Annotated in this window: 27 protein-coding genes and 1 tRNA gene; 14 read left to right on the forward strand and 14 right to left on the reverse strand. The window is 62.4% G+C overall.

The window, feature by feature from the left end; genetic code table 11:
- The first annotated feature begins 478 nt into the window (after positions 1 to 478).
- The gene (locus tag C466_RS13115) at positions 479 to 763 is read left to right on the forward strand and encodes a hypothetical protein (RefSeq protein WP_049908441.1); all 285 of its coding nucleotides are present in this window, start codon (positions 479 to 481) and stop codon (positions 761 to 763) included.
- Between the two features lie 223 nt (positions 764 to 986).
- Here C466_RS13115 and C466_RS17520 read toward each other — a convergent pair whose 3' ends face one another.
- From C466_RS17520 to C466_RS13140, 6 genes are all read right to left on the reverse strand, one after another.
- A complete protein-coding gene (locus C466_RS17520; RefSeq protein WP_321163800.1) occupies positions 987 to 1,262 on the reverse strand; it encodes an NADPH-dependent FMN reductase in 276 nt (91 codons plus the stop codon).
- A 466-nt stretch (positions 1,263 to 1,728) separates the two neighbouring features.
- Entirely contained in the window at positions 1,729 to 1,998 is a 270-nt protein-coding gene (locus C466_RS13120; protein WP_004599405.1) for a hypothetical protein, read from the reverse strand.
- 36 nt (positions 1,999 to 2,034) lie between these two features.
- Positions 2,035 to 2,397, reverse strand: coding sequence for a hypothetical protein (locus tag C466_RS13125; protein WP_004599403.1), 363 nt, complete (start codon positions 2,395 to 2,397; stop codon positions 2,035 to 2,037).
- A gap of 882 nt (positions 2,398 to 3,279) precedes the next feature.
- A complete protein-coding gene (locus tag C466_RS13130; RefSeq protein WP_004599401.1) occupies positions 3,280 to 5,385 on the reverse strand; it encodes a DUF262 domain-containing protein in 2,106 nt (701 codons plus the stop codon).
- A gap of 193 nt (positions 5,386 to 5,578) precedes the next feature.
- Positions 5,579 to 5,896 (reverse strand): hypothetical protein, encoded by a 318-nt coding sequence (locus C466_RS16635; RefSeq protein ID WP_152418606.1) that lies wholly within the window; start codon positions 5,894 to 5,896, stop codon positions 5,579 to 5,581.
- 229 nt (positions 5,897 to 6,125) lie between these two features.
- Entirely contained in the window at positions 6,126 to 7,079 is a 954-nt protein-coding gene (locus tag C466_RS13140) for a DUF4268 domain-containing protein (protein ID WP_004599839.1), read from the reverse strand.
- A 366-nt stretch (positions 7,080 to 7,445) separates the two neighbouring features.
- On the opposite strand from C466_RS13140, the gene C466_RS13145 reads away from it, so the two are divergent.
- The 4 genes from C466_RS13145 to C466_RS17385 all read left to right on the forward strand — a co-directional run bounded on the left by C466_RS13145 (position 7,446) and on the right by C466_RS17385 (position 15,819).
- The gene (locus C466_RS13145; protein ID WP_004599397.1) at positions 7,446 to 8,714 is read left to right on the forward strand and encodes a Cdc6/Cdc18 family protein; all 1,269 of its coding nucleotides are present in this window, start codon (positions 7,446 to 7,448) and stop codon (positions 8,712 to 8,714) included.
- 300 nt (positions 8,715 to 9,014) lie between these two features.
- Complete coding sequence (locus tag C466_RS13155; RefSeq protein WP_080506006.1) at positions 9,015 to 12,344, forward strand: ATP-binding protein; 3,330 nt, start codon at positions 9,015 to 9,017, stop codon at positions 12,342 to 12,344.
- On the forward strand, positions 12,341 to 12,961 hold the full coding sequence (locus C466_RS13160) for a DUF7680 family protein (protein WP_004599840.1): 621 nt from the start codon (positions 12,341 to 12,343) through the stop codon (positions 12,959 to 12,961). The genes C466_RS13155 and C466_RS13160 overlap by 4 nt, the downstream gene beginning before the upstream one ends.
- A gap of 1,967 nt (positions 12,962 to 14,928) precedes the next feature.
- Positions 14,929 to 15,819, forward strand: coding sequence for a hypothetical protein (locus tag C466_RS17385; RefSeq protein ID WP_004599390.1), 891 nt, complete (start codon positions 14,929 to 14,931; stop codon positions 15,817 to 15,819).
- On the opposite strand, the gene C466_RS16640 is transcribed toward C466_RS17385, so the two are convergent.
- Positions 15,816 to 16,409, reverse strand: a complete 594-nt coding sequence (locus C466_RS16640) for a hypothetical protein (RefSeq protein ID WP_152418605.1) — start codon at positions 16,407 to 16,409, stop codon at positions 15,816 to 15,818. The two genes, C466_RS17385 and C466_RS16640, sit on opposite strands and share 4 nt — an antisense overlap.
- A gap of 124 nt (positions 16,410 to 16,533) precedes the next feature.
- Between C466_RS16640 and C466_RS13170 the strand changes: the two genes are divergently transcribed.
- Entirely contained in the window at positions 16,534 to 20,502 is a 3,969-nt protein-coding gene (locus tag C466_RS13170; protein ID WP_004599388.1) for a helicase-related protein, read from the forward strand.
- A 39-nt stretch (positions 20,503 to 20,541) separates the two neighbouring features.
- On the opposite strand, the gene C466_RS13175 is transcribed toward C466_RS13170, so the two are convergent.
- From C466_RS13175 to C466_RS13190, 4 genes are all read right to left on the reverse strand, one after another.
- Entirely contained in the window at positions 20,542 to 21,561 is a 1,020-nt protein-coding gene (locus C466_RS13175; protein WP_004599386.1) for a hypothetical protein, read from the reverse strand.
- Between the two features lie 248 nt (positions 21,562 to 21,809).
- A tRNA-Arg gene (locus tag C466_RS13180) sits at positions 21,810 to 21,882 on the reverse strand.
- A 27-nt stretch (positions 21,883 to 21,909) separates the two neighbouring features.
- On the reverse strand, positions 21,910 to 24,519 hold the full coding sequence (locus C466_RS13185) for an efflux RND transporter permease subunit (RefSeq protein WP_004599384.1): 2,610 nt from the start codon (positions 24,517 to 24,519) through the stop codon (positions 21,910 to 21,912).
- A complete protein-coding gene (locus C466_RS13190) occupies positions 24,520 to 26,322 on the reverse strand; it encodes a COG1361 S-layer family protein (protein ID WP_004599382.1) in 1,803 nt (600 codons plus the stop codon).
- 283 nt (positions 26,323 to 26,605) lie between these two features.
- Here C466_RS13190 and C466_RS13195 point away from each other — a divergent pair, with 283 nt between their 5' ends.
- The 7 genes from C466_RS13195 to C466_RS13225 all read left to right on the forward strand — a co-directional run bounded on the left by C466_RS13195 (position 26,606) and on the right by C466_RS13225 (position 34,521).
- Positions 26,606 to 27,412, forward strand: coding sequence for a TrmB family transcriptional regulator (locus C466_RS13195; RefSeq protein ID WP_004599381.1), 807 nt, complete (start codon positions 26,606 to 26,608; stop codon positions 27,410 to 27,412).
- Positions 27,413 to 27,574: 162 nt separating this feature from the next.
- The gene (locus tag C466_RS13200; protein ID WP_004599841.1) at positions 27,575 to 29,317 is read left to right on the forward strand and encodes a PAS domain-containing protein; all 1,743 of its coding nucleotides are present in this window, start codon (positions 27,575 to 27,577) and stop codon (positions 29,315 to 29,317) included.
- Positions 29,318 to 29,361: 44 nt separating this feature from the next.
- Entirely contained in the window at positions 29,362 to 29,931 is a 570-nt protein-coding gene (rimI, locus tag C466_RS13205) for a ribosomal protein S18-alanine N-acetyltransferase (RefSeq protein WP_004599372.1), read from the forward strand.
- A 73-nt stretch (positions 29,932 to 30,004) separates the two neighbouring features.
- Complete coding sequence (gene pepF / locus C466_RS13210) at positions 30,005 to 31,804, forward strand: oligoendopeptidase F (RefSeq protein WP_004599370.1); 1,800 nt, start codon at positions 30,005 to 30,007, stop codon at positions 31,802 to 31,804.
- Between the two features lie 68 nt (positions 31,805 to 31,872).
- Positions 31,873 to 32,355, forward strand: coding sequence for a hypothetical protein (locus C466_RS13215; protein WP_004599368.1), 483 nt, complete (start codon positions 31,873 to 31,875; stop codon positions 32,353 to 32,355).
- 93 nt (positions 32,356 to 32,448) lie between these two features.
- On the forward strand, positions 32,449 to 33,261 hold the full coding sequence (locus C466_RS13220) for a hypothetical protein (protein WP_004599367.1): 813 nt from the start codon (positions 32,449 to 32,451) through the stop codon (positions 33,259 to 33,261).
- A 120-nt stretch (positions 33,262 to 33,381) separates the two neighbouring features.
- Complete coding sequence (locus tag C466_RS13225) at positions 33,382 to 34,521, forward strand: aminopeptidase (protein WP_004599365.1); 1,140 nt, start codon at positions 33,382 to 33,384, stop codon at positions 34,519 to 34,521.
- 538 nt (positions 34,522 to 35,059) lie between these two features.
- Here C466_RS13225 and C466_RS13230 read toward each other — a convergent pair.
- Positions 35,060 to 36,364, reverse strand: a complete 1,305-nt coding sequence (locus C466_RS13230; protein WP_004599364.1) for an O-acetylhomoserine aminocarboxypropyltransferase/cysteine synthase family protein — start codon at positions 36,362 to 36,364, stop codon at positions 35,060 to 35,062.
- Between the two features lie 176 nt (positions 36,365 to 36,540).
- Between C466_RS13230 and C466_RS13235 the strand changes: the two genes are divergently transcribed.
- Entirely contained in the window at positions 36,541 to 37,761 is a 1,221-nt protein-coding gene (locus C466_RS13235; RefSeq protein ID WP_004599363.1) for an SPFH domain-containing protein, read from the forward strand.
- A 120-nt stretch (positions 37,762 to 37,881) separates the two neighbouring features.
- On the opposite strand, the gene C466_RS13240 is transcribed toward C466_RS13235, so the two are convergent.
- Entirely contained in the window at positions 37,882 to 39,570 is a 1,689-nt protein-coding gene (locus tag C466_RS13240) for a ribonucleoside-diphosphate reductase subunit alpha (RefSeq protein WP_004599362.1), read from the reverse strand.
- 2 nt (positions 39,571 to 39,572) lie between these two features.
- Positions 39,573 to 40,601, reverse strand: a complete 1,029-nt coding sequence (locus C466_RS13245; RefSeq protein WP_004599361.1) for a ribonucleotide-diphosphate reductase subunit beta — start codon at positions 40,599 to 40,601, stop codon at positions 39,573 to 39,575.
- Positions 40,602 to 41,327: the final 726 nt, after the last annotated feature.

Raw genomic sequence — 41,327 nt, forward strand, 5'->3', positions numbered from 1 at the left:
CGTGGAGTTCACTGTCTGCTTGCTGGGTCGTAGACACACCTTCAGCAAGCAGGCGTTCTAACTAAGCGGCTTTGTGAAGTACTGAGGTTCCGCTCCCCGATCCGCCGGATGACAGGCTCGTCTTCGACGTACCCGATGGGCCGAACGGCAATCTCGGACATAGGAACTATCTAAATGACATACGGACAGAAGGAACATATTTTCTCCACATTTCGGTGTGACCGACTCGGGCCCTCTATTCAGCAGAGCACCGAGAACATATCACCACTTGCGGATTTCAACAGAGCCGGTAGCGGTTGTATTGAGCAGATCCTGGCTCGCGTGAACTGTTCATAATAATGGGCTTCAGGCTACGTCGTTGTGGTTGGTAGGACACCTGCGGAACCGCAGTTCACTTACGCGATCACTGTTGAAGCGTTTGTGACTCGGGACCATCTGAGTAGGAACGTTGAGGTGAACAAGCAGCGAGTGAACAGTCATGAGTCCGACTGTCCAGGAACTTCAAAACGCGATTCGAGTAGCGACAGGCCGCTTCGAACGAGAGGTCAAGGCATCGTTCACGAAAGAAGAGCTCCAAGCAATTTGTGAAGCCCTCGGCGTGGATCTCGACGAGGGGGAGCGGCCATCAACACCGGAGATGCGTCGGCTCATCCGGGCGCACGTCGACATCGCAGCGTCGCTCGAGGCGGCCGACGACGCCACGTTCCGGAAGGCCGATCTCCAAGCGATCGCTGACGAAGTCGAGGCTTCGGTCGACTCGTAGCCGCACGTTGCCCGAGAGATCTGGCTGCTGCGGTTCACTCTCAAGATTTACGTCGCCCACGCCCAGCTCCTCGTCAGTCAGGCTCGGTGCCCCGATCTGTGAGCGGTATCCTGTTTCACTGTGGAAGAAAGCAACCGCGTCGCCCGCATCAGCAACCGCGTTCGCGCACTCGTACTCGTTGTCCTCAGTGGGCTGTCCGGACGAGATGTGGAAGACGTACGGTTCATGTCCCCCGAAGGGGCATCGCGAGCCCAACCGCTGCGTCCTCGAAGGGCGCGACGTCTCCCTGCCACTCCCCGCGGGGCACCATGTCGAGGAGGTTCTTCAGCGCCTCCGAGTACGACCCTCGGTAGACGGGCGTGGCGACGACTACGCGTCGGCCTCGACGATCAACTCGAGCGCGTCGGCGGTGTCGTCCCCATAGTCGTCGATCCCGCGTCCGTCGGCCGTCGCGAGGTCGTAGTCGGTGAGGTGGAGGACAGCGGTGTCGACGGCACAGTCATACCCTCGCGAGAAGTATCACAGTTCCTGAGTAATGTCACATCAATATTCACCTTCCACCGTCACGATTGCCTAACCGGGATGGATCTGAAATTGATGGGGGTGGGACTCACACTGAGCCTCATTGGGGTCGTGCTCGCGGCAGATCTGAGCGTTTCGGGCCCAACGTTCCCAACTACTCCACTGGGTGCGGTCGGATGGGTACTGCTCCTTGCTGGCCTCGCCGGGATGCGACTGAGTCTGAGCTCCGGTCAGTAACGACTCAATATTCAACCCAATCCTCGATCTCCGGAGTTGGGTAGTGAGCGCTGCCACCTGCGGCAAGGCTTTTGCTTAGCATGGAGTGCCGGCGAGTTGCCGAGATGGTGTCGTCCACAGTGGGCGCCGCGTACCTCTCACGATCGTCGGGTAAATTGGACTCCGTGGCCGAGTGGCCGACACTGATCTTCATCTCGCCGTGGATATTATTTGTCTGGCTTCGTCCCAGTCCGTAGGTTCTCTCGGTACTCAACCCACGCCTCGTACATTTCGACCCGCTCGTCTTTCGACAGTGTCTCGTCGGTCTCGGGGTTGAAGAACGGGAGTTCCTCCTTCTCGGGCATCGACATAACTTGGCTGAGCGGATAGAGCTCAGTGTAGTAGTTCTCCAAGACCCACTCCTCGCTGTGGTCGTCGACGGGTTTGGCGATGAACGGGGCTGCTTCCGGGTATTCGTCGGCGAGTGGATCGGGTATAGTGGGGTATCGTGGAGGGGTTGATCTCTCGTAGACCTAGGCGTCGGTGAACTCAGCAAGCGAGTGGTTGGGACTGCTGTGGTGCCACGTGCCGATCTGAATGAGGTCGAAGCTCTCGATGTGGTCGTCGATCGCGGCATCAAGCGTGGCCTTGATCTCGGCAGACAGACTGTCGACACGGATCGCCGTCACTGGGTGGCCCCCAAGTGCGTAGCCGGTCGCAAGACTCGTGGGAGAAACGACGATCACCGCATCGCCATCGACCGCGTCGAGTGCGAGATGTGCATCCCGATGCTGGAGGACGGTCGCATCCAACTCATCGACGGGGAAGAGCCCGGACGCTGTCCCGTACTCAATACTCGCTCCGGACGAGTAGAAATGTTTTTTGGACATAATCATTTACTTCTATATGTCCTATAGACATTAATATTACGCCACCAAGTGTTACTGCGCTCAGCGATTCGAGCGGCCCGGGAAGTGAATAACCAGCCTGGTTCACCGCCGTATGTGGCTCGAGCTCTGTACGAGAGCGTCGCGGCTAAACTCGCAACTGGTCTGTTGAACACGTTTCGTCCGACACCACCCCGAGTACTGCCGCCGAGTGGCTCGGGACGAACGGCTACGATGCGGCGCCAGTCGGCCGAGGCGGCGACCCAGTCAGATTTCTCCACAAAGATGACCTCGACACCGAGGGTTCTGGTGACGGACGTGCGACGGCGCTCACGCGCTCACTATCGAGCTCTATGATTAGCAGTGACACGTCGTTTACGGAGAGTCTCGCGGCGCTAATCGAGGAGCCGGTCTACTTCCTGGGAGTCACAACGTGGGCAACACAAACGGTGACGAGTTGGATCGAACAATTCGTTCCGAACACGCAGTAGCTTGGGCGAATATCCAAGATCGATCGAGCCCTCCGTATCAGCAGAACTATCAGGATATCTGGGTTGGCCCACTCCGTGGTGACCAGTAGCGGCCTTCGGCACAATCAATTCGTAACGGATCCGTTGGCGGTGACGGTCTACGACATCAACGGCCATCCCACACCGCCTCGAGACGTGGAACTCATCGCGACTGATGTTGCCGGGGTGGAGCTACAGGTCGTTACCTGGAAGAAACACGATGTAACGGTCGAGTGGGACATCGATACAGGAGAATGCTCCCTCCACCTGGGTTGTGACGGTGCTATACAGAGAGGTTCAGGTCAAACGGTAGCAGTTGGGATGAGCCGGCTCTGCGAGCCCCTACAGTGTGTGTTCGACAGCCCTCGAACGGAGAGCGAGATTAATTCAGATCCATCTCTGCTTCGAACTGCTCTCGTTGCGCAGAGTCAAGCGCGAGGACCCATTCGAACTGATCGCCTACCCACGATGTAGACATGATCGAGTGGCGGAACTCCTTAGAGTGTTTCGACGTCAGTCCCGCGAGAATACCTGACAGACCGCTACTGCCCCCAACCGTCTCACCGTACTCATCTTCCATCCGTTGAATCAGGTCGTCGGTGAGCAAGGGCTCCTCGGCGGCGTAGAGAACCCGAAACATCGCCTCCTGTTTGCTGGTGAGGCGGTCGAAGAAGTCGGACGGGAACCACCCGGTGAACTCAGCGGGGACCTCCGTTGACTCCGGCTCGGGAGCCGCCGGATCGATCGACCAGTGGTCGAGTGCGAATCCGACGAGCGTGTCGGTCCGCTCATCGATGGCCGACTTCCCGAACGTGTCGAACGCGGCGAGTTCTCGCTGGACGCGCAACGACGAGGAGGCGTACTCCTTCTCGCGGCCGCCGCTGGCGTGTTTCTTTTCGGCGAACGGTAGATTACCGTACGAGCTGTTCCAGTACCGGCTGGCGAGTGTGAGGTTCCCGAGGCGGTGGATGTGTTCGTCGAACTCGCCGACGAGACTCTCAGGGATCGCATCGGCGGGGAGCTTCCGAGCAAGGATGTGCTCGACTTGGAACTCGGTCGATAGAATATGCCCGGGACTCGTCATGACCTCCTCGCCGGCCTCAGATTCGACCTGTTGTCCGTAGTGATAGAGTAGGTACTTCGTGTCTCGACTCGACGTGCTCTGGTAGAAGTCCGGATCGCGGAGTTGGCGCTCGAACCGGTCGTCGTCCGTGTATCGCTGCGTGATCGCGTCGAGTCGTTCGACGACGGTCTCGGGATCGATCGAGGGTGTCGTGTGAACGTCGTGAGCGAGGCGAACGAGTCGCCCCCGGCCCGTGTCCGAACGCCGTGAGTCAATTGCGTACAGCCGAAACACGAGCGTTTCACACGCGTCGACGACGGCTGCGAATCCCTCAGGATCATCGTCGGCAAAGTTCAGATACGACGCCATCAGGACGGGGAGCACGTTCGCCAGTCGGCCGAGCTCTAAGAGTCGCGTGAGAGAGGGTTCAACGGAATCCGGCACGTCCGGCTGGAGGATTGCCGAGAACGCCGTCGCGGCCTCACGGAGGTCCTGGACGTACGCGTCGATTTCTGACTGGACAGCATCGAGTTCACCGGCGCGGAACTGCTCGCGGAGCCGGTCTTTCAGCGTCTCGAATCCGTTGAAATACTCATCAGAATCATAGCCGTCGTAGATGCCCCAATGGAACCGGAGGAAGCTGTCCTCGTCGAAGTCATTCACCCGTTCATGGCCGGTGTTGAACACGAACAGGTCCCGGTAGATGCTTCCGAACCGTTGTTTGATCTTGGTTTCGAGCGCACCCTGATTGCTGGAGCGGTCGTCCATGTACATCAGGAAACTCTTCGTTTTGTCGAGTGTCGACAGCGGTCGGCCGCGGTCGTTGAGACTCTCGAAGATCGAGGCCGCCTCGGAGCCGTCATCGATCTCGACGACGTTGATCCGACAGTCGTACCGGAGTGTCTCTGCGAGATCGGCGACGGCTTCAGGGTCATCGAGCGCCTCAAACTGTTCTGTAAAGAAGTCCGCGGCAGCCTTGAGCCGCGTCTGTGACGGCGTTTCCGGGTCGATGGATGCGGAGCCGAGGAGTCCGTCACGGAAGTACTCGGAGTCCTGATCCTGTGGCAGCAATCGCGGTCGTTCATCGACGGGGAAGAGGAGGTTATCCTCGTCGAGTGTCGCCGCGATCGTGTCGTCGAACTTTGACGCGGCGTACAGGAAGATAATCGCCGATGTCAGGCGTTGTTGGCCGTCCACGACGTCGTACTTGTCGAACCGACGGCGACGGTCCGTCTCGAACTGGGTGTCCTGCTTGCGGAGGATGATGTTCCCGAAGAAGTGCGACTTCTCCTCTGGGAGGTACAGAAGGTCCTCAAACAGATCCGTGAGCTGGGGCTCGGTCCACGAGTAGCTGCGCTGGTAGCTCGGGATATCGAACAACCCGTCCGTCAACAGGGAGTCGAGATGGACCGTGCGGGTTTCCATGCTGGTACGGTGGTGGGCTGGCCAATATAAATCGTGGTTGTCACGTTCTGGGTGGCTCAGATTGGTCGCAGGTAGGTTGAGCTACTCATCCCACAGGTTTGCTGCGACCCGCGAGCACGCTCACCCACTGTCGGCAGAAGTGTGTGTGATAGTTGGCTCCACAGATAGGGCGCAATGGACAAAACTCTGCGTTCTACCACTTGTACAGTTGGTCTTCTTCAGGTGGAAACTCAGCTAATTCAAGATCTCTTGGATATGGCTCTGAGAGAATCTCATCTGGGTCGCGGATCTGTCTCGATTCGAGCCCTGGTGGGGATAATGTTCCAATATATGCTCCCACTGGATACCGTTCGAGAGGATGATCATCGAGAATCTGTGGTATTCGAGTCGCTGCGTCGTCGGGGAGTTCATCTACATCCTCGTAGGCAACCACGTCATCACCATCCATACTGCCGGCACGGAGATGAACACGGAGTCGAACGTCCTTCGAGTCAGACCGAATAAACTCCATGTGACACGCTGGGGCCGCTGTCATGAAATAATTTGTAGATGAGTTATTAGGGCGATATCTTTCAAATTTTGCGCTGTGTATACCGTATACTCCTGAAACGAGTCTCAGTAGGGAATCTCAGCGGAGCTGTAGTTCAAACTAGATAGTGGGGGAGGGGGGTGCGTCCGACAAGACAGGGAGGATGGAAGGCACCTACACAGCGAGTTCGTTACACCGGTAGAAGCAGCGATCAGTTGGAGCCGAGAGCGGAAAGACGTGGTTCGAACTCCTCCTGGAATTCGTCCATCGCATCCACCCCCCATTCGACCAAGTGATTTCGCTGGTCTGCGGTGAGATCGGTGATGGTCCGATCAATATCTTCAGGCTGTTTGATCCGGGATGCTTGTTTCTCAGGCAAACGTTCCCACGCTAACTCGACGCCTAAATTGCTCTCAATCTCCGTTCGGTCGCGTTTCAGCGCCTCGAATATCTCCTCGTTGCGCTCCTTATCCGACGTGGAGATGTAGAGCTCGACGGAGAACTCCGGCCCCTGGTGGAACACCCAGCCGAATCGGACGCCTGAGATACCGGCACTGAACGTCAGATAGTTCCGAGGCCCAGGTTTGAGTTTGTACCAGTTTGGACGTCGCTGCGAGTACGCCTCAACCATCTCAGCGAAGAACTGACGGTAGCTATGCTCGGAGTCGGAAAGAGACTCAGTACTCACCTCGCGTTCCCATTCATTCGGCTCAACGACGACTTCGAACTCGAACCCACGCTCCTCGGATCCCTCAATACTCACGACGCGGGGTTTGATCGCGAAGAACTTCGCGCCTTTCGGCCCGGTTTCGTTCAACCATTCGAGGACGCTTCGGTGTTCCGGCCGGAACTCCTCGGCGAGCCACATCGTGAACCCGGCGTTCTTTCCCGACGAGTACGTCAGAAGTTTCCCCAAGTGGTCGTGGTCCGTCCGGTTGTATTGATTCTCGATGACGACGGTCTCGCCCGTGTTCATCTCTCGTGCGACGATGTCGGCCGAGAAGTCGCCGACGGCTTCCTCGGCTCGTGCGTCCTCGATCTCTATCCCCAACTCGGACGCGAGAAGGTCGATATTCTCTGTCAACCATTGCGTGAAATCCCTCTCTTCGTTCTCCCACACCGAGCGGAGGTCGTGTTCGTGGATTTGCGAGACGTTTTGCTCCATAGACATGCGTCTCCGGGAGTTTTGATAAAACGTTGTGGGCCAACTTTTCTTGAAGCGTCATTCGCTGCGGTCCGTTGCCGGACGCACCCCCCTCCCAGGGTTGCGCGGTCCTGAGACGATGAATACGAGTGTCGTATCGGGTACAGAGCGGTTCTGGGATCGTGGCTCGTTATGAGGACACTGGAACTACAGTCGAGTATCTCAGTAGTTTGCTGGACGCACCCCCCTCTGTCCCCCTTTGCCACCCAAAGCACAGTAGAGCCGAAAGAGAACCGACCACAGCTTTCAGGACGCACACCCGTTTTTTAGACAGGAAGACATGTAGGACACGGGGGTTTTATTTATGTCACCTGAAAAGTGGAGCGTATGAAGGCGTTCGGCGACGAGGATACGATCTTCGAGGACATGGACGTCCTCAACCCCAACGAGCAGACGTATCAGCCCGAGTCGCTGCCGGAGCGCGAGGTGGAACTCGATCAGATCCACTCCGCCCTCCGTCCAGCGACGATGGGCTCAACGCCGCTCAACCTGATCGTGTACGGGCAGTCCGGACAGGGGAAGACCGTCGGAATCCGTCTCAAGACCGACCAACTTCAGGAGTACGCCGATGATTCTGAGATGGACCTCACCGTGGTTCACATCCGTTGTAAGGGCATGGACGGGTCCTATCACGTCCTGACACATCTCGTCAAGCGACTCCGTGAGAAGCGATTTGGCCCCGGTGAGGAGCTCCCGAGCGGTCACCAGCGGAAGACCCTCCTCAACATGGTGATCGAGAATCTGGAGAAGGTCGGCGGGACAGTCATCGTCGTCCTCGACGAGATTGATGCCATCGGCGACGACGACTACATCCTCTATGAACTCCCGCGGTCGAATCCGGACGGCGTCCGTCTCTCCCTCATTGGAATTACGAACGACCTCCAGTTCCGCGAGAATCTCGACGCCGACGTCCGGTCGAGCCTCGGTGAAGACGAGGTCCGCTTCGAGCCCTATGACGCCGATCAGCTCCGCAACATCCTCGCACGACGTGCCGCCGGTGCCCTCCGTGACACGTATTTCGAGGACAGTATCGAGGACTACCAGCATCTCCGAAGCGAGATTCTGAGCGACGACACGATCCCGCTTGCTGCGGCGTTAGGCGCACAAGATACGGGAGACGCTCGCGAGGCGATCCGCCTGCTGTTCCGTGCGACCAGATTCGCCGACGATAGGGGCGAGACGACCGTCACAGAAGAACACGTGCGCGAGGCACGGGACTTCCTGGAGACGAAAGCCATTGAGTCGGGGATTCAGACGCTCCCGAACCAGCGAATGCTCGCGCTCATGGCGGTCACGTATCACGGGATACATGGCGACACGCCCGTGACAACGACGCCAATCTACACCCAGTACAAGACCTTCTGTGAGTACGTGGATGTGAACGTGCTCTCGAACCGGCGATTCCGTGACCGGCTCAACGATCTCGCCGATACGAACGTGCTCAACAAGCGACAGGGACGGGGTCGTGGCGACGAAAATCAGTACTCGCTAGCAGTCGATCTTGATACGGCGCTCGAGAACCTCCCGAAGGAATCGGAGCGCCTCGGGGATGTCGCAACTGTTCTTCGAGAGCATAGTGGTGTTACAGACAAGTAATTGTCCAGCAAGCTGGGAGTGAATTTCCTTTACTTTGATAGACTCGGTAACAGTTATAATATCTCGCGAAGGTGATAGAACCATCCGGATGATTCGGAAGCGAATCACGAAAAGCGCGGGAAGCCCCGGACGGCCAAAGTTATCCGCTCCAGAGTTTGATAAGCTATACACGCACACCGGAGATGGAAGAATTCCGAACTCGCGAAGTCGGCGGATCTATCATAGGCAACCAGTGGGGGACAACAGGACGGCTTCCTCACTGCCCCGAAACCAACAAGATCGAAAACGGCGGAGATCAGAATGAGTAACGCAGAATTTCCAACGCTGTTCGACAGTTGCACACCGCGTGATGACGTTCTCGATGGAACGCTCCAAGAAGATCAATTTGCGGCTAGTCTAGCCACAGTCGCACATTCCTCGGCCGAAGCCCCTCCGGTCTATCGTGATGCGGGCCTCTTCTTCGATATGACCTACCCGACAGACGGGTTACAAACACTCCTCAGTAACCTCACTGGGAGATTTCTTGCTAGCAGTGGACACGACAGCGGAGGATATTCGAACAGCATCCTCTGTCTGGACACACGGTTCGGGGGCGGTAAGACACATGACTTGATCGCTTCGTATCACCTTGCGACCCATCCTGGTGATATAGATAATCTCGAAGATCATCTCAACGACGGTGATGAGGACCTCGCGTCGTCCTATCACGATGCCACCGTTTCTGGTGATCTTGATGTCGACACTGCGGTCTTCGTCGGCGGGCACGTCGACGGCCGAAACGCACGTAGTGACCGCACGGATCCGGACGCCCCGAACACCCGGACTATGTGGGGGGAGATCGCTTATCAGCTCTACGGGTTGGAGGGGTACGAGTACATCAAGGAGTACGATCAAGACCGAAACGCTCCGGGCGGAAATACGCTGAAAGGGCTGTTCGAGATCGGCGACGGGGCGTCGCTAGTCCTCATCGACGAAATTGCGGCGTATCTCGAAGCAGCATCCGCCGTCGAAGTCGGAAATGCAACGCTAGCGAGCCAGACGCTGAGCTTCGTTCTTTCACTCCTTGAGACGGCGTCGGAGACGGACGACGTTACCGTCGTGTACAGTATCGCTGACACGGCCTTCGAAGAGGAGGCGGACGAGATCCGGACGCTCGTCGACGAACTCAACCAGATCGGCCGTCGGCAGCACAAGACGGTCACCCCTACCTCTGAGACGGAGGTCGGCCAAGTCCTCCAGCACAGGCTTTTCGAGGAAATAGATCACGATCAAGCTCAGTCTGTCGCAGAGTCATACTTTCAGTTCTACACCGGCGGAGACCGCCAGTTCCCACAGGAAGCTACTGACGCGAGCTTCGTCGACCGACTTGAACGAGAGTACCCGTTCCATCCGACGATCATCGATACCCTCACCGAGAAGATCGACACGATCCCGAAGTTCCAGCGCACCCGTGGCGCACTGAAGCTCCTCGCTCGGGCCGTATTCTACCTTTGGAACCACCAGCCGGCCAACTACGACCGACACTGGATCCGGCTGTACGATCTGACGCCGGCGGACGATGCTCCGGGCGGCAGCATCGATGGGACCCTCCGAGAGACGCTGTTCGAGTTCGTCGATCTCAGCTCTGCGGTCACTGCTGACATCTACAGCGAGGATGAGAACGCGCACGCACAACTCGAGGACCGCAAGTGGACGGAGAAAGGGATTCCACCGCTCGGAAGCCACCTGACGACAACCGTTCTCTGGCATAGTCTGGCGTATGGCGAACAGGCAACCGGACTCACACGAGCGGAAATGAACGCGGCGCTCGGTCATCCCGACATTCGCTTCGACAACTACGACTCGGCACTGGACGCGCTCGCCGGTGACGACATGAGCGTCGCCTGTTACTACCTCTATGACGAAGAGCGTGTTCGGTTCAAGTCCGATCCGAACCTCATTCGCATCATCGACCAACGCGTCGACAACACCCCGGATGCGCAGGCTCGCTCGCGGTTTGAGGCCCGACTCGACAGCGAGACCGGGACCGGAGCGTTCGAGCCGGTGTCGCATCCGGAGTCGCCGGCCGACCTCCCGGACAAAGCATCGACGCCTCAGCTCGCGATCATGCACATGGATACGGCTCCGGTCACCGAAGCGCTGCTCAACGACGATTCGAACCCGCAGGCAGTCCCGGAGAAGGTCCAGTCGCTTTACCAGAAGTCGGCGTCAAAACAGGGTGGCGATGCCCAGAGTCGAGTCTACAAAAACTATGTCCTGTTCCTCGCACCCGACGACGAGCGTGTGAAGAGTGCGGTCGACGAAGCCCGCCACTTGGAGGCCATCGAGGCGCTACTCGACGACAGCCAACAGACTGCCGACCTCTCTCCGGACCAGATTGAAGAGCTGAAGGAGCGTCAGAAGACGAAGTACGGCCTGCTCGGTGAGCTGGTCCGCGGGGTGTACCGCCACCTCTACTATGTCGACCGCGACGGCCTCACGCACATTACCATCAACGCGACCGAGGCCAACGGCGGGACGTCGCTCGTCAACGCTGTCGAAGAGACGCTCGACGACCGGCTGATTCGGGCTGACGCCGGACCCAAGGGTATCGCGTTCTTCAAGCAGAAGCTCTGGCAGCAGACCCAGGACTCGATGACGACCCAGCAGCTCGTCGAGCAGTTCGCGAAGAAGCCGGGGCTTCCCTATCTGCTGAGCACGAAGCCGCTTCGGAAGACCGTCGCGAAGATGGTCGACGACGGGGGGTACACCTACTGGGACGCGGAGTCCGAAACCGTGTACTGGGACGCCGACGCCGATGATCATCCCGAGAACTGGCGGAAGCGAAGCCCCCTCGCGGAGTCGCCGGACGTTCGGACATCGATCAGGGACACCGACGTGAAGATCGGGAACGAGTACGTGGTTTACACGGGTATCGAGTCCCTCCTCGACGTTCACCACGACTCGATTCGGCCGCCCGAGGCGGAGGAAGTCCAGTGCGCCGAAGACGGTTGTCCGACGATGGTTGAGCCCTCCGGCGACGGGCCGACGTACTGCGAGAAACATCAGGACACGGGGAAGGTTCGCTGTGAGGAGTGTAACAGGAAATACGACGAGAGCAAGCTCAACGCGCAGGGAATCTGCCCCAACTGCGCGCGACCGTCGGGCTGGGACACGGCAACCAGTCAGATGGCCGCCTCTCGCGCGTTCAACGAGGTCCGAACCCACGCGCTCTCGAAGGCGCCTTCGGACGGAACGCCGGGCGTCTCGCAGGTCACCGTCGAGGTGATGGGCGAGGACCGGCTCTCGAAGGGGTCGTTCATCGCTCAACGCGACGCGTTCACCGACCGTGCGGACGCCGTCTCGGTCCGGATGAGCTACGATGTGAAGACATCGACCGGGACGAGCTACAGCGCGAGCTACCAAGGCGGACTCGACGACTTCTCCCGTGTGACAAACCAGCCCGACCCGTTCGGCGAGTCGATCAACGTCACGCTGAAGTTCCGCGTCGATCTCGACGAACCCGAAGCCATAACCGACGACGAGGACGACGTGCTCGCAGAGTTACAGGCGGGGCTCGGCCAGACCAACATCGACGTGAAGGTTCAAGCCAGAGGACCGGTCGAAGTACCCCCCGAGGCCACTCAATGACTACCGAATTCGATTCGCCACGCGCCGGGACGCCGACCGAGGACGCTCCCGTGTCCTCGTTCGGGAGCAGCGTCTACGGCGGACGGCCGACGTTCGCGATGGTGCGCCGCGAGGGCTCGAACGGCGGCGAGGTGACGCTGTACGAACTCCTTCCCGAGGATCAGGCGGCCGCGCGTCGCGTCCGGCTCGAACGCCGCGGGCGCTCGCTCAGCGTCGAATCCTTCGAAGCGGTCTTCGAGGACTCCACGACCGAGGAGGCGACGCGCTGGGACTGGGACGGGTGGACTACGGTGAAGGTCGCGCGTATCGACGGCGGGCGCTTCCGAGCGCTCTCTCCGCTCATCGAGGAGACCGTCGACGGCGCGGAACTCGACTCGTCAGCCGTGACCACCAGCGGCGCGGGTGACCTCTTCCTCCCAGAGACTGTCGGCGTCCGGCTGGCACTCGCGTTCCGCGGCATCAAGCCGCTCCAGCGCGTCGACAGGATGCGTGCCCTCTGTCGCGGCGTCGCTCACATGGGCGACGAGGAGTGCTACTACTGGCACGCGAAGTGCCGGTCCCCGTCCAGTCCGAACGGCGAGAAAGCCCTGCGAACACTGCTGACTGACCACCTATGACAGACCACAACGACGACTTGAAGCCGCTCGCTATCGAGGGGAAGCTTCCACTGAAAGCTGTTGGGATTGAGAATCTACGGGAAGCCCACCCCACCAATATGCCGCCACATCGATATCTACACCGATGGTTTGCGCGTCGACCAACACCCGTCGCAAGATTAGCAACTCTGGCTTCGGTCCTACCGAAAGATACTGAAACGGACGAACTACTCGAATTGATGCAATTCGGGCCAAAGGAAGGAGTAGATGAGCCTCTCGACAAGTATATAGAGGGAAAAAAAGCGACAGAAGATGACCGTTCAGGTACATTAAGTGACCACTATGGGTATCCTCGGCCGTTCAAACTTTCTCCCTCTACTGAAAGGTTAGAAGAGTTTCATGACACACTGAGATCGTATTGGGATGGCGAAATCCCCTCAGTTATTGACCCGACCGCCGGTGGAGGTGTAATTCCCTACGAATCAGTGAGATACCGGCTCCCGACTTCCGCTAATGAGCTGAATTCTGTCCCAAGCCTCATTCTTAAGACGATTCTATATTACGCACCCACGGTCGGAGACATTACTCCAGAACTGGAAAACTGGGCAAACAAGATAAATGAAAGAGCCAAGGACAATCTGTCACAATACTTCCCAAGTGGAAATGGCCGGGATCAGCCCGATAATTATGTTTGTACATATAGTATCACTTGCTCTTCCTGCGGCCGACAAATTCCTCTTGTTCCTAAATGGCGAGTACGGACGCGCACAGGAGCAGAAACCGTAATAGTTCATCCGTCTTTCTCAGAAGATGGCTCACTTGAGTTCTCCTGTTGGATTAACCCCACTGACGAGGAGCTTGGTGGCTTTGATCCAACAGATGGCCCCGTCTCACGAGGAGGCAATGCTGAGTGCCTGAATTGCGGTGTGGTATCTGAAGCTGACGAGATTAAACAGTGTATCGCTGATGGCGACTATCGGGACGAAATATACTGTGTTCGAACCCACGATAGTGATGGGAGCTTTGGTTTCCGCGCTCCGAATAAAGATGACTACGCTGCGATGGAAGCAGCAACCAACAAAATCTCGTCTAGTTTTGAACTTTCATCCCTACTGTCAGCAGATATTCCGGAGGGCCAGAAGACGAGTGAACCCCTCGGATGGGGATTAGAACAGTGGCGGGATATGTTTACAGATCGGCAGTTGGTGTCGCACTACGAATTCCTTGACGCAGTCAACCACTTTAGGCCGGAAATCTACGAGAAGCACGATGAGGAGGAGGCAGAAGCTATCCTATCACTAATCACTCTAACTGCGGGCAAATTAGTTGACTACAATTCTCGGCTATCTGGTTGGGATACAATTCAAGGATTCCCGAATCCGTTGTCAAAGGATAAAAATTACGCGTTCAAAAGAATATATCCAGATAATAATCTCACCACTGGCGGTCTATCCTTCCTATCCCAACTGGACCGCGTCTCAGAATCTTATGCAGATATTGTCGATTATCTTCCGGAAGATGCTGAACCAGCTTCAGTTACTAATCAAGATGCGGCCAGCTTACCATATGAAGATGATAGCCTCCAAGCTGCGATAATCGATCCTCCCTACTACAGCAGTGTAATGTATGCAGAATTGTCTGATGTTTATTACGCATGGATGAAAGAATATCTAAAAGACACATTTCCGGAGTTGTTTGGTCCAGAAACCACAGATAAAGCAAATGAGGCTGTCGCAAATTCCAGTCGATTTGAGGACGTTGCAGGGGAGGTATCTAAGAAACAGTTAGCCCGGGAATTTTATGAGGAAAAGATGGATGATATCTTCTCAGAATTGTCTAGAATAATCGAACCAGGCGGTGTGATGACTGTTATGTTTACTCACAAGGAAACAGATGCATGGGATACGCTTACAATGTCCCTCATCAACTCGGGGTTCACAATAACTTCTACACACCCGATAACCAGTGAGATGCCGCAACGTGCTGGCATGCGCAGCAGTGCCTCAGCAGACACAACCCTTCTCCTTACGGGCCGCAAACCCCACCAAGAGAGCGATCCCGAGAACGCGATCCCGACCCTCTGGAGCGACGTCGAGGCCGACACGCGAGCGGCCGCGAAGGAGGCCGCCCGGGACCTCCTCGATTCCGGAATCTCCCTGACGAAGACCGACGTCATCATTTCGGCGTTCGGCCCGACGCTCCGGGTCTTCGCCGACGCCTACCCCGTCGTCGACGACGAGGACGAGGAGGTCCCCCCACGGAAGGCCCTCGAAACGGCACGCGAGGCCGTGACCCAAATCCTCGTCGACGAGTACCTGGAGGGGATGGACGTCGACACCCTCGACGACGTCACCGAGTGGTACGTCCTCTGCTGGCTCGTCCACGAGTCCGAGACGTTCTCCTACGACGACGGCCGCCAGCTCGGCCTCGGCATCGGCGTCGACATCGACGAGATCAAGCGCTCGACGAAGACCTGGCGCAAGAGTCGTGGCGACATCAGCCTCCGCGGGCACGAGGGCCGCGTCCAGAACATCAACGAGAAGCCCGAGGACCGGTCGAGCCGGCTGCCGATAGACCCGGACGACCTCTCGTTCCCGCGCTCGCTGGACGCAGTTCACGCCGCGATGCACGTCTACGATAAGAAGGGCGAAACGGTGACCATCGAGTGGCTCCGGGAACGGAACTACGACGCGGACAGCCAGTTCAAGGCCACGCTGAAGGCGCTGCTTCAGGTGCTGCCGAAGAACCACGAGGACTGGGAACTCGCTCGCGATCTGGCTGTCGGCCGGACGAGTGACGTACTTGACCTCGACTTCGGCCCAAACATCTTCGCGGACGATCGCGAAGACACGTCACAGCAGAGTCTCGAAGAGTTCTAACGTAGCTTAGTTAGTTTTTGGTTCCGATATCCGTACTCAATAGCCTGAAGTAGTCGTTCTGCGACAATAACAAACTGAAACGCGAGTAGCGCAGACAGACTTGGTAATATCGCTTCCCGGATATTCCCGGAATCAAGCTCAGCAGCCGGCGTGAGTTGAGCTATTGTCTCGGGTGCGAAGATAACTGCGACTATGAATCCGAAAATAACTCCGATTTCAGTCATAGTTCCTGCTGCTCTAATTGGGATAAGTTCGATCTTTGGTGGCGGAGAGTCGCTGCGGTCCTTAAAAATCGTGGATGCTACAAGACTAATTACACGAACTGTGTACCCGATAATGAAGCCAGCCTTCATTTTTGAGAGTGTTGCTGATCCAACGTAGAATGTGACTTGCTCTCTTGTTACAACAGAGACAGCAAATGCGAAAATCACTACAGATATGAGATATAGTACACCAACGAAGGCCAGTAATTTCACAGTAAAATAGTTACTAGTATAAATATTTTCATAGATTAGTGTCAATACTATTAATATCGAAAATACAAGTATGGGCACCCAATCAGCCACAACAAATAACGACATATCTGCCATATCTTGTGTCATACTTAAAATTATAAATAGATTAGGGAAGTTCAAATTATTCCCGGTTATCCGAGTTCGGTTTTGTACCAGCGATAGTTGTAAGATGTACCCAAAATAATGGATTAGCAGACGAATGGACGGTCTTCAAAACTTTTCTTGGTCCCCAATTTACGAAAGCCGGCCCAGTGCTGAAAGCACCTATCTTGTCGACGAGTTCTACGTCCCGGCGCTTGAACGGAGCGTCCAGTACGACCGTATTGCCGGGTACTTTTCCAGTACCGCCCTCGCTGTTGCTTCCCAAGGCATCGATGCCCTCCTCGAACACGGCGGCGAGATGCGACTCGTCGTCGGGACCGACCTGTACAAATCCGACAAACCGGTCCTCGAACGACTCAGCGACGAACTTCGGGATTCCCTCGAAGAGCTTGACGACGAACAGCTCGATGCCCATCTTCAACTGCTCGCCCGGCTTCTCCGGGAGGATCGACTCCACATCAAGGTCGCCGTCCCTCGAGAAGGGAGCTGGCAGATATTCCACCCGAAGATGGGCATCTTCCATGATAACGATGATAACGCACTCTCCTTCGAAGGGAGTGTCAACGAGACCATCGGCGGCTGGAAACGGAACTACGAGCGCTTCAAAGTCCATCGGTCGTGGGAAGATGGCGAGGACGCCTACGTCGACGCCGACGTCGATACGTTCGAACAGCTCTGGTCGAACGAGCACCCCTTCGTCGAGGTGTATGACCTGCCGGAAGCCATCGAGAGAAAGTTGATCGATTGGAAGGATCCCGATTCGGAATCCGAGATCAAGGAAGCGATTCAGATCGCGAGAGGAGAGGCACCGATAACCGAACTGGACAAAGCGAACATCATCGCCGACGGTCCACTCACGCCCGGTGGTCTGGCACTCGCCGAAGAGGCCTGTACGATCACTCCGTGGCCTCACCAGCGCGTCGTCTCCGACACGCTCGTGAACACCTACCCGAACAGCTTCCTCCTCTGTGACGAGGTCGGTCTCGGGAAGACCATCGAAGCTGGCCTCACCCTCTCCCGGCTTGGGCTCACGGACGAACTCGAAACCGGTCTCCTCCTCGTCCCGGCAAGCCTTAGACAGCAGTGGCAGGAAGAGCTATGGGAGAAGTTCAATATCAACGCCTACCGGTTCGAACGTGGCAGCAGCAACGAGTACGCCTTCATCGACGCCTTCGGGCGGGAACGCGCGCCGCCGTCTCTGTCGGAACTGAACATTTCTGATGAGGAGCGAGAACGCGCGTGGGTCGAGAGTCCGATATGGCGGTTCATTAATCAGCAGTCTTCGACCGCGACATCTGATTCCGTGTCTCAGACGCCGACGATTGTCATCATGTCGTGGCACACGGCGCGACTCCAGGACCGTTGGGATCAAGTCGCGCCTCGGGACAGCGGCCGAGTCCGAACCCGAGATAGTGTCCCTGCGAGTGGACGCGGACGGAACCCGAATCATCGTGAAGGCGTCTGGGATGCCGTTATCGTCGACGAGGCCCACAACGCTCGGAAGGGCAGCAGTTTCTACGGTATGCTCGACCGGCTCCGAGACCACACGCAGTGCTACTACTTCCTCACAGCGACGCCGATGCAACTGCATGCCGGCGAGCTCTACGATCTGATGGCACTCCTCGACCTCCCAGAGCAGTGGGACAACGAGGACCGTTTCGTCGACTTCTTCGAAACTCGACAGGCGCTCTCTCAGGCGATCCGTACGGTCGTCGATACGGATGGATCTGAATCGGACACCTCCTCCTGGTCAGCGCAAGCGACGCTTGACGAGACCCGATATCAAGACCGACTGCCCGCCGAACGAACCCTCTCCGACGACATCTTCGATGAAATGGCGGGAGTACTCGAAATCAAAGCAGATGGGAGTCAGGCCCGTTCTATCGCGAAGGAACGCGTGCTAAAGGCATGTACGCTTGCCGCAGGGTACGGTGAACACTTCGACGGATACATCGAGCTCTTCGAGACGGCTCTCGATGAGCACAACATCGACCCGTTCGAGGCGAAAGAAGACGAGAAGCTCAAATACCTCCTGTATCCGGAGTGGAAAGCGGACGACGAATGGCTCACCTATGGGCGGAACGACCGGTTGAACGCCCTCGATGACCTCTCCGAATCCGGTTGGAGGGTCGTTCAGGACGTTCTCGCCGAATCCACGCCTGTCGACGCGCTTATCCACCGGAACACACGGGACACGCTCCGGAAGTACGAACAGGTCGGGCTCCTCGACGAGACAGTCCCGAACCGGGACCCCGAACAGCGCCAGATTGAACTGACCGACGAGACGCGCCGCGTGTACGACCGGATCGACGACTACACACGGAAGTTCTACAAACTCGCGCAGCAGTCCGACGAGGTCGAAAATCGGGCTATCGGGTTCGTGATGACGACGTATCGGCAGCGACTGACTAGCAGCATCTACGCGATTTCACAGAGCCTCCAGCACCGCCTCGAAAAGCTCCGCACACAACAAGCGGTTCTGGAACGGAAACAGCAGGCTGCGAAACAAGCAAGAGGACCGACGTTTGGCTCAGATTCGAACACCGGTCAAGTGTTACTGGACTCCTTGTCGCAACAAGACCTCACGGACTTCGATAGCTTGGACGACATTGACGGTGGATTTGAGGAGATAGACCTCACCGAGATAATTCCGAACGTCACGGAGGCAGGGATGGACCTGCTCGAACAGGAGATCGAGGAGCTCGAATCCTTCGTCAGTGACCTGCGGCAGATCGATCGGGATCCGAAAGTCGATCAGCTGATTGACGACCTCGGTGAACTTGATCGCGAGGGCCACAACCGAGTCATCATCTTCACCCAGTATACGGACACGATGGATTTCATTCGCAACAGTCTCGTCTCGATACACGGTGAAACCGTCGCTACCTACTCTGGCCGTGGAGGAGAGATGTACGACGCGGATGAAGAGTCGTGGAGAACGGTCGGGAAAGAGCGAGTCAAACGCGAGTTCGCTACTGACGAAGGCCAAGTGGACATTCTCGTCTGCACAGACTCAGCCAGTGAAGGCCTCAATCTTCAGGAGTGTGGGGCCCTCATCAACTACGATCTTCCGTGGAATCCGATGCGTGTTGAGCAGCGCATTGGACGCATTGACCGCATTGGACAGCGATACGATGAGGTCGAAATCCTCAATTACAGCTACAAGGACACTGTCGAGACAGACATTTACGAGCGTCTTGACGACCGGATCGACCTCTTCGAGAACGTCGTTGGTGAAATGCAGCCTGTTCTCTCTGGAGTGAGCAAACAGATTCGAACAGCGACTCTGGAAAAGGATAGAGATGAGAGCCACGAGGCAGTCGCAGAAGCTGACCGTGAGTTTTCCGAACAGATAGAGAACCAAGAGCAGAGCGACCGCGTGGATGTAGGTGAGTCTCTTGAGACGGTGGAGCCATTGGTCGCGCAGGATGTTATCGACGAGGCGAGACTCGACGCGTGGCAGTCGTACAGCCATCCAGACATCGGGGAAGCACGAGAAGAGGATTATCGATATCCAGCACCGTATCAAAAATCAAGCCTGGAAGCTGTTCTCGTCGAGAATGAGACGCTTGCTGACACAGGGGTGACTTTCACTCCGGTTACTGAGCTTGATATCGACATTACAAACAGCGAATATGAGGGCGAGTTCGAACACGAAGAAACGACCTACCGTCTCAATTGGGACGGTATGGAATTACCGGAGCCAGACGGCGAGCAGACGTTCGCTCAGTTCATTGCCCCGAGCAAAGATTCGGTTGCTGTGACGTTTTCGTCAGACTGTGCCGACGAATTCCCATCGATACACCACTTCGCGCCAGGGAACCCTCTTCTCCGTGAACTGATTGAGATGCTCCGTGAGACAAGCGATGAACCGAGGCGATTAGTGCGGCAGGCTGAATTCAGAGAGACAGTTTCGGAACGCCCAGCAGTCTGTGGGTGGGTGCGTGAAGAGAAAATCGGACGAGTGAGCAGCGACGGTGAAGTTATTGAAGATCTCGACATAGGTCTTATTGGTTCGTGGTTTACGGAATTTCAGGAAAACTACGAGAAGACGACCTCACAGTAGGAAGAGATAGCAGTCTGGCTGTCGCCGACGTCGGCGGGCTCAGTTCTCTCCTACGGAGAACTCAATTTCCGGGTGTTCGTACGTGTAGCACTTTATGTCGTTATCCTCACAGTAGTCCGCTAGTCCCATGGGAAGTACGTCAACTTCTTCGAAGTCAGTAAAGAACGCAACTGTCACCTCACTACTCCCGTCCGGACTCTCGATTACAACTGCCGTGTCCGGATCGCTGTGGCTGGTCTTGACCACCTGATCTCCTGGGACATACGGGTTGTCTGCGAATGCGAGGTTCTCGTGTTTGTACGTCCAGAGCTTGACGTCCTGGTCGTCACAGTACGACGCGAGGATCGCGGGGTGGTAATCGCGCCACGCACCTGGTCCCTCATCGAGCGAACTCGGGAACGCGACCCGCACCGCTTCCCCGTCCATTTCGTGTCCGAACGCGCCGGTGTTCTGCTCCGGCGGTAGTACCTCGACGACGATCCCCACCGACGGCTCCGAGTCGCCAGCCTTCACCACCCGATCCCCTGGTGAGAACGGATTCTCCGGCTTCTGGTTCATGTGAGCGGTGTTGGGCCCGAGGTCGATCAGTTCGTTCATCGGGCGAGCCGCGAGGTGGTCGAGTTTTTCCGGGGACTCGCCCGAGAACGCCTTTTCTGTTTCGACCTTCGATTTCAGCGTCTCGAGTCGCTCCCACCCGAGTAGCATTAGACTGTCCTCGTTGTCCCGATGCCAGACCATTACTACGATGTCGTCATCGGGGTCCCGTTCAACGAGCGACTCGGGAAGGAAAGCCGAGACGTCCCGCGATGACTTCACGTCGACCGTGTAGCCGAACACCTCGAAGTCATGCCCAGAGAAGCTCTCGGAGTTACACCGCCGGATTGCTTCCTCGTTTTCCCACTCCCACATCTCGACGGGGAGGTACTCGCGACAGAACTGCTCGAACGCGAGCTCGCCGAGGTTGCCGATCCGCTTCGCGTCGAGGTCGTCGGCCCCCTGAATGACCGCTTGGTGATGGGCCCGCTCGCGATCGATTTCGTCCGGCGTGAACCGATACATACCTGAATATCAAACACCGGACAAATATATTTTTAGTATGAGATATCAAATCAATGAACCGGGAGAGGAAGCCGTATCGAGATTTGCTCGCTGATGACTACAGTCGGCCTCTTGGGCGTTTCTTGAGTGTTGATGGGTCGGGCAGGAGTATATTCGACCGGCGCGACGGGATCCACGCGAGCGACCGAAGGGAGCGAGCGTGGAGCCAGTCGCGCCCGTGTTCGAGCGAGCGAAGCGGCGCGAGAACACGGGCGCGACGGGATTTGAACCCGCGGCATCTTGGTCCGGAACCAAGTGCTCTGTCCGCTGAGCTACGCGCCCTCACGCTCGGGTATCCGCGGCGAGCGTTTAACGCTTCTGACTCGGGTCCTCGGCGGGCGGCCGCGGGTCGGTCTGCCACTCGAACGCGTCGCCCCCGGAGTCGGCGTCCCCGGCCGACGCGTCCGTCCCGCCGTCGGTGCGGGCCGGGTCGGGCGCGTCGCTCTCGTCGGTCGAGATCACGTCGGCGGCGTCGAGGAAGCGGCCGACGAACAGCAGTCCGGGGCGGCGCTCGACGACGGCGACCCAGACGACCAAGGCCGGGGGCAACACGATCAGCGACGCCAGGTACGCGAGCGTGATGCTGGCGGCAGTGAGCAGCCCGAACTGGCCGAGGATCGGGGTGATGGCCAAGACGAGCACGCCCGTGCCGAGCGCGGTCGTCGCCCACGTGCCGGTGAGCGCGCCGCCGGTCCCGCGGAGCGTGGTGACCACCGCGGCGTCGACGTCGCCCCCGCGGGGGTACTCGTCGTGGAAGCGGTGGGCGACGTGGACGGTGTAGTCCACCCCGAGCCCGATGGTAATCGCGAGGATCGTCGCGGTGATCGCGTTGAACGGGATGCCCGCGAGCCGCATCGTGGCGGTGAGCGTCGCGACGGCGACCGTCACCGGGACGAGCGTGACGAGGCCCAGCGTCGGGCTGCCGAGCAGCAGCCAGAACAGGATGACGAGGAACACCGCCGACAGGCCGAGCGCGGCCGCCAGCGAGACGATCGCGGAGTCGAAGATCGTGTCGGCGACCGCCTGGAACACGACGATCTGGCCGGTCGCGGTCGCGTCCCCGCGGTAGCGGTCGGCCACGCGCCGGGCGTCGGCGGTGATCTCGGCGTCGCTGGCGTCGGACTCGACGGCGTACACGATCCGCGTCGAGCGGCTGTCGTCCGCGAGGTACTCGCCGGTGAAGTCGTCGTACGGCGAGTTCCGCAGCTCGGCGTAGATGCGGTCGAGGTTCCGGTTCGGGCGCCCGTCGTCGAGCGAGGATTCCTCGACCAGCTCCTCGAACTCGGGGTCCTCGGCGGCGTACGCGTCGATCGCGCTCTGGACGCTGTCGGCGCTGGCGCGGCCGTCGACCGTGACGAACGAGTCGGGCGGGTCGCGCTCGGCGCGCGCGAGGCTGCGCAGGGCGCTGTCGCTGGTCATGCGCCGCTCCACGTAGATCGTGACGGTGTCGTCCTCGCTCGTGGCGAAGTTCTCGGAGAGGAAGTTGATCGTCTCCGTCGCGGTGTACTCGCCGGGCTGGAGCGGGCCGGGGAAGTAGTCGATGTACGCCGGCTCCTCGCTCGGCGGCAGGAAGTCGTCGTCCTCGAAGGTGGTGTCGACGCCCGCGCCGTAGCCCGCGGCGCCCGCGGTGATCAGGAGGACGACGACGAGGAAGACGGCGGGCGCGGGCCGAGATATCGCGGACAGTTTGGGGAGGAACCGCCCGAGCGCGGAGTCCTCGGCGCCGAGCGGGCGAGACCCGAACTCGGGCAGCGAGCGCTTTGCGCGCCAGCGGTCTAAGAGCAGCTTGGCGGCCGGGAGGAAGCCGACGAAGATGACGAGGGTGAAACAGATCCCGAGCCCGGCGACCAACCCGAACTCCCGGAGCGGGGGCAACGAGCTGGTGAGGTTCGCGAGGAAGCCGATGATCGTCGTCCCGGCGATGATCGAGTACGCCACCACGAGCTGGCCGAGCGCGCCGCGCATCGCCGTCTCCGGGGGCGCGCCCGCCGCGCGGTCCTCGCGGTAGCGGTTCACCGTGTGGATCCCGAAGTCGATCCCGATCGCGAGGAGGAGGACTGGCACCGCGATCAGCACCTCCGAGAACGCGATCCCCGCGTACCCCGTGAAGCCGAACGTCCACACGACCGTCATCAACAGCGCGATCCCGCCGAGCACGAAGTCGAACGGGTCGCGGTAGGCGTACGCCAGCAGGCCGAGGATGACCGCGAGCGCCGCGGGCACGACGATCGACAGCGAGTCGAAGATAACGCGCTCGAACTCGTCGTCGACGATCCCCCCGCCGAACGCGGTGATGTCACCCGGGGCCTCCTCGGCGACGGTACGGGCCTCGCTCTGGATCGCCTGCGTGTCCGCCGAGGCCGGGAACGAGTGGGAGACGACGCCGAGCGACGCGGAGGCCGTTCCGGACTCCTCGTTGAAGTCGTCCGAGAGCAGCGTCGCGAAGCCGGGGTCCTCGGCCGCGGCGTCGACCGCGTCGTCGATCTCGCCGTCGCTGGCGCGCTCGATCGCGTCGCGGGCCGCCGCGGGCGTGTCGGCGTCTTCGTCGAGCTCGGCCGCGACGTCCATCGCCGGCGCGGAGAAGTCGGTCACCCGCAACCCGTCGCGCTCGTCCAACCGCTCGGCGGTCGCCAGCATGTCGAGCAGGCCGCGGCGGTCGAGCACGTTCGCGTCGCGCTGGATCAGCTGCGTCGTCGGGTCGTCACCCCCGAACGCGGGCTCGAACCGCTCGTTCACGCGGTCGAGCGCGTCCGCCTCCTCGATCCCGTCCGTGAACTGGTCGCTGCCCGCGCTCGCCTCCAACAGCGCCATGCCGGGCGCGAACAGGGCCGTGACGACGAGACAGGCGATCACGACCCGGCGCGGCTGCTCGATGACCCGGTCGGTGATCGCGCCGAACAGCCGGGTGATGGGGTCCATCTATCGGGAGCGGAGTCGGCTGCGGAGCCGAGAGATCGCCCGGCTCACCCGGCCGCGCTGCCAGACCAAGGCGCCGCCGACCGCGACGACGCCGAGCAGGGCGACGATCCCGAGCGGCGAGGTGAGGGCCCCGCTGTCGTCGTCGGTCGTCACCTCGACCGGGAGCCGGTAGGTGTCCGAGAGCTGTTCGTCGCCGTCGGCGTCGTCGTACCGGAAGTCGACCGCGGCCGCGTACGTCTTCGGCGTCGCGCCGCCGTCGACCGCCACCTCGAAGCTGACCGTTCGCTCCTCACCCGGGTCGAGCGAGGTGACGAACGCCTCGTCGTCGGACGAGGAGAGCGGCGAGTCGACGAACAGCTTCGCCTGGACGTTCGAGATCGGCTCGGGCCCGGTGTTGCGGACGACCGCGTCGTACCGGACCGTCGACCCCGGGGTCACCGACGACGGGTCGGTCGCGTTCGGCTCGGCGGGCGACACCGCGAACACGTCCGCCTCGGGCGCGACGTCGACGACGACGTCGAGCGTGTCGGAGACGATGATATCGCCGGCCGACCCGGTGGAGACGAGCGAGACGGTCCCGTTGTCGCCCTCGCTCGCGCTCACGCCCTCCTCGGTGCCGAGCCCGCGGTAGCGGACCGCCACGTTGACCGTCCGCTCGCCGGGGTTCGCGTCCGTGCGGAGGCCGGCGTCGAAGGTCGCGGTCGCGGTCTCGCCGACCGCGAGGTCGCCGACCGTGTCTCGCGTCGAGCGCGGGACGATGTTCGGGTCGGACTGGACCGTCTCCTGCCCGACACCCTCGGGCGCGGGCGCCTCGTTACTGAAGACGACGACCGCGTTCTCGATGTCGCGAGGGCCGCGGTTGCGCACCTCGACGGTGAAGGAGCCGTCCTCGCCGACGCGCAGCGTGCTGTTCAGGCCCTCCGCGGAGAACGCCTGCCGCGAGAGGGGCGTCACGCCGGTCCGGACCGTCCGCGCGGCCGCGTTCGCGCGCTCCGCGTCGCGGTAGTCGACCTCGAACTCCAGCGTCGACGCCCGCGCCGTCGCCTGGCCGGCGGCGGCCAGTCGGTAGGTGAACGTGCGGTTCTCGCCCGGTTCCCACGCGCCGACGTACGTCTCGGTCGTGCCCGCGTCGGTCGCAAACGTGAGGTCGGGGTCGATCGGGTTCGCCGCCACGCTGGCCTCGTAGGCGGTCTCGTTCCGGACGTTCCGCAGCGTCACGTCGACGATCCCGTCGTCGGCGGCCTGGACGACGCCGTCGACGTCGACGACCGCGAACTGGGCGCGGTCGGTGATCTCCACGGAGACGTACACGGTCTCCGTCACGATCTCCTCGTCGCGGACGGTGGAGCCGTCGTCGACCTCTGCGCTCTCGACGTTGCGGTACTCCAGTCGGATCGGAACGCGGTAGACGCCCGGCTCGGCGTCTTTGTCGGGGACCACGGTGAACTCGATCGGTCCGGTGACGCCGCGCGCGACGTCGCCGACCGTCTGCTCGCCGGTCCGCACGTCGAAGGGGACCTCGCGGTTGGCCGCGTCGCCGGTGAGGATCCGCGCCGTGGTCTCGTGGGCGGTCACCACCTCGCTCTCGAGGTTGTCCGCCCCCTGCGCGTCGACGTCGCCGCGGTTGTTCAGGTTCACCTGGAGCGTCGACTCCTCGCCGGGGACGAACGCCGTCTCCGGCGCGAACGCTTCGATGTCGGGGTCGCCGCGCACCGTGTCGTTGGCCGTCTGCGCGACCACCGTCCCGGTCGCGAGGAGAGACGCGACGAGAACGAGGACGGCGACCGTCCGGATTCGACTCATGTAACTGCGAACGAGTTGGAGACTGCGACGTAATACCCTTCGGGAACCCGAGACAACAACGTGTCTGTTTCTGTATATGTATTGCCGAAGGAATCGACACGAGCGCCCGAGTAGAATTTCGATTTCCTCCGGTTTTCGACGGTTTCAGTCGGATTCGAGCCGAACCGGACGTGCGAACGCCTGCCGGTTCGCAAAACCTGCCGGCGTTGTCCGCGCGTTCTTTTATATAGCTATGCGGTGGAGAGCGCCGACGCTTTGTGGGGGCGTCCCCACACGGGCGCACATGGAGTCGCTCCGCGACCTCGGCCTGTCGAGCTACGAGGACCGGGCGTACCGCGCGCTGCTCGCGCTGGGCACCGGGACCGCCGCGGCCGCCGCCGAGGAGAGCGGCGTGCCGAAGGGCCGGATCTACGACGCGCTCGGCGGCCTGGAGTCGCGCGGGCTGGTCCGCGTCCAGACCGACCGCGAGCCGAAGCGGTACGCGCCCGTCGAGCCCGCGGTCGCCGTCGACCGACTCGTCGAAGCGAAGCGGCGGGAGCTGCGGGGGCGGATCGAGACGTACGAGTCGGGCAAGTCGGAGCTGATCGACCGGCTGGCCGACGCCGAGGCGACCGACGACGAGTTCTGGACCGCCGCGGTCGGCGCCGACGACTCGCTCGAGCTCCTCTTCGAGCGGATCGACGCGGCCGAGGAGTCGATCGTCGTCGTCGCCACCGACGTCTCCGCGCAGTTCGACGTCGACCGCGAGGGGCCGGAGCTGCTCGACCGCCTCCTCGCGGCGATCCGGAGCGGCGTCGACATCTCCGTGCTGCTCTCGCCGGGCGTGTTCGACGACGCCCGCGCCGCGGTCGACGAGGACCGCGCGACGCTGACGGTCGCGCAGGGGCCGTTCGAGCTCCGCATCACCGAGGACGCGTACGGCAACTTCTACCTCATCGACGGCGAGGAGGTGTGCCTGGAGGTCGCCGACCCGCTCGCGCCCGACCGGCTGTTCGGCATGCTCGACCTGCGCGACCGCGGGTTCGCCGCCCGCGTCCGCGACGGCTTCGAGGCCGCGTGGGCCGAGGGCATCGTCGTCGACGAGGTGTAGCCACCGCGGGAACAGCCTCTCGCGGGCCGCGAGCGGGCCGCGGGCTGCGACGGCCACGCCGGGGGCGGATCTGGCGGGCAGCCGTGCGCTCGATTATCGATATTGATTCGGAGGGCGCGCAGTTTTATCACCTCGCGATCGTACGCCCGAGCAGAATCAAGAGTGACCCTCCGGCCATCCGACACGGCGGCGCCGGGGCGCGGCGCCGACGAGGGTGACGTCCCCGAGACCGACGCCCCCGAGACCGACGCCCCCGAGACCGACGATCACCCCGCGGCCGGCGCGGCGACCGACGACGCGGAGCGACCGGCTCACTCGGAGGAATCCGAGGCCGGAGCCGCGTCGTGCGCGCCAGCGGACTCCGACCGGGCGTCGGGCGACGTCGACGCGACGCCCGCGGAGGGGTGGGCGCGCCCGGTCGAGCCCGACCGCTTCCTGCTCGCCGTCGCCGTGGACGGCGAGGTGTTGTTCGCCGGGCCGTCGGTGCCCGACGTCGTCGGCGTCGAGCGCGACGGGCTCGTCGGGAGCGACCTCATCGACCGCGTCCACCCGAGCGACCGCGATCCGGTCGCCGACGCGCTGTCCGCGGTCGCGACGAGCCGGACGGTCACCCACCGCATCCGCCGCGCGAGCGGGGGGTACGCGTGGGTCGAGTCCGTCGTCGACGAGGAGCTCGCCCCGCAGTTCGGCGGCCGGATCGTCACGGTCCGGCGGGTCGACGCGGACCGAACCTTCCCGGAGCGCTACCGCGCCTTCCTCGAGTACGGCAGCGACCTCGTCACTGTCGTCGACGGCGACGGCCTCATCGTCTACGAGAGCCCTTCCGTCGAGGAGATGCTCGGCTACGAGCAGGGGTCGACCGTCGGGCGCTCCCCGCTCGGCTACGTCCACCCGGACGACCGCGACCGGGTGACCGAGCGGTTCTACCGCGCGCTCAGCGAGCCCGACGCGGCGCCCACGCTGGAGTACCGCTACCGCACCGCCGACGGCGACTGGGTCTGGCTGGAGTCGCGGACCCGCTCGCTGCCGGCCGACAGCCCCGTCGGCGAACTGCTCATCAACTCGCGCGACGTCAGCGAGCGGAAGGCGCGCGAGCGGCGCCTCACCGACCGCAACGAGCGGCTCGACCGCTTCGCGAGCATCGTCTCGCACGACCTGCGGAACCCGCTGTCGGTGATCCGCGGCTCCATCGAGATGGCGCGGCTGCGCGGCGAGACGGAGCCGCTCGAACGCGGCGAGCGCGCCGTCGACCGGATCGACCAGCTCGTCTCGGAGCTGCTCACCCTCGCGCGGCAGGGAACCGGGATGGACGAGCCCACGGAGTTCGACCTCGCGAGCGTCGCCCGCGACGCCTGGGAGACCGCCGCCGAGGGCGACGACGCGGAACTGGTCGTCGCCGGCGACGCGCGGGTGTACGGCGACCGCGGCCGGATGCGACAGGCCCTCGAGAACCTCTTCCGCAACGCGACGGAACACGCGACGCCGGACGCGGCCGAGGCGAGCGGGAACGAGTCCGACGGCGACCCGGCGGGCGACGACGCGTCCGACGGCGACCCGGCGGGCGACGGCGACGGCGCGTCCGACGACGACCTCACCGTCCTCGTCACCGCCACCGACGAGGGGTTCCTCGTCGCCGACGACGGGAGGGGGATCGACCCCGATCACCGGGAGTCGGTGTTCGAGTCGGGGTTCACCACCCGCGCGGACGGGACGGGGTACGGGCTCGATATCGTCCGCGAGGTCGTCGAGTCGCACGGGTGGCGCGTGGAGCTGCGAGCGCCCGCGGACGACCCCATCGGCCTCCCTGACGGGCGGCGGCTCCGGCCGCCGGACGGCGCCTGCTTCGAGGTGTGTGCCCCCGACCCCGCCGACGCCGACCCGGACGAGCCCTGGATCGACGCGTGAGGGAAACCCGGCGCGTTTATTCCCCGCGGCCCGCAACTCCGGGCGTGAGCGTCGCCGACGTCACGATCCGGCGGGCGGAGCGCGCCGACCTCCTCGCGGTGGTCCGGATCGAGCGCGCCTGCTTCTCGGACCCGTGGCCGCACGACGCCTTCGAGCGGCTGCTCGACGAGCCGGCGTTCCTCGTCGCCGAGCGGGCGGGCGCGGTCGTCGGGTTCGTCGTCGCCGACCGGACGCCGAACCACGGCCGCGACATCGGCCACATCAAGGACCTGGCCGTCCACCCCGACGCCCGCGGCGAGGGGATCGGCCGGACCCTCCTCCGGTCCGCGCTGGCCCGGCTCCGCGCGACCGGCGTGGCGGTGGCCCGCCTGGAGGTGCGCGAGGGGAACGACCCCGCGCGGTCGCTGTACGCCGACGAGGGGTTCGATCCGATCCGGCGGGTCGGCGGCTACTACCGCGACGGCGAGGACGCGCTCGTGCTCGTCGTCGACCTCGCGGCGTGGGCCGAGGGGGAGGCGGGGGACGGTCGCGGCGGGCCTGGCGCGGACGGCGACGCGTCGGGGACGGACGGCGACGCGTCGGGGATGGACGGCGACGACGAAGCGGAGCGGTAACGTTCCGCACGCCTATCGGCCCGGCGCGCGGGGTTTGCCAAGGCTTAGTGTGCGCGAGGCCGACCCGATCGGTATGAGTTCGGTTCCCGAGCGGTCCGAGATCGACGCCGAGTACAAGTGGGACCTCGACGGCATCTACGCCGACGACGAGGCGTGGGAGTCGGCCTACGAGGAGGTGTCCGGACGGATCGACGAGCTGGCCGCCTACGAGGGGTGCGCGACCGAGGACGCCGCCACGCTCCTCGAACTGCTCGAACTGCGCGAGGAGATCTTCCGCGAGCTCCAGCAGGTGATGACCTACGCCCGCCTGCGCAGCGCCGAGGACACGCGGAACCAGGAGTACCAGGCGATGTCCGCGCGGGCGTCCTCGCTCGGCTCCGAGGCGTCGAGCGCGGTCTCGTACCTCGAACCGGAGATCCAGTCGCTGACGGAGTCCGACGTGGAGGCCTTCCTCGACGACGAGCCCGCGCTCGCCGAGTACGAGCACTACCTCGACGACGTCCTGCGGAAGAAGCCGCACACGCGGTCGAGCGAGATCGAGGAGGTGCTGGCGGACCTCTCGGAGGTCACCGACGCGCCGAGCGAGATCTACTCGATGCTGACGAACGCGGACATGACCTACGGCGTCGTCGAGGACCCCGACGGCGAGGACGTGGAGATCACGCAGTCGAACTTCACGAAGCTCCAGACGAACCCGGACCGCGAGTTCCGCGAGCGCGTCCACGAGACGTTCTACGACGAGTGGGCGGACGTGCGCAACACGGTCGGCACCTCCTTGGAGAAGGCCGTCCGCGAGCACGTCACGAGCGCCGAGATCCGGGACTACGACTCGGCGCGCGCCGCCGCGCTCGACGACTCGAACGTCCCCGTCGAGGTGTACGACACCCTCGTCGAGGCGGTCGACGACAACCTCGACGTGCTCCACCGCCACGCGGAGCTGAAGGAGGCGGCGCTCGGCGTCGACCAGCTCCAGAGCCACGACCTCTACATGTCGCTGACGGGCGACCAGGGGCCGGACGTGGAGTACGAGCAGGCCCGTGAGTGGGTGATCGAGGCGGTCGCGCCGCTCGGCGACGCCTATCAGGAGCGGCTGGCCGAGGGGCTCGACTCGCGGTGGGTCGACGTGTACGAGAACCGCGGGAAGCGCTCGGGCGCGTTCTCCTCCGGGACCTACGACACCCAGCCGTACATCATGATGAACTACCAGGACGACATCTCTTCGATGTACACGCTCGCCCACGAGCTCGGCCACTCGATGCACTCGGAGCTGGCCGGCGACGCTCAGCCGTGGCACGACGCGAGCTACGAGATCTTCGTCGCGGAGATCGCCTCCACCGTCAACGAGACGCTGCTCACCCACCACCTGCTCGACACCGTCGAGGACGACGAGCTCCGCACCCACGTCCTCGACGAGTACCTCGAACGCTTCCGCTCGACGCTGTTCCGACAGACGATGTTCGCGACGTTCGAACAGCAGATCCACGAGCGCGTGGAGGCCGGCGACGCCCTCACGCCCGACGCGTTCGACGAGATGTACGGCGACCTGAAGGGTGACTACTACGCGCCCGCCGAGCTGACGGGCGGTATCGAGCGCGAGTGGCAGCGGATTCCCCACTTCTACTACGACTTCTACGTCTACCAGTACGCGACGGGCATCTCCGCCGCGGCCGCCATCGTCGAGCGGATCCTCGACGAGGGCGACTCCGCCGCCGCCGACTACCGCGAGATGCTGAAGGCGGGCGGCGCCGAGTACCCCCTCGACGTCGTCGAGCTCGCCGGCATCGACATGGCCTCGCCCGACCCGATCGAGTCCGCCGTCGGCGTCTACGACGACTACCTCGACGAGATCGCGGCGCTACTCGATCTGGAGTAACGGCGCCGCGAGCCCGCAAACGGGCCACAAAAAGCCTATATTTCGCTCGAAGCTATTTTCCCGGCGCAATGGACCGTCGGCTCCTCGTCGTGCCGGGCGCCCTCCTCGTCCTCCTCTTCGTCGCGGACGTGAGCGTCTTTCGCTGGCAGGCGTCGCTCCGGGCGGGAACGCCCGCCAGTCCCGGCTCGCACGCCGTCGTGAACGCCAGCGACCTCTCCGCGAGATGCGCCGACGCCGCCGTCGTCCTCGCGGACGGGAACAACGTCTCGATCCGCGGGTATCGGATCGCACCCGGGTCCGTCGACCTCCTGTTCGAACGCGCCTCGACCTCCGGAGAGTGGGCCCTGGGCGACGCGAACTGCGCGAACCGGCTCAGCGGGGTCGACAACCTGCGCGTCGACGGGGAGTCGTACAGGGTCCTCGGCAAGTACTCGCGCGAACGCCTAGACCGGACCCCGCTGGCCGGGCTGGCGAAGCTCGGGTGCGGGCTCGTCGGCGTCGCGCTGCTCGCGGTCGGCCTCCTCGCGATCGTCCATCGGGAGTCCGAGTGACGACCGCCGCGGGAAGGCGCGACTACCCGTTCGCCGGGAGCCGACGCCGCTCACCGTCCGGTTTTAATACCTACCTGTCGCGATCGCGATGGTATGGAGTGGCACGGCCGGTTAGACGACAGAGCGGACATGCTGCGCCGACAGGCGGTCCGGATTCCGCTCCCCGACACGGAAGCGGAGCGGGACCTCCACGAGAACATGGCGCGAATCGCGGACGCCGGCGAGCGGAAGGGCCGGCTACTCGACGATCCGGACGTCCCGCTGACGGAGGTGTACGAGGACGAACTCGACGAGATGCGACGGAGCTTCGAGTACCGCCTCCAGCAGGTCGCCGGCGAGGAGTACTACGACGTCGCGATCGCCTATCTCGACGGGGAACGCGACGACTGGATCGGAGCGCTCGCGGCGTACTACCTGGAGTGTTGCTACCGACTACAGGAACGGTACACGGTCGACGAACAGGTCTTCTTTCTGCTGATCCTGCGATACCCGGACTGTTTCACGGTGAACCTCAGTTTCCTCAGCGGTGAGATCAGCGGAGACGCGGTTCGGTACGAGTCCTCCGCGCTCGCGGACGCGGACCTCACGGAGCGCGGTCAGGAGCAGTACTACGCGGACAGCCAGTACTCCCAACACGAGGCCGCGGAGTACCTCCGCGAGCGCGTCGGCTGTATCCGCGAGGCGTTCCCGGACCCGGACGCGACCTCGGCCGAACGGCGGCAGTACGGTGGATTCATCCATCTCACCGGACGGCAGGGGCCGACGTTCGCGGAGCTCCTCGACTCCTGGGCTCCGGACCCGGACCGGTTCGACGAGCCGGCTACCACGCCCGGTATCGTTCCGGAGGGACCGGAAGCCGAGCGAGCGAAGCGGACTCTCCTCACCGACGCCGAGGTGCTGATCTGACGGTCGGGGACAGGTCTCGCCGGTCGGCGGCGACCCGACGGACTCGTCGCGGCCCAGCTTGCGGGGACCGGTCCGACCGTCCCGGCACCGATTTACCGCTCCCCCGCGACACGAGTAATCATGGACGAACGCGTACGCGAGCACGCCGAGGTGCTCGTCGACTGGAGCGCGCGGGTGGAGGCCGGCGACGACGTCGTCGTCAGCGTGGCGGAGGACGCCCACGAGCTGGGCGTCGCGGTCGCCGAGGCGCTCGGCGAGCGCGGGGCGAACGTCACGACGCTGTACGGGTCGAGCGAGGTCTCCCGCGCCTATTTAAAAGGCGTCGAGGCCGGGACCGACGGCGACGTCGACGCCGACGACTTCGACGACGACCCCGCCGTCGAGCGCGCGGTCTTCGAGGCCGCCGACGCCTACCTCCGGATCGGGGGCGGGCGCAACACCACCGCGTCAGCGGACGTCGACCGCGCGACGCGGCAGGCGTACGCGAAGGCGAGAAAAGGCGTCCGCGAGGCGCGGATGGACACCGACTGGGTGTCGACGGTCCACCCGACCCGCTCCCTCGCCCAGCAGGCGGGGATGGCCTACGAGGAGTACCAGGACTTCGTGTACGACGCCGTCCTCCGCGACTGGGAGTCCCTCGCCGAGGAGATGGCACAGATGAAAGACGTCCTCGACGACGGCGACGAGGTCCGGATCGTCACCGAGCGCGACGGCGCGCCCGACACCGACATCTCGATGTCGATCGCGGGCCGCACCGCGGTCAACTCCGCCGCCTCGGTCGCGTACGACTCGCACAACCTCCCGAGCGGCGAGGTGTTCACGGCCCCCTACGACACGGAGGGCGAGGTGTTCTTCGACGTGCCGATGACCATCGACGCGACCCGCGTCCGGAACGTTCACCTCGCGTTCGAGGGCGGCGAGGTCGTCGACTTCGCGGCGGAGGCTGGCGAGGACGCGCTCGCGGACATCCTCGACACCGACGAGGGCGCCCGGCGGCTCGGCGAACTGGGCATCGGGATGAACCGCGGCATCGACCGGTTCACCGACTCGATCCTCTTCGACGAGAAGATGGGCGACACCGTCCACCTCGCGGTCGGCCGCGCCTACGACGCCTGCCTGCCCGAGGGCGAGTCCGGCAACGACAGCGCGGTCCACGTCGACATGATCTCCGACGTGAGCGCCGACTCCCGGATGGAGGTCGACGGCGAGGTCGTCCAGCGGAACGGGACGTTCCAGTGGGAAGAGGGGTTCGAGGAGTAAGTCCGGAGGACGGTAGCTCCGTGAGAGACCGTCGGCGCTGTTGAAACCCTCAAGTGGTGATATGTTCTTCGAGGCGTGCTGAATGTAGAGCGCGGATCTCGCACAGAACCGCTTATGGAATCAACTGTTCCGGATCGCCCAGTACAGAAAAAGAACCGAACTATTCACATCAAGCACAGGTAATCTGGTTGTATGTCCGACCGTACCGAGCGACTTCTCGCTGTATTGGTCATCCTGATGGCCTTGTTAGTAGTTGCTCAAACGACTGTTGTCCCACGAAACCAATTTCTGAGTACGGTAGGCATCATTTTCGGGACTATCGCTATCGTATACGGACTTGCCGAATTTCTGAAAATATTCTAACTGATCGCCTGAACCGATACACTCGCAAGCACGTTCTATCGACTGATTCAGGACATATATGGAGAAAATAACGTACTTCTCCGTGATGATTCCACCCTCTGTATCTCGCACGAGGATTGTATCAGTCTCCGAGGATCCCAACGGAACCAACCCGTCGGAAACGGGCGGACCGCGCTTACGCGGTCGCCGCCTCGATGGCGGCCTCCAAGTCGGCGACGATGTCCGCGGGGTCCTCGATGCCGACCGAGAGGCGCACCATGTCGTCGGTGACGCCCGCGGCCTCCTGTTCTTCCTCGGTCAGCTGCTGGTGCGTGGTCGACGCCGGGTGGATGACGAGCGTCTTCGCGTCGCCGACGTTGGCGACCAGCGAGGCGAGGTCGGCCTCCTCGACGGTCGCGCGCGCCGCCTCGTAGCCGGCCTCAAGCCCGAAGGTGAGCATCCCGCCGTACCCCCCGTCGAGGTACTCGCTGGCCTCCTCGTGGGTCTCGTGGCTCTCCAGCCCGGGGTAGTTCACCCACGCGATATCGTCGTGGCCTTCGAGGTACTCGGCGACGACGCCCGCGTTCTCGCAGTGGCGGTCCATCCGCAGCGGGAGCGACTCCGTCTGCTGGAGCGTGTTCCACGCGTCGAACGGCGACTGCTGGTCGCCCAAGTCGCGCAGGCCGCGGGTGATCGCCGCGAACGTGAACGCGGCGTCGCCGAACCGCTCAGCGAAGTTGATCCCGTGGTAGGCAGGGTTGTCCTGTGCGATCTCCGGGTACTTCTCGGCGTGCTCGGCCCACGGGAACGAGCCGCCGTCGACAACGACGCCGCCGACCGTGGTGCCGTTGCCCGTGAGCCACTTGGTCGTCGACTCCCAGACGAGGTCCGCGCCGTGTTCGAGCGGGCGGCAGAGGTACGGCGTCGCGAACGTGTTGTCGACGAACAGCGGGACGCCGTGCTCGTGCGCGATGTCCGCGATCCGCTGGATGTCGGGCGTGACCAGCGCGGGGTTGCCGATCGTTTCGAGGTGGACGTAGGCGGTGTCCTCGTCGATGGCCTCGGCGTACCCCTCGTAGTCGAGCGGGTCGACGAACCGCGTCGAGACGCCGCGACGCTCGACGGAGTGGGTGAGGTAGGTGTAGGTGCCGCCGTACAGCGCCGACGAGGAGACGATGTTGTCACCGGCGGAGGCGAGCAGGAACGTCGTCACGTCGAGCGCGGCCATGCCCGAGGCGGTCGCGACCGCGCCGACGCCCCCTTCGAGCGAGGCGATCCGCTCTTCGAGGGCGGCGTTGGTCGGGTTCATCAGTCGGGAGTAGACGTTGCCGGCCTCTTCGAGGGCGAACAGGTCGGCCGCGTGGTCGGCGTCGTCGAACTGGTAGGCGGTCGTCTGGTAGATGGGCGTCGCGCGGGCGCCGGTCGTCGGGTCGGGGTCGGAGCCGGCGTGGACGCTTCGCGTGCTGAACTTCGGGGCGTCGTCTCCGTCGTCGGATGGCATGGATCCCTGTTCCGCCGCTGCGTAGTTAAAGCCGGCCGGCCCGCGCGGGCGTTTCCGGTATCTCGGAGACCGGGCGACGACGCCGATCCGGCGACCGCAACGGGATCGACGGTCCGACGCGCTTCAGGCCGCGATCTCGTGCGAACCGTTAACAGCGTCGGGCCGTAATTCGGGGTATGGGAACACAAGGTCCGCGCGGCGAGTCCGCCGAGCTGGAGGACGTGCTGTCGGAGATCCCGGACGGGGTCTGGCAGTACCTCGCGCTCGGCGTCGCCCTCCTCGTCGGCGTCGCCCTCCTCGGACAGAGCCTCGTCTACGGCGTCGCGGCGCTCGCGGTGTTGCTGGCGGCCGTCACGGTCGTCAGCGCCGTCGAGATCGTCGACGCCTACGACAAGGAGGCGCTCACCGTCTTCGGCGAGTACCGCAAGCTCCTCCAGCCGGGCGTTCACATCATCCCGCCGTTCGTCTCGCGGACGTACGCGTTCGACATGCGGACCCAGACGATCGACGTGCCGAGCCAGTCGGCGATCACCCGGGACAACTCGCCGGTGACCGCCGACGCGGTCGTCTACATCAAGGTGATGGACGCGAAGAAGGCGTTCCTCGAGGTCGACGACTACAAGAACGCCGTCTCGAACCTCGCGCAGACCACCCTCCGCGCCGTCATCGGCGACATGGAGCTCGACGACACGCTCTCGCAGCGGGAGCTGATCAACGACCGGATCAACGAGGAGCTCGACGAGCCCACCGACGAGTGGGGGATCCGCGTCGAGGCCGTCGAGGTCCGCGAGGTGAGCCCGTCACAGGAGGTCCAGCGCGCCATGGAGCAACAGACCGGCGCCGAGCGCCGCCGCCGCGCGATGATCCTCGAAGCGCAGGGGGAACGCCGCTCCGCCGTCGAGCAGGCCGAGGGTGACAAGCAGTCCAACATCATCCGCGCGCAGGGAGAGAAACAGAGCCAGATCCTCGAAGCGCAGGGGGACGCCATCTCCACGGTCCTCCGCGCGCGCTCCGCGGAATCGATGGGCGAGCGGGCCATCATCGAGCGCGGCATGGAGACCCTCGAGGAGATCGGCAAGGGCGAGTCGACCACCTTCGTCCTCCCGCAGGAGCTCACGAGCCTCGTCGGCCGCTACGGCAAGGCCCTCTCCGGCTCCGACGTCCAGGAGATGGAGGGGCTCGACAGCAAGGAGTTCGACGAGGAGACGGAGAAGCTGCTCGGCCTGGAGGACATCGAGAGCGCCCTCGAACAGCTCGACACCGTGGCCGACAGCGACCTCCGGACCGACGAGACGCGGGACGCGGACAACGTCGACCTCGCCAAACAGGAGGCGGAGACCCGCGAGGCGGACCGGGACATCGAACTGGAGACCGAGAGCGAGCGGCCGGGAACGTAAGCCCGACTCGCAGCTGTCACACGTCGTCGACGGACAGATCGCCGCCACCGCAACCGCGTCGCCGACGGCGCTCGGGTCGGCGACGTGACCGGAGCCGAAGACGCCGGTTACGAGCAGTGGTCAGCTCTCACAGGCTCGACACTCGAGAATGTCTCGACTGAATTTCTGTGCGGCGTTCACGCTGTGCTGGTAGTAGAGGCTCTTGACCCCTTTCTTCCAGGCTTCGATGTAGAGCTGATTGATCTCTTTGACGCTCACTTCGCTCGGGTCGATCGAGATGTTCAGGCTCTGTGCCTGGTCGATGTACTTCTGTCTCTGTGCTGCCTGGTTGATGATCGCCATCTGCGGTATCTCGGCGAAGGTCTTGAACACCTCTTTCTCTTCGTCCGTCAGGCACTCGAGATGCTGAACGCTCCCGTCTTTGTTTGCGATGCTGTCCCAGACGTCGCGCGTGTCTTTGCCCCGCTCCGCCAGAATCGCTTGAAGGAATCTGTTCTTCTGCGTCGACTTCAGCTTCGCACCGTCTCGCACGAAGTAGTTCGACTTCAGCGGCTCGATGCTCGGACTGACCTGCCCCAGAATGACGCTGCTCGATTTCGTCGGCGCCACGCTCATCGTCGTCGTGTTCCGCCTGCCGTACCCCTCGAGGACCTCCGGCTCCCCGAACTCGTCGGCGAGCGCCTCGCTCGCCTCGTAGCTCCGCTCTTTGATGGTCCGGAAGATCTCCCCGTTCTTCTCCATCGCCTCCATGCTGTCGAAGGGGATCATGTTGCGCTGGAGGTAGCTGTGCCACCCGAGCACGCCGATCCCTATCGCTCTGTGTCGCTTCGCGAACCGCACGGCCCGCTCCATGAACCGGACGCCCTCCGTGCGCTGGATGAACTCCTCCATCACCGCGTCCAGGAACCGCGTCAGCGTCTCCACCGCGTCGGTGTCCTTCCACTCGTCGTAGTGGAGCGCGTTCATGCTCGAGAGACAGCAGACGAAGCTCTCCTCTGCCGTGGCCGGCAGCGCGATCTCGGTACACAGGTTGGACGCGTTTATCTGGTAGTCCTTGTCCTTGTACACCTGCGGCTTCCCCTCGTTCATGTTCCCCCGGAAGATGATGTACGGGACGCCGATGTTGATCCGGGTCTCGATGATGTCCGCCCAGGTCTCCCGCTTCTCCTCGTCGCCGTCGATCATCGCCTGAAACCAGTCGTCACCGACGATGACGCCGTAGTAGATGTCCTGTACCGGGTCCCCCTCGGTTTTGATGTTGAGCCACTCCTCTAAGTCGTCGTGTTCGACGTCGATGTAGCCGGCGAACTGCCCCCGCCGGGTTTCGCCCTGACTGATGACGTTGATGATCGTATCGAACAGCTCCGTGAAGCTGTAGCTCCCGTTGCTCTTGCCGTTGTTCGTTATCGGACTCCCCCGCGGCCGCAGTTCACCGAAATACCCGCTCGTGCCGCCGCCCTGCTTGGTCATCTCGCCCACCTCGGCTTGGGTGTGGAGGATACTCTCGATGCTGTCCTCCATGTAGCTGCCGAAGCAGCTGATGGGCAGGCCTCTGTCCAGTCCGAAGTTGGACCAGATCGGGCTGGCGAGACTGTAGAATCCGCGGCTCATGTACTCGTAGAACCGGTCCGCGAACCCCTCCTCACCCAGGATCTCTTCGGCGCGCTCCGCTATCTGTCTGACTCGCTCTTCCGCTTCGACGCCCTCGAGCAGGTATCCCTCTCTGAGGAACTCCCGACTGTCCTCGTTCAGCCAGTAGAACGGTTCCGTATGTCGTTGCTCAACGCTTTCGAGTGCTGTTTGTGTCATCGTTAGAACATGTCCTCGGCGGTAACGCTCTGCGTGTGTTTGTTGTACGTGGTCGACCGCTTGCTGAAGAAGTCGTTATCCTTCGTCATCATGATGTCCTCGTCGAACCAGCGCGTCTCCTCGAGCAGGTCGTCGTCCGTCTCGAATATCGGTTCCACGCCGACGTTTTCCAGGCTCTGATTGAACCGGTCTCGCAGAAACGCGTCGACGTGCGCCCTGGGAAGGAACTCCAGTTCGCCGTCATCGAATATCCAATCCAGTATCTCCGTCTCTGCCTCGTAGGCCTGCTGACAGGCTTCTTGGACGTCTTCCTCGAAGTCGTCATCGAAGAGGTCCGGGTTCTCCGCTCTGATCGTCTCCACCAGCTCGACCCCGAACAGCCCGTGGATCTGCTCCTCTTTGCTGGTCGCTTCGACGGCGTTCGCGATTCCCTTGAACTTCTTTTCGTGCTTGTCGAAGCTCGTCATGATGAGGAACTGGCTGAACAGCGAGACGTGTTCGACGAACGTGCTGAAAAGCAGGATGCTCATCACGTACTCCCGTTCGTCGTCGCTCTCGCTCTTCTCCAGATACTCGTCGAGATACTCGATCCGCTTTTTCATCGCCGGCTCCGCAGTCACCTGCTCGAAATCGTCCGTGATCCCCAAGACGTCGAGGAGGTGACTGTAGGCGTCCATGTGCCGCACCTCGCTTTCCGCGAAGGTCATGCCCACGTTCCCGACCTCGGCTTTGGGCATCTCCTCGTAGATGTCCGACCAGAACGTCTTCACCTGCACCTCTATCTGCGCGATAGCCAACATCGTCCGCTTGATGACGGTCTGCTCGGCGGGAGTCGTGTTGACCTTGAAGTCTTGGACGTCTCCGTCGAAGTTGAACTCCGTGTGTACCCAGTAGCTGTTCCGGATCGCCTCGACGTAGTCCAGAAACTCGTTGTACTCGTAGGGTTTCAGCTGCGTTCGCTCCGAGAAGATGTCCGTCTCGATATCTTCGTCTGTACTCGCGTTGGTGTTCGCGTTTTCGCTTTCACTCATTTGGCCGTCTCGAACGTGACCGATTGCGTTGGATTGCCGCTGCCACTGTCTATCGTCGGTCCGGTGGGTCCGACCGCAGTCGTGTCGCTCGGGGGACGGTCTCACAGCGTACCGCGTGTGTAGCCGTGTGAACCGTAACGGACCACACAGACTCCACTGGTATAAGCATTACCAATAGAATTGTAGTATAACAAATTTACTTTCATAACGGCGGATCGAGGTCGTTCCTCCGATCCACGAACGGGCGGTCCCGAGACGGGGACTGCGCGGTGGTCTCCGGGTACGGGTGGTCGCGACAGTGCCCAACTGGCGGCGTCGAGCCCCTGCGCTAGTCCGATCGCGAGGGCTCTGCCGAGCCGTTCGGCGAGAAGCGCGAACCCGGTGTCGGGCACGAGGGAGAGACCGACGAGATCCGGGACGCGGACGACGTCGACCGCGCCAAGTGAGAGGAAGGCGAGGCCGACCGCGACATCGAGTTAGAGACCGAAAGCGAGCGGCCGGGAAGCTGTGGCGGCGAGCGCTCGGGAGCCGGATTCGGGGCCGCCGGCGCTCAGGGCCGCCAGCGCTCGGGGTCGACCGCCCAGAGGAGCCCGACGGCGACCGCGCCGCCGACGCCGCCGGTGACGAGGGAGAGCGGGTCGGACGCCCCCGCCGCGAGCGCCGCGAGCAGCAGCACGGAGCCGGCGAGGAGCGCGGCGGTGTCCTCGGTGGTCGTCGCGCGGACCA

This window comes from Halorubrum distributum JCM 10118 (assembly GCF_000337335.1).
Taxonomy (GTDB): domain Archaea; phylum Halobacteriota; class Halobacteria; order Halobacteriales; family Haloferacaceae; genus Halorubrum; species Halorubrum distributum.

Excerpts from the sequence above, each read along its gene's own strand:
- C466_RS13115 (WP_049908441.1), top strand. The coding sequence starts at position 479 with ATGAGTCCGACTGTCCAGGAACTTCAAAACGCGATTCGAGTAGCGACA.
- C466_RS13125 (WP_004599403.1), bottom strand. The coding sequence starts at position 2,397 with ATGATTATGTCCAAAAAACATTTCTACTCGTCCGGAGCGAGTATTGAG.
- C466_RS13130 (WP_004599401.1), bottom strand. The coding sequence starts at position 5,385 with ATGGAAACCCGCACGGTCCATCTCGACTCCCTGTTGACGGACGGGTTG.
- C466_RS16635 (WP_152418606.1), bottom strand. The coding sequence starts at position 5,896 with ATGGAGTTTATTCGGTCTGACTCGAAGGACGTTCGACTCCGTGTTCAT.
- C466_RS13140 (WP_004599839.1), bottom strand. The coding sequence starts at position 7,079 with ATGGAGCAAAACGTCTCGCAAATCCACGAACACGACCTCCGCTCGGTG.
- C466_RS13145 (WP_004599397.1), top strand. The coding sequence starts at position 7,446 with ATGAAGGCGTTCGGCGACGAGGATACGATCTTCGAGGACATGGACGTC.
- C466_RS13155 (WP_080506006.1), top strand. The coding sequence starts at position 9,015 with ATGAGTAACGCAGAATTTCCAACGCTGTTCGACAGTTGCACACCGCGT.
- C466_RS13160 (WP_004599840.1), top strand. The coding sequence starts at position 12,341 with ATGACTACCGAATTCGATTCGCCACGCGCCGGGACGCCGACCGAGGAC.
- C466_RS17385 (WP_004599390.1), top strand. The coding sequence starts at position 14,929 with ATGCGCAGCAGTGCCTCAGCAGACACAACCCTTCTCCTTACGGGCCGC.
- C466_RS16640 (WP_152418605.1), bottom strand. The coding sequence starts at position 16,409 with ATGGCAGATATGTCGTTATTTGTTGTGGCTGATTGGGTGCCCATACTT.
- C466_RS13170 (WP_004599388.1), top strand. The coding sequence starts at position 16,534 with ATGGACGGTCTTCAAAACTTTTCTTGGTCCCCAATTTACGAAAGCCGG.
- C466_RS13175 (WP_004599386.1), bottom strand. The coding sequence starts at position 21,561 with ATGTATCGGTTCACGCCGGACGAAATCGATCGCGAGCGGGCCCATCAC.
- C466_RS13185 (WP_004599384.1), bottom strand. The coding sequence starts at position 24,519 with ATGGACCCCATCACCCGGCTGTTCGGCGCGATCACCGACCGGGTCATC.
- C466_RS13190 (WP_004599382.1), bottom strand. The coding sequence starts at position 26,322 with ATGAGTCGAATCCGGACGGTCGCCGTCCTCGTTCTCGTCGCGTCTCTC.
- C466_RS13195 (WP_004599381.1), top strand. The coding sequence starts at position 26,606 with ATGGAGTCGCTCCGCGACCTCGGCCTGTCGAGCTACGAGGACCGGGCG.
- pepF (WP_004599370.1), top strand. The coding sequence starts at position 30,005 with ATGAGTTCGGTTCCCGAGCGGTCCGAGATCGACGCCGAGTACAAGTGG.
- C466_RS13215 (WP_004599368.1), top strand. The coding sequence starts at position 31,873 with ATGGACCGTCGGCTCCTCGTCGTGCCGGGCGCCCTCCTCGTCCTCCTC.
- C466_RS13220 (WP_004599367.1), top strand. The coding sequence starts at position 32,449 with ATGGAGTGGCACGGCCGGTTAGACGACAGAGCGGACATGCTGCGCCGA.
- C466_RS13225 (WP_004599365.1), top strand. The coding sequence starts at position 33,382 with ATGGACGAACGCGTACGCGAGCACGCCGAGGTGCTCGTCGACTGGAGC.
- C466_RS13230 (WP_004599364.1), bottom strand. The coding sequence starts at position 36,364 with ATGCCATCCGACGACGGAGACGACGCCCCGAAGTTCAGCACGCGAAGC.
- C466_RS13235 (WP_004599363.1), top strand. The coding sequence starts at position 36,541 with ATGGGAACACAAGGTCCGCGCGGCGAGTCCGCCGAGCTGGAGGACGTG.
- C466_RS13240 (WP_004599362.1), bottom strand. The coding sequence starts at position 39,570 with ATGACACAAACAGCACTCGAAAGCGTTGAGCAACGACATACGGAACCG.
- C466_RS13245 (WP_004599361.1), bottom strand. The coding sequence starts at position 40,601 with ATGAGTGAAAGCGAAAACGCGAACACCAACGCGAGTACAGACGAAGAT.